Origin of the sequence: Mycobacterium sp. 3-98 (assembly GCF_035918355.1) — a bacterium.
GTDB lineage: Bacteria > Actinomycetota > Actinomycetes > Mycobacteriales > Mycobacteriaceae > Mycobacterium > Mycobacterium intracellulare.
Genome location: NZ_CP142360.1, coordinates 3,460,287 through 3,517,692, shown reverse-complemented (window position 1 = coordinate 3,517,692; position 57,406 = coordinate 3,460,287). Strand labels below are relative to the sequence as shown.

Annotated in this window: 51 protein-coding genes and 3 pseudogenes (1 of these 54 running past the window's edge); 39 read left to right on the top strand and 15 right to left on the bottom strand. The window is 68.4% G+C overall.

Features of this window, described 5'->3' with window-relative positions:
* From QGN30_RS16585 to QGN30_RS16575, 3 genes are all read left to right on the top strand, one after another.
* Nucleotides 1-538: the 3' portion of a hypothetical protein gene (locus QGN30_RS16585; protein ID WP_172417573.1), read on the top strand. 323 nt of this gene lie to the left of the window's left edge; 538 of the gene's 861 nt are visible here — the last part of the coding sequence; its start codon lies off the left edge, out of view; its stop codon occupies nt 536-538.
* Nucleotides 539-547: 9 nt separating this feature from the next.
* The gene (locus tag QGN30_RS16580; RefSeq protein ID WP_008256110.1) at nt 548-1,042 is read left to right on the top strand and encodes a polyadenylate-specific 3'-exoribonuclease AS; all 495 of its coding nucleotides are present in this window, start codon (nt 548-550) and stop codon (nt 1,040-1,042) included.
* A 74-nt stretch (nt 1,043-1,116) separates the two neighbouring features.
* On the top strand, nt 1,117-2,505 hold the full coding sequence (locus tag QGN30_RS16575) for a class II 3-deoxy-7-phosphoheptulonate synthase (RefSeq protein WP_008256111.1): 1,389 nt from the start codon (nt 1,117-1,119) through the stop codon (nt 2,503-2,505).
* Nucleotides 2,506-2,511: 6 nt separating this feature from the next.
* Here the strand turns inward: QGN30_RS16575 and QGN30_RS16570 are convergent, their stop codons facing one another.
* Nucleotides 2,512-3,801 carry a protein kinase domain-containing protein gene (locus QGN30_RS16570; RefSeq protein WP_008256112.1) on the bottom strand — a complete coding sequence of 430 codons (1,290 nt, stop codon included), beginning with the start codon at nt 3,799-3,801 and terminating at the stop codon, nt 2,512-2,514.
* Between the two features lie 80 nt (nt 3,802-3,881).
* Here QGN30_RS16570 and QGN30_RS16565 point away from each other — a divergent pair, with 80 nt between their 5' ends.
* Nucleotides 3,882-4,286, top strand: coding sequence for an Rv2175c family DNA-binding protein (locus QGN30_RS16565; protein ID WP_008256113.1), 405 nt, complete (start codon nt 3,882-3,884; stop codon nt 4,284-4,286).
* On the opposite strand, the gene QGN30_RS16560 is transcribed toward QGN30_RS16565, so the two are convergent.
* On the bottom strand, nt 4,280-5,827 hold the full coding sequence (locus tag QGN30_RS16560) for an alpha-(1->6)-mannopyranosyltransferase A (RefSeq protein WP_042792298.1): 1,548 nt from the start codon (nt 5,825-5,827) through the stop codon (nt 4,280-4,282). The genes QGN30_RS16565 and QGN30_RS16560 overlap by 7 nt on opposite strands.
* Nucleotides 5,828-5,831: 4 nt before the next feature.
* Nucleotides 5,832-6,881 (bottom strand): bifunctional (2E,6E)-farnesyl/geranyl diphosphate synthase, encoded by a 1,050-nt coding sequence (gene idsA2, locus QGN30_RS16555; protein WP_014382394.1) that lies wholly within the window; start codon nt 6,879-6,881, stop codon nt 5,832-5,834.
* A 261-nt stretch (nt 6,882-7,142) separates the two neighbouring features.
* On the opposite strand from idsA2, the gene QGN30_RS16550 reads away from it, so the two are divergent.
* Nucleotides 7,143-8,039 carry a mycobacterial-type methylenetetrahydrofolate reductase gene (locus QGN30_RS16550; RefSeq protein WP_008256116.1) on the top strand — a complete coding sequence of 299 codons (897 nt, stop codon included), beginning with the start codon at nt 7,143-7,145 and terminating at the stop codon, nt 8,037-8,039.
* Between the two features lie 10 nt (nt 8,040-8,049).
* Here QGN30_RS16550 and QGN30_RS16545 read toward each other — a convergent pair whose 3' ends face one another.
* Nucleotides 8,050-8,700 (bottom strand): LppM family (lipo)protein, encoded by a 651-nt coding sequence (locus tag QGN30_RS16545; RefSeq protein ID WP_009953480.1) that lies wholly within the window; start codon nt 8,698-8,700, stop codon nt 8,050-8,052.
* Nucleotides 8,701-8,866: 166 nt separating this feature from the next.
* On the bottom strand, nt 8,867-9,475 hold the full coding sequence (locus QGN30_RS16540) for a GNAT family N-acetyltransferase (RefSeq protein ID WP_020188884.1): 609 nt from the start codon (nt 9,473-9,475) through the stop codon (nt 8,867-8,869).
* Nucleotides 9,476-9,801: 326 nt separating this feature from the next.
* On the opposite strand from QGN30_RS16540, the gene QGN30_RS16535 reads away from it, so the two are divergent.
* From QGN30_RS16535 to QGN30_RS16515, 5 genes are all read left to right on the top strand, one after another.
* Nucleotides 9,802-10,206 carry a DUF3040 domain-containing protein gene (locus QGN30_RS16535; protein ID WP_008256119.1) on the top strand — a complete coding sequence of 135 codons (405 nt, stop codon included), beginning with the start codon at nt 9,802-9,804 and terminating at the stop codon, nt 10,204-10,206.
* A 438-nt stretch (nt 10,207-10,644) separates the two neighbouring features.
* Nucleotides 10,645-11,076: a division/cell wall cluster transcriptional repressor MraZ gene (gene mraZ / locus QGN30_RS16530; protein WP_014382396.1), complete on the top strand. Its 432-nt coding sequence runs from the start codon at nt 10,645-10,647 to the stop codon at nt 11,074-11,076.
* A complete protein-coding gene (gene rsmH / locus QGN30_RS16525; RefSeq protein WP_151226969.1) occupies nt 11,051-12,337 on the top strand; it encodes a 16S rRNA (cytosine(1402)-N(4))-methyltransferase RsmH in 1,287 nt (428 codons plus the stop codon). Before mraZ ends, rsmH begins: the two co-directional genes overlap by 26 nt.
* A complete protein-coding gene (locus tag QGN30_RS16520) occupies nt 12,337-13,587 on the top strand; it encodes a hypothetical protein (RefSeq protein WP_014941800.1) in 1,251 nt (416 codons plus the stop codon). The genes rsmH and QGN30_RS16520 overlap by 1 nt, the downstream gene beginning before the upstream one ends.
* 68 nt (nt 13,588-13,655) lie before the next feature.
* Complete coding sequence (locus QGN30_RS16515) at nt 13,656-15,659, top strand: peptidoglycan D,D-transpeptidase FtsI family protein (protein ID WP_008256131.1); 2,004 nt, start codon at nt 13,656-13,658, stop codon at nt 15,657-15,659.
* Here the strand turns inward: QGN30_RS16515 and QGN30_RS16510 are convergent.
* Nucleotides 15,656-16,786 (bottom strand): FAD-dependent monooxygenase, encoded by a 1,131-nt coding sequence (locus QGN30_RS16510; protein ID WP_095562667.1) that lies wholly within the window; start codon nt 16,784-16,786, stop codon nt 15,656-15,658. The genes QGN30_RS16515 and QGN30_RS16510 overlap by 4 nt on opposite strands.
* Before the next feature lie 63 nt (nt 16,787-16,849).
* Between QGN30_RS16510 and QGN30_RS16505 the strand changes: the two genes are divergently transcribed.
* The 16 genes from QGN30_RS16505 (at nt 16,850) to QGN30_RS16430 (ending at nt 34,198) form a co-directional block, all read left to right on the top strand.
* Nucleotides 16,850-17,455, top strand: coding sequence for a TetR/AcrR family transcriptional regulator (locus QGN30_RS16505; RefSeq protein WP_179960071.1), 606 nt, complete (start codon nt 16,850-16,852; stop codon nt 17,453-17,455).
* Between the two features lie 65 nt (nt 17,456-17,520).
* Nucleotides 17,521-19,089 carry a UDP-N-acetylmuramoyl-L-alanyl-D-glutamate--2,6-diaminopimelate ligase gene (locus tag QGN30_RS16500; RefSeq protein WP_038536045.1) on the top strand — a complete coding sequence of 523 codons (1,569 nt, stop codon included), beginning with the start codon at nt 17,521-17,523 and terminating at the stop codon, nt 19,087-19,089.
* Complete coding sequence (locus QGN30_RS16495; RefSeq protein ID WP_038536047.1) at nt 19,086-20,633, top strand: UDP-N-acetylmuramoyl-tripeptide--D-alanyl-D-alanine ligase; 1,548 nt, start codon at nt 19,086-19,088, stop codon at nt 20,631-20,633. Before QGN30_RS16500 ends, QGN30_RS16495 begins: the two co-directional genes overlap by 4 nt.
* Nucleotides 20,630-21,709 carry a phospho-N-acetylmuramoyl-pentapeptide-transferase gene (gene mraY, locus QGN30_RS16490; RefSeq protein WP_009956117.1) on the top strand — a complete coding sequence of 360 codons (1,080 nt, stop codon included), beginning with the start codon at nt 20,630-20,632 and terminating at the stop codon, nt 21,707-21,709. The genes QGN30_RS16495 and mraY overlap by 4 nt, the downstream gene beginning before the upstream one ends.
* A complete protein-coding gene (murD, locus tag QGN30_RS16485) occupies nt 21,709-23,166 on the top strand; it encodes a UDP-N-acetylmuramoyl-L-alanine--D-glutamate ligase (protein ID WP_038536049.1) in 1,458 nt (485 codons plus the stop codon). Before mraY ends, murD begins: the two co-directional genes overlap by 1 nt.
* A gap of 8 nt (nt 23,167-23,174) precedes the next feature.
* Nucleotides 23,175-24,872: a putative lipid II flippase FtsW gene (ftsW, locus tag QGN30_RS16480; RefSeq protein ID WP_008256142.1), complete on the top strand. Its 1,698-nt coding sequence runs from the start codon at nt 23,175-23,177 to the stop codon at nt 24,870-24,872.
* Nucleotides 24,869-26,086, top strand: a complete 1,218-nt coding sequence (gene murG / locus QGN30_RS16475; protein WP_008256143.1) for an undecaprenyldiphospho-muramoylpentapeptide beta-N-acetylglucosaminyltransferase — start codon at nt 24,869-24,871, stop codon at nt 26,084-26,086. Before ftsW ends, murG begins: the two co-directional genes overlap by 4 nt.
* Nucleotides 26,083-27,561: a UDP-N-acetylmuramate--L-alanine ligase gene (gene murC / locus QGN30_RS16470; RefSeq protein WP_008256144.1), complete on the top strand. Its 1,479-nt coding sequence runs from the start codon at nt 26,083-26,085 to the stop codon at nt 27,559-27,561. Before murG ends, murC begins: the two co-directional genes overlap by 4 nt.
* On the top strand, nt 27,561-28,523 hold the full coding sequence (locus QGN30_RS16465; protein ID WP_036458811.1) for a cell division protein FtsQ/DivIB: 963 nt from the start codon (nt 27,561-27,563) through the stop codon (nt 28,521-28,523). Before murC ends, QGN30_RS16465 begins: the two co-directional genes overlap by 1 nt.
* A gap of 268 nt (nt 28,524-28,791) precedes the next feature.
* Nucleotides 28,792-29,949, top strand: a complete 1,158-nt coding sequence (gene ftsZ / locus QGN30_RS16460) for a cell division protein FtsZ (protein ID WP_008256146.1) — start codon at nt 28,792-28,794, stop codon at nt 29,947-29,949.
* Between the two features lie 100 nt (nt 29,950-30,049).
* Nucleotides 30,050-30,757 carry a peptidoglycan editing factor PgeF gene (gene pgeF, locus QGN30_RS16455; protein WP_036458813.1) on the top strand — a complete coding sequence of 236 codons (708 nt, stop codon included), beginning with the start codon at nt 30,050-30,052 and terminating at the stop codon, nt 30,755-30,757.
* Between the two features lie 5 nt (nt 30,758-30,762).
* Entirely contained in the window at nt 30,763-31,539 is a 777-nt protein-coding gene (locus QGN30_RS16450; protein WP_036458904.1) for a YggS family pyridoxal phosphate-dependent enzyme, read from the top strand.
* Nucleotides 31,540-31,605: 66 nt separating this feature from the next.
* Nucleotides 31,606-32,250, top strand: a complete 645-nt coding sequence (locus QGN30_RS16445) for a cell division protein SepF (RefSeq protein ID WP_014384576.1) — start codon at nt 31,606-31,608, stop codon at nt 32,248-32,250.
* Nucleotides 32,251-32,415: 165 nt separating this feature from the next.
* Nucleotides 32,416-32,706 (top strand): YggT family protein, encoded by a 291-nt coding sequence (locus QGN30_RS16440; RefSeq protein WP_003878110.1) that lies wholly within the window; start codon nt 32,416-32,418, stop codon nt 32,704-32,706.
* A 263-nt stretch (nt 32,707-32,969) separates the two neighbouring features.
* The gene (gene wag31 / locus QGN30_RS16435) at nt 32,970-33,767 is read left to right on the top strand and encodes a DivIVA-like cell division protein Wag31 (protein WP_008256153.1); all 798 of its coding nucleotides are present in this window, start codon (nt 32,970-32,972) and stop codon (nt 33,765-33,767) included.
* A gap of 92 nt (nt 33,768-33,859) precedes the next feature.
* Nucleotides 33,860-34,198, top strand: coding sequence for a phage holin family protein (locus tag QGN30_RS16430; RefSeq protein WP_014379976.1), 339 nt, complete (start codon nt 33,860-33,862; stop codon nt 34,196-34,198).
* 3 nt (nt 34,199-34,201) lie between these two features.
* Here the strand turns inward: QGN30_RS16430 and QGN30_RS16425 are convergent.
* The 3 genes and pseudogenes from QGN30_RS16425 to QGN30_RS16415 all read right to left on the bottom strand — a co-directional run.
* Nucleotides 34,202-34,882, bottom strand: a pseudogene (locus QGN30_RS16425) (phosphoribosyltransferase); the annotation flags it as partial.
* A 405-nt stretch (nt 34,883-35,287) separates the two neighbouring features.
* Nucleotides 35,288-35,995, bottom strand: a complete 708-nt coding sequence (locus QGN30_RS16420) for a hypothetical protein (protein ID WP_019733675.1) — start codon at nt 35,993-35,995, stop codon at nt 35,288-35,290.
* Between the two features lie 40 nt (nt 35,996-36,035).
* The gene (locus QGN30_RS16415) at nt 36,036-37,094 is read right to left on the bottom strand and encodes a hypothetical protein (RefSeq protein ID WP_019733676.1); all 1,059 of its coding nucleotides are present in this window, start codon (nt 37,092-37,094) and stop codon (nt 36,036-36,038) included.
* Nucleotides 37,095-37,418: 324 nt separating this feature from the next.
* Here QGN30_RS16415 and QGN30_RS16410 point away from each other — a divergent pair, with 324 nt between their 5' ends.
* Nucleotides 37,419-37,682, top strand: coding sequence for an SMODS domain-containing nucleotidyltransferase (locus tag QGN30_RS16410; protein WP_019733677.1), 264 nt, complete (start codon nt 37,419-37,421; stop codon nt 37,680-37,682).
* 41 nt (nt 37,683-37,723) lie between these two features.
* On the opposite strand, the gene QGN30_RS16405 is transcribed toward QGN30_RS16410, so the two are convergent.
* Together QGN30_RS16405 and QGN30_RS16400 are read right to left on the bottom strand one after the other, a co-directional pair.
* Complete coding sequence (locus QGN30_RS16405) at nt 37,724-38,131, bottom strand: MerR family DNA-binding protein (protein WP_019733678.1); 408 nt, start codon at nt 38,129-38,131, stop codon at nt 37,724-37,726.
* A 271-nt stretch (nt 38,132-38,402) separates the two neighbouring features.
* On the bottom strand, nt 38,403-39,251 hold the full coding sequence (locus tag QGN30_RS16400; protein WP_075362388.1) for a DUF732 domain-containing protein: 849 nt from the start codon (nt 39,249-39,251) through the stop codon (nt 38,403-38,405).
* 685 nt (nt 39,252-39,936) lie between these two features.
* Here QGN30_RS16400 and QGN30_RS16395 point away from each other — a divergent pair.
* The 5 genes and pseudogenes from QGN30_RS16395 to QGN30_RS16375 form a co-directional block, all read left to right on the top strand.
* Nucleotides 39,937-40,262 (top strand): annotated as a pseudogene (locus QGN30_RS16395) (cadmium-transporting ATPase); the annotation flags it as partial.
* Nucleotides 40,263-40,670: 408 nt separating this feature from the next.
* Nucleotides 40,671-40,982: a DUF1490 family protein gene (locus tag QGN30_RS16390; protein ID WP_019734356.1), complete on the top strand. Its 312-nt coding sequence runs from the start codon at nt 40,671-40,673 to the stop codon at nt 40,980-40,982.
* 49 nt (nt 40,983-41,031) lie between these two features.
* Nucleotides 41,032-43,359, top strand: coding sequence for a copper-translocating P-type ATPase (locus tag QGN30_RS16385; protein WP_085989686.1), 2,328 nt, complete (start codon nt 41,032-41,034; stop codon nt 43,357-43,359).
* Between the two features lie 127 nt (nt 43,360-43,486).
* The gene (locus tag QGN30_RS16380; protein WP_019734354.1) at nt 43,487-44,125 is read left to right on the top strand and encodes a DUF5134 domain-containing protein; all 639 of its coding nucleotides are present in this window, start codon (nt 43,487-43,489) and stop codon (nt 44,123-44,125) included.
* Nucleotides 44,126-45,225: 1,100 nt separating this feature from the next.
* Nucleotides 45,226-45,624 (top strand): annotated as a pseudogene (locus tag QGN30_RS16375) (PRC-barrel domain-containing protein); the annotation flags it as partial.
* Nucleotides 45,625-45,834: 210 nt separating this feature from the next.
* Here the strand turns inward: QGN30_RS16375 and QGN30_RS16370 are convergent.
* The 4 genes from QGN30_RS16370 to QGN30_RS16355 all read right to left on the bottom strand — a co-directional run bounded on the left by QGN30_RS16370 (nt 45,835) and on the right by QGN30_RS16355 (nt 49,986).
* Nucleotides 45,835-46,557 carry a cation transporter gene (locus tag QGN30_RS16370; protein WP_196236150.1) on the bottom strand — a complete coding sequence of 241 codons (723 nt, stop codon included), beginning with the start codon at nt 46,555-46,557 and terminating at the stop codon, nt 45,835-45,837.
* A gap of 268 nt (nt 46,558-46,825) precedes the next feature.
* A complete protein-coding gene (gene ctpC, locus QGN30_RS16365; protein WP_033712784.1) occupies nt 46,826-49,081 on the bottom strand; it encodes a manganese-exporting P-type ATPase CtpC in 2,256 nt (751 codons plus the stop codon).
* Between the two features lie 9 nt (nt 49,082-49,090).
* Nucleotides 49,091-49,369, bottom strand: coding sequence for a DUF1490 family protein (locus tag QGN30_RS16360; RefSeq protein WP_014379988.1), 279 nt, complete (start codon nt 49,367-49,369; stop codon nt 49,091-49,093).
* Nucleotides 49,370-49,647: 278 nt separating this feature from the next.
* A complete protein-coding gene (locus QGN30_RS16355; RefSeq protein ID WP_014379989.1) occupies nt 49,648-49,986 on the bottom strand; it encodes a DUF732 domain-containing protein in 339 nt (112 codons plus the stop codon).
* A gap of 462 nt (nt 49,987-50,448) precedes the next feature.
* On the opposite strand from QGN30_RS16355, the gene QGN30_RS16350 reads away from it, so the two are divergent.
* The 7 genes from QGN30_RS16350 to QGN30_RS16315 all read left to right on the top strand — a co-directional run bounded on the left by QGN30_RS16350 (nt 50,449) and on the right by QGN30_RS16315 (nt 57,172).
* Nucleotides 50,449-51,171 carry a YoaK family protein gene (locus tag QGN30_RS16350; protein WP_033712808.1) on the top strand — a complete coding sequence of 241 codons (723 nt, stop codon included), beginning with the start codon at nt 50,449-50,451 and terminating at the stop codon, nt 51,169-51,171.
* Between the two features lie 186 nt (nt 51,172-51,357).
* Nucleotides 51,358-51,642 (top strand): TFIIB-type zinc ribbon-containing protein, encoded by a 285-nt coding sequence (locus QGN30_RS16345; RefSeq protein ID WP_014379992.1) that lies wholly within the window; start codon nt 51,358-51,360, stop codon nt 51,640-51,642.
* A 76-nt stretch (nt 51,643-51,718) separates the two neighbouring features.
* Nucleotides 51,719-52,624, top strand: coding sequence for a cation diffusion facilitator family transporter (locus QGN30_RS16340; protein ID WP_014379993.1), 906 nt, complete (start codon nt 51,719-51,721; stop codon nt 52,622-52,624).
* Between the two features lie 724 nt (nt 52,625-53,348).
* Entirely contained in the window at nt 53,349-53,822 is a 474-nt protein-coding gene (locus tag QGN30_RS16330; RefSeq protein ID WP_014379994.1) for an ArsR/SmtB family transcription factor, read from the top strand.
* A 171-nt stretch (nt 53,823-53,993) separates the two neighbouring features.
* Nucleotides 53,994-54,470, top strand: a complete 477-nt coding sequence (locus QGN30_RS25750) for a DUF1490 family protein (RefSeq protein ID WP_075362272.1) — start codon at nt 53,994-53,996, stop codon at nt 54,468-54,470.
* Between the two features lie 5 nt (nt 54,471-54,475).
* Entirely contained in the window at nt 54,476-56,842 is a 2,367-nt protein-coding gene (locus tag QGN30_RS16320; protein ID WP_224120009.1) for a heavy metal translocating P-type ATPase, read from the top strand.
* Between the two features lie 48 nt (nt 56,843-56,890).
* On the top strand, nt 56,891-57,172 hold the full coding sequence (locus QGN30_RS16315; RefSeq protein WP_369798138.1) for a DUF1490 family protein: 282 nt from the start codon (nt 56,891-56,893) through the stop codon (nt 57,170-57,172).
* Nucleotides 57,173-57,406: the final 234 nt, after the last annotated feature.

The window sequence follows — 57,406 nt, the reverse complement described above, 5'->3', positions numbered from 1 at the left end:
CGAGTACGCGTTGATCCTGCACCTGTCCGACGTCTACTGGTCCGAGGACGGCCGCACCTCGGTCGATGCGGTCTTTGCCGCGGTCGCGGTGGCCGGGCTGCTGATGATGGGCCTGCACCCGCTGATGTTCTTCCTGCCGATCTGGCACGACGCCAACTCGTGGGCGCTGCGCGCCGTGGTGGGGGGCGCCATGGCGTTGACGCTGCCGCTGGCCGTCGTGGTGGTGCTCAAGGGCAAGGTCTGGACCGGCCTGCTGGGCATGTTCCTGGTCATCTTGCTGGTGATCGGGGCGGTCCGGCTGTCGCGCCCGCACGCGCCCTGGGCCCGCTGGCGGTACGCCACGCAGCCGGACAAGATGCGCCGCGCGCTGCAGCGCGAACGGCGGCTGCGCCGCCCGGTGGTGCGGGCCAAGCTCTACCTGCAGTGCGCCATCGCGGGCACGCCGCGGTTTCCGGATCAACGTGCGGTGGACGCCAGGTTGGACGACGAGGTTCATCCCGCCCCGGCGCCCACCGGTCCGATCCTGATCAGCAGATAATCTCCCTTCGTGCGGTACTTCTACGACACCGAATTCATCGAGGACGGCCGCACCATCGAGCTCATCTCGATCGGGGTGGCCGCCGAGGACGGCCGCGAGTACTACGCGGTGTCCACGGAATTCGATCCCGAGCGCGCCGGCCCGTGGGTGCGCGCCAACGTGCTGCCCAAGCTGCCGCCCCCGGCGTCGCAGGTGTGGCGCTCACGCAGGCGGATCCGCGAGGACCTGGAGGAGTTCTTCGGCGTCAATTCCGGGCGGGCGGCCGCTGAGCCGATCGAACTGTGGGCGTGGGTGGCGGCCTACGACCACGTCGCCCTGTGCCAGTTGTGGGGCCCGATGCCGGACCTGCCGCGGGCCATCCCGCGTTTCACCCGCGAGCTGCGGCAACTCTGGGAAGACCGGGGCAGCCCCCGGATGCCCCCGCGGTCGCCCGATGCCCACGACGCGTTGGTCGACGCCCGCGATCAGCTCCGCCGCTTCCGGTTGATCACGGCGGGAGACTAAGACGGCCGCGCTCGACGGCGTTCACGCTGATCAACCCTGACCGGGGGCGTCCGCGACCCGGTTACGATGGACCGATGAACTGGACCGTCGACATCCCGATCGACCAGCTGCCGCCGCTGCCGCCGCTGCCGACCGATCTGCGGGCGCGATTGGACGCCGCGCTGGCCAAGCCGGCCGCCCAGCAACCCAGCTGGCCCGCCGATCAGGCGTCGGCGATGCGCACGGTCCTCGAGAGCGTGCCGCCGGTCACGGTGCCGATGGAGATCGTGCGGCTACAGGAGCAGCTCGCCCAGGTGGCCAGGGGTGAGGCGTTCCTGCTGCAGGGCGGTGACTGCGCGGAGACGTTCACCGAGAACACCGAACCCCACATCCGCGGCAACGTGCGCACCCTGCTGCAGATGGCGGTGGTGCTGACCTACGGCTCGAGCATGCCGGTGGTCAAGGTGGCCCGCATCGCGGGGCAGTACGCCAAACCGCGATCGGCCGACATCGACGCGCTGGGGTTGAAGTCCTACCGCGGCGACATGATCAACGGCTTCGCCCCGGACGCCGCGGTGCGCGAGCATGATCCGTCGCGATTGGTGCGCGCCTACGCCAATGCCAGCGCGGCGATGAATCTGGTTCGTGCGCTGACGTCGTCGGGGTTGGCGTCGCTGCATCTGGTCCACGACTGGAACCGCGAGTTCGTCCGGACCTCGCCGGCGGGCGCCCGCTACACGGCGCTGGCCACCGAGATCGATCGCGGCCTGCGCTTCATGAGCGCGTGCGGGGTGGCCGACCGCAACCTGCAGACCGCCGAAATCTACGCCAGCCACGAGGCTTTGGTGCTCGACTACGAGCGGTCGATGCTGCGGCTGTCCGAGAACGACAGCGGCGAGCCCCAGCTGTACGACCTGTCGGCGCACACCGTGTGGATCGGCGAGCGGACCCGCCAGCTCGACGGGGCGCACATCGCCTTCGCGGAGGTGATCGCCAACCCGATCGGCGTCAAGATCGGCCCGACGATCACCCCGGAGTTGGCCGTCGAATACGTCGAGCGGCTCGACCCGCACAACAAGCCCGGCCGGCTGACACTGGTGAGCAGGATGGGCAACAACAAGGTGCGCGATCTGCTGCCCCCGATCGTGGAGAAGGTCCAGGCCACCGGTCACCAGGTGATCTGGCAGTGCGACCCGATGCACGGCAACACCCACGAGTCGTCCAACGGGTACAAGACCCGCCACTTCGACCGCATCGTCGACGAGGTGCAGGGCTTCTTCGAGGTGCACCGCGCGCTGGGCACCCATCCCGGCGGCATCCACGTCGAGATCACCGGGGAGAACGTCACCGAGTGTCTTGGTGGGGCGCAAGACATTTCGGACACCGACCTGGTCGGCCGCTACGAGACCGCGTGCGACCCACGGCTGAACACCCAACAGTCGCTGGAGTTGGCCTTCCTGGTCGCCGAGATGCTGCGCGACTGAGCGCGCCTACAGCAGCCCGTTGAGGTTGCTTCCGACGGTCCACGCCGCGGTCGCCACCAGGCCGGTCAACGCCAGCACCAGCGCCACCCACACCAGCACCATGCGCCGATTGTGCTGGCGGGTCCACACGAATTCGCTGATCGGGATGCCCGCGAATTCGCCTGCGACAGGCTCATATTCGTAGTCATCGTCGTCCTCGTCGGGTTCGTCGACGGCCGCGGCCGGGCGCTGCGGGCGCGGCCAATCCTCGGGGCCCCGGGTCAGTTGGCGGGTGGGCTGGCGCACCGGGGCGGGCCCGGGCTGCTGCGCGGTGGCCGGGCGCTGGCCCATCCGGCTGTGCTGCAGCGCGGCCGAGCGGTGCTGAGCGGAGTTTCGTGGCGCCGGCACGGAGAAGTCCGGCAGCGCAAGCTCATCGGCGATCGCGTCGAGATCGGCACCCATCTCGGTCGCGTCGGCGTACCGGTCGGCCGGGTCGCGGGCCGTCGCCCGCTGCACGAACTGGTCGAACTGCACGGGCACACCGTCGATGGACGCGCTGGGCGCCGGCACGTCGGTGTCCAGCCGCCGGTAAGCGATCGACAGCGCCGAGTCGCCGGTGAAGGGGGTGTGCCCGGTCAACAGCTCGTAGGCGAGGATGCCCGCGGAGTACACGTCGCTGCGCGGGCTCGCGTCGCCGTCGCGCACCTGCTCGGGCGACAGATACGCCGCGGTGCCCAAAATCACACTGGTAGAGGTGATTCCGGCGGCGGCGACGGCGCGGACCAACCCGAAGTCGGCGATCTTCACCTCGCCGTCGTCGGAGATCAACACGTTCTCCGGCTTGACGTCGCGATGCACCAGACCGGCGCGGTGCGCGGCGGCCAACCCGCCGAGCACCGGACGAAGCACCGCCGCCACGGCGTAGGGCGGCATGGGTCCGCGCTCGCCCAGCAGCTCGCGCAGGGTGCCGCCCTCGATGAGCTCCATCACCAGAAACGGGTGCCGAGCGTCGGAGCCCTGGTCGTAGACCGCGACCAGCCCGGGATCCTTCAGGCGTGCGACGGTGCGGGCCTCGCGCTGGAAGCGGGTGAGGAACTGCTCGTCGCCCGCGTAGCGAGAATCCATCACCTTCACGGCGACGGGACGGTCGAGCCGGGTGTCGAGACCGCGGTACACCGTCGAGGTGCCGCCGCTGGCGATCTTCGCCTGGATCAGGTAGCGGCCGTCCAGCAACGCGTTGTCCAACGGGTCCGCCGTCCCGGCCTCCGCCGGCGGACGATGCGGACCGGCCCGGCCGGGCGGATGAGCTTGGGCCACGGGGCCATCGTAGGTGCGGCGCCATGATTGGGCGGAAGAACACGGGCTCACGGCGCGTATCAAGGCTTACACTTGCGCGGATGAGCAGTATTCCTGCCGGCGACGATGTGCTAGATCCCGACGAGCCGATCTACGACCTCCCGCGGGTCGCCGAATTGCTTAAAATCCCGGTAACCAAGGTCCACCAACAGCTCCGCGATGGCCATCTGGTCGCGGTCCGGCGCGGCGAGGGCGTGGTGGTGCCGCAGGTGTTCTTCACCCAGTCCGGTGAGGTGGTCAAGAGCCTGCCGGGATTGTTGACGATCCTGCACGACGGCGGCTACCACGACACCGAGATCGTGCGCTGGCTGTTCACCCCCGACCCGTCGCTGACGGTGACCCGCGACGGCACCAAGGACGCCATCAGCAATGCCCGCCCCGTCGACGCGCTGCATGCCCACCAGGCCCGCGAAGTCGTGCGCCGGGCGCAGGCGATGGCCTACTGAGCCGGTGCGGCGACCTCGGCCGGGCCGGTCCGAGGGCGGGGGGCCCGGTACAGGGTGTACCAGGCGATCAGCGCGACGGCGGTGGCCAGCGAGAAGTGCAGCCACGAGTACATCCCATGCGAGCCATCGGGTTTGAAGATCACCATCACCCAGGTCGACGCGCCGCCGATGATCGCCACCGCCCGTCGTGACTGGGCCAGGGGAGCCACGATCGCCAGCGGCCACGAGTAGTACCAGGGCAACGCGGCCGGGACGAACAGCACCACGATCAGCATCGAGTACGCCATGCCGGTGAGCGCGGCCCGGTCATCACGCCGGAACCGCCACCACAACAGCGGCAGCGAGACCGCGATGATCGCGATGCCGACCAGCCGGGTGACCCGCAGGAGCGGATAGAAGCTCACGGGAAACAGCCCGCTGCCGATCGCGTGGATCAGGTTGGCCGCCGCGGTCGGCACGGTCAGCCAGTTGATGATCTTCACCGAACCGGCCAGCGCGGTCAGCCATCCCAGCCCCACGCCGGCCACCGCGGACAGGATCGCGAACACCACCGCGAAGACCAGCAGCGACGCCGCCGCGGCCGCGAGAAGCGCTCGCGCGGAACGATATCCCCGCCGGTCGCGCAGATCCCGCGCCCACACCCACACCAGGAAGGGCAGCGCGATGCCGGCGGTGGCTTTGACCGCGATGGCGACCGTGATCAGCGCGGTGCCCGCGACGTGGCGACCGCCGAACGTCAGCGCGATGCCGGCGGCCATCAGGCCCACCATCAGCATCTCGTTGTGCACGCCGCCCATCAGGTGGATGAGCACCAGCGGGTTGAGCACGCAGATCCACAGCGCCGTCGAGGGGTCGGCGCCCAGGTGCCGCGCCACTCGCGGAGTGGCCCAGATCAACAGCGCCAAACCGGGCAGCATGCACAGCCGCAGCAACATGGTGCCCGCCACCACGTTGTTGCCGACGAGGACGGTGATCAGCTTCGCCACCAGGATGAACGCCGGACCGTAGGGGGCGGTCGTGATCGACCAGATGGGACTGACGTTGTCCAACAAGATGTTTGGATTGGCGACCGGGCCGACGGCGTAGGGGTCCAGGCCGTCGCGCAGCAGTGCGCCCTGCGCCAGATACGAATAGGTGTCCCGGCTGAAGACGGGCACCGACACCAGCAGCGGCGCCAGCCAGAATCCGGTGGTGGTCTTCATGACGAACTCGGTCGCGTCGCCGGCCAGCACGCGGCGGCCCAGGCCCAGCCAGGCGATCAGCATGAGGCCGACGCCGGTCCACAGCACGATCGACGACAGCACCAGGCCGTGGCCAAAACGCAGCCAGGACATGTGAATCGACTCGAGCAGCGGGTCGTGCTGGCGGGTGCTGCCCGCGCCCAGCCCGCCCAGGGTGATCAGCACCGACCCCAGCAGGCCCAGTTTGGCCGGCCGCGATTCGTCGGCCGCCACGAACGCCCTCAGCTGGGAAAACCGTTCGCCGCGAGGGGGTTTGGCTGCCGGCGCGTCGTCGGCCGGGGTGTCGGTCGGAGTCGTCATCGGTTCAGGCGGACCGGTTCGTGGCGATCTTGGCCAATTCGGACAGCCCGGCTTTGGCCGCGGTGTTGATGGGGGCGGCGGCCAGCGTCGCCAGCGCCCGCTGGGTCAGCGTGGCGATGCGTTGTTCGGCCGCGGCCAGGGCACCCACCGACTCGATGACCTCACGCAGCCGATCCACTTGCGCGTCGGTCAGCTGGGCGCCGATCGAGGTCCGTAATAGGTTGGCCGCCACCGGGTCTGACGTCTCCGCCAACTCCACCGCCTCGGCCAGCAGCACGGTGCGCTTGCCGGATCGCAGGTCGTCCCCGGACGGCTTGCCGGTCACCGCGGGGTCACCGAAGACGCCCAGGACGTCGTCGCGCAGCTGGAACGCCACCCCGAGGTCCGTGCCGAACTGGCTGAAGATGTCGTGGACGTCGGGTCGGTCGGCGGCGGCGGCCACGCCGAGCTGCAGCGGGCGCGACACGGTGTAGCAGGCGGTTTTGAAGGTGTCGACGTTCATCGCCGACGCGATCGAGGCGGCGGCGCTGGCTTCGGCGACGATGTCGAGGTACTGCCCGCCGAGCACCTCGGTGCGGATGTTGGCCCACACCCGGCGGATGCGGCGCTGGGCCTGCGGCGTCAGGTCGATACCGAAGACGATGTCGTCGGCCCAGGCCAGGGCGAGGTCACCGAGCAGGATGGCGGCCGACGCGCCGAACCGCTCGGGCGAGCCCTGCCAGCCCCGGTCGCGATGCAGGGTCGCGAACTGGACGTGGGTGGTCGGCCGTCCCCGCCGGGTGGAGGAGTCGTCGATCACGTCGTCGTGCACCAGCGCGCAGGCGTGCAGCAGCTCGAGCGCGGAAAACAGCAGCAGCACTTGCTCGTCGGGTTCGTCGGTGGCCACGGCGCGCCACCCCCAGTAGGCGAACGCGGGGCGTAGCCGCTTCCCGCCGCCCAGCACGAAATCTTCGAGCGCGGCGATCAGGCCGTTGTAGTCGTCGCCGATGTAGGCGGTCTCGGCGCGCCGCTCGTCCAGATACCGCCGCAACTGTTCGGTGATGGCGCCGGTCAACTCGACGGTTGCCGCCGCTGCTGTGGCTTTGACGCTCAGCGCGGCGCCCCTTTCTGCTCGGCTGGCTGGGTGTTCCAGGCCCGACCAGTGTATTCGTCGCGCGGCGCGGGGTGGGTCCCGCGTGAGGTCGCCGGGCGCACCCAGTTGCTTCGACTGCCTCACTAACCCGCCCCTATGCTTGCGGGTGCGCTGGGGCTCGCGCGGATGCTGCGCGGCCAAGAGACGCCCCGGGCCCATAGTCGTCGGACGGAGAGAAGCCGCGTGACCCTCAACACCATTGCGCTCGAACTGGTGCCACCAAACGCCGACGAAGGTCGGGAGCGGGCACTCGAAGAGGCGCACAAAGTGGTGCGGCATTCGGCCGAGGCCGGTTTGGACGGCCGGATCCGGCACGTGATGATCCCCGGGATCATCGCCGAGGACGACGACCGTCCCATTCAGATGAAGCCCAAGCTGGATGTGCTCGACTTCTGGTCGGTGGTCAAGCCGGAACTGACCGGGATCAGGGGCTTGTGCACGCAGGTCACCGCGTTCATGGACGAGCCGTCGCTGCGGGGCCGGCTGACCGAGTTGTCCTCGGCCGGAATGGAAGGCGTCGTGTTCGTCGGCGTGCCGCGCACCATGAACGACGGCGAGGGCTCCGGCGTCGCCCCGACCGACGCCCTGTCGATCTATCGCGAGCTGGTGACCAACCGCGGGGTGATCCTGATCCCCACCCGCGACGGCGAACAGGGCCGGTTCAACTTCAAGTGCGACCAGGGCGCCACCTACGGGATGACCCAGTTGCTGTATTCCGACGCGATCGTGGGGTTCCTGAGCGAGTTCGCCAGGCAAACCGATCACCGGCCCGAGATCCTGCTGTCCTTCGGTTTCGTGCCGAAGATGGAAAGCCGCGTCGGACTGATCAACTGGCTCATCCAGGACCCGGGCAACGCCGCGGTCGCCGCCGAGCAGGAGTTCGTCCGCAAGCTCGCCGAATGCGAGCCCCCGCAGAAGCGTCAGCTGATGGTCGACCTCTACAAGCGCGTCATCGACGGGGTGGCCGACCTCGGTTTCCCGCTGAGCATCCATCTCGAGGCGACCTATGGGATCTCCGGTCCCGCGTTCCAGACCTTCGCGGAGATGCTCGCGTACTGGTCACCCACCCAGCAGGGTTAGCGCGGCGAGGCTAGGTGGGCGGCGGCTGGTCGCGCGGCGCGGTGAGCCGCGGTGAGCGGTCCCGGCCGACCCACGCCAGCAGCCCCACCACGCCGGCGGCCGCGAAGGACGCGATGCCCAGCCACACCACGGCGCCGGTGAAGGAACGGGTGTTGGGGTCGGTGTAGCGGGCCTGGGCGGTCATGGTGCTCACCACGCCCGGCTTGAGCTTCCAGGACACCACGTCGGGCTCGACCCGGTCGCCGTTGGTGGAGGTGACCACCCCCGGAAAGGCGACCGTCAGCTCGACGTCCGCCTCCGAATCGGTCAGCGACGTCAGATCCGCGCGGCCCTCCAGGATCACCAGGTTGCCGTTGCGGCGCAGCGACAGGTTGACGCCGGAGGCGTCGGAGTTCATGTTGGCCAGCTGCGGCAGCTCGGCGAACGTCAGATCGGAGAACACCGCCTGGGAGCCGACGTAGCCGTCGCTGTCGTAGTTCGACACCGCCACCTTCTGGCTGAACGGCAGGTTGTTGCTGTCGAGCTGGGGGCCGGTGTCCTTGGGGGTCTTGGGTTTCGCGGCGGCGACGATCTCCCCGGAGACCAGGTCGTCGGGGGAGACGGTGAGCGAGGCCCGGACCCGCAGGCATCCGGTGGCCAGCGGCACCAGCAGCAGCAACATCGCGATGGCCAGCAGACGGCGCCGTCGGGCCCGGGGGGCTTTCACGCCGCGGCCGCGGGCTGGGGGAGAGCTGGCGCGCACCAGGTCATCGTGCCAGATCCGATGTGCCACTTGAACAAGGCCACTCCGGAGCGCGGGCGTCCGATGCGCGCCCGGTTCCGCGGTGTCACAGCGGTAGTTCGCGGCCCAGGATCGCAAACGCCCGCGGGTCGCCGGCGAAGTGGTAGCGGCGGATGACGTCGGTGAAGCCCAGCCGGCGGTACAACCGCCAGGCGCGGTTGGGCTCGCCGTTGGTTTCCGGTGTCGACAGCAGCACGTTCTTTTCCGCGCGCCCGGCGAGCAGCCGCCGAGCCAGCGCCTCGCCGAGGCCGCGGCCCTGGGCGCGGGGATGAATGTGCAGCTCGGTCAACTCGAAATAGCTGTTCATCAGCCGGGCGATCTCGTGCGTCGGCGAGCCGCCGCGCTGCATGCCCAGCACCACCTGCTGCTGCCACCATTGGCCGGGCGCCCCGGGATAGCCGTAGGCCACGCCGAGCAGCGGGGCGCTGGTCAGATCCTCCGCCGAGGGCATCGGCGCGCCCTCGTCATCGGGCCCGTCGGCTTCGACGACCCCGGCGCCTTGCCAGCCGCGGCGGCGGATGTGCTCGAGCCACATCGCGGCGCGCTGTTGCTCGGTGCCGCGCGGGTAGCGCATCGCATCGACGTACACCGTCAGGGCGTCGGTGAGGCGACGCTCCATATCGTGGGGGAGCAGATCGATGAGGAATATCCCCAACTCGCGGTGCCCTCCTCATCCGGTGATCGGTCTCGTTCGATGCTGCGGCGTTCTGACCCGGCTGCTAAGAATCATTATCGGACCCCCACGGGCCGGCGCGACGAGCGGTCGTGGCACCGAACCCACGGACGCCCCCGGGTCGGGAAGCCGGTTGTAGCGCACGGGCGTTCCGGTCTGGCGGATTGCCGCGATCCGGCCGGGATAGAATCGGCGCGGAACCAGTGGTATGGGGCAGATTGACCTCGTATCATTCAATTAGTTGCCCGCGCAACGGGCATCGCGTGCTATCGATAGTCACGTGCCAAACTGTCGGCAAGGAGGGACGAATGCCACTCTCCGATCATGAGCAGCGAATGCTCGATCAGATCGAGAGCGCTCTCTACGCCGAAGACCCCAAATTCGCGTCAAGCGTCCGCGGCGGGGGCTTTCGCGCGCCCACGGCCCGCCGGCGCCTGCAGGGAGTGGCGCTGTTCGTCGTCGGCCTGGCGATGCTGGTGTCGGGGGTGGCGTTCAAGGCCACCTGGATCGGCGGCAGCGTCCCCATTCTCAGCATTTTCGGGTTCATCGTCATGTTCGGCGGCGTGGTGTTCGGCATCACCGGTCCCCGATTGTCAGGCAGGCCAGACCATTCCGGCTCCGCGCCCACCTCGCTGCGCCAGCGCCGCAACAAGGGCGGGGGCTCCTTCACCAGTCGCATGGAGGATCGGTTCCGCCGCCGCTTCGACGACTGAGCGCCGACCCACCCGCACGGGGTAGCTGCTGGCTGCCCCGTTTTGCATTTCTCCCGCGTCGTCCGCGCCTCGCGCCGCCCCGGCCGTCATCGTCGCAGCTTCCGGCCGGCTGACTGACGCCGCGCAACCGTCGATACCGTTTTGCGCCCCAACCGAGCCCTAGCCGACGCGCGGGCCGTCGGTTAATCCCCACCGGGCCCCACTAGAGTTCCCCACTACGCCCCACCGGCGACATTTTCCCTGCTAGCTGCGCTGCCGGCGCCACCCTGAATCCCGGTGCGAGGGCCGCCCGACACGCCTCTCGTAGCGCGTCGAGGGCCCCGTGACGACGGAGAACCCGGAAAACGCCACGGCGACATGCCATGAATGGGGCGAAGTGGGGGATTGTGGGGTATGGTGGCTGCAGTGTTTGGGTGACCTCGAACGGGAGGTGAGCTGGTGTTTCTTGGCACCTACACGCCCAAACTCGACGACAAGGGGCGGCTGACGTTGCCCGCCAAGTTCCGTGACGCGCTGGCAGGGGGGTTGATGGTCACCAAGAGCCAGGACCACAGCCTCGCCGTCTACCCGCGGGCGGAATTCGAGCAACTGGCCCGCCGGGCGAGCAAGGCGTCGCGAAGCAACCCTGACGCCAGGGCCTTCCTGCGTAACCTCGCCGCCGGCACCGACGAGCAGCACCCCGACGCCCAGGGCCGCATCACGTTGTCGGCCGACCACCGTCGTTACGCCGGCCTGTCCAAGGAGTGCGTGGTGATCGGCGCGGTCGACTACCTCGAAATCTGGGATGCGCAGGCCTGGCAGGACTACCAGCAGACCCACGAAGAGAACTTCTCCGCGGCCAGCGATGAAGCACTCGGCGACATCATCTGAGGCGCATGCCCGTGCAACGTGGCCTCTGCCCGAACCGACCCTGGCGTACTTCCCCAACGCCAGGTTCGTGCCTTCGGACAGGGACCTCGATGCAAGGGCGCCACACCTTTTCCGGCACGCTCGGGCCATACCGGGGCGTGCGGCCCACGGGTGGCGGCAGAACCGGGGAGGCGTTGCGGTGGCTGACAATTCAGGGCGCGGTGATCGCAAGCGCGGCCGTGGTGACCGCAAGCGCGGCGCAGCCGGGCGCAGCGCGTCGCCGCCATCGGGATCAGGCGGGCACGTGCCCGTCCTGCTGGAGCGTTGCGTCACGCTGCTCACGCCCGCATTGACCCGCCACCACCCGGACGGGACGGGGGCGACCCTCGTCGACGCGACCGTCGGCGCGGGAGGGCACGCCGAGCGGTTCCTCACCGAACTGCCGGGCCTGCGGCTGATCGGACTCGACCGCGACCCCACCGCCCTGGACATCACCCGAACGCGGTTGGCGCGATTCTCCGACCGGGTCACGCTGGTGCGCACCCGCTACGACGGCGTCGCCACGGCGCTGGCCGAATCCGGCTATGCCGCAACCGAATCGGTCGACGGGATGCTGTTCGACCTCGGCGTGTCGTCCATGCAGCTCGACCGCGCCGAACGCGGTTTCGCCTACGCCCAGGACGCGCCGCTGGACATGCGGATGGACCCCGACGCGCCGCTGACCGCGGCCGACATCCTCAACACCTACGACGAGGCCGAGCTGGCGAACATCCTGCACCGCTACGGCGAGGAGCGCTTCGCGCGGCGCATCGCCGCGCACATCGTGCGCCGGCGGGCCCGCCAGCCGTTCGCGTCGACCGCGGACCTGGTGGCCCTGCTCTACGAAGCGATTCCGGCCGCGGCACGCCGCACCGGCGGCCACCCGGCCAAGCGCACCTTCCAGGCGCTGCGGGTCGCGGTCAACGACGAATTGGATTCGCTGCGTGCCGCGCTCCCGGCCGCCCTGGACGCGCTTGCCGTCGGCGGGCGCATCGTGGTGATGGCGTACCAATCGCTGGAAGACCGGATCGTCAAGCGGTTGTTCGCCGAGGCGGTCGCGTCCCGCACCCCGGTGGACCTGCCGGTCGAACTCCCCGGTCACCAGCCGCGATTCCGGGCCCTGACGCAGGGTGCCGGACGGGCCGACGCCACCGAGATCGAACGCAACCCGCGTAGCGCCGCGGTGCGGCTGCGGGCCCTGCAGCGCATGGAATCACAGCAGGCAACCGGGAAAGGCGATTGATGAAAGCGGACCGCGAGACGTCGAAACGACGCGGCGGCAGCGACCGCCGGGGCGCCCGCGACGGTGCTGCCCGACGGGGCAGGCGCCCGGCGCCCGAACCCGGCGCGGCGCGGCGCGCCCGCGGCGCCAGGACCACGGCGCCCGCCCGCGAATCCCGCGCGCCCAAGGCCGGTCCGCAGAGCAGCCCCGTCGCCCGGCCGGTCGAGCGGTCGGCGCGGCCGAAGAACGCCAGCCAGGCCAAGGCGCGCGCCAAGGCCCGCAAAGCCAAGGCGCCCAAGGTCGTTCGGCCCAAGCTCACCGAGCGTCTGGCCGCCCGGCTGGCGTCGATCGACCTGCGGCCGCGGACACTTGCGAGCAAGGTTCCGTTCGTCGTGTTGGTCATCGGAGCGCTGGGCGTCGGGCTCGGGCTCACGCTGTGGTTGTCCACCGACTCCGCCGAACGCTCCTACAAGTTGAGCCACGCCCGCGAGCGGACCCGGTTGCTGCAGCAACAGAAGGAGGCCCTGGAGCGCGACGTGCGTGAGGCCGAAGCCGCGCCCGCGCTGGCGGAGGCGGCCCGCAAGCAGGGCATGATCCCCACCCGGGACACCGCGCACCTGGTCCAGGACCCGTCCGGGAACTGGGTGGTGGTGGGCACCCCCAAACCCGCCGACGGTGTTCCGCCGCCGCCGCTGAACACCAAGCTCCCCGACGAAGCGCCGCAGCCCCCGAAACCCGCGGCGCCCGCCGCGGAGGTCCCGATGCGGCTCGAGCCGGTCCCCGGCGCCCCCGCCCCGGCCAGGTCGGGGCCCGAAGCGCTGCTGCGCGCACCCGACGGCGCGTCGACGGTGGGCGGTCAACACTTCCCGCCGGCAGTTCCGCCGGTGCCCGGCGCGCCTGGCGTCGCCGGTGCGCCCCCTGCCGGTACGCTGCCCGGCATGCCAGGCGGCCCCGTGACCGGTGCGCTCCCCGGCATGCCCGGTGGGCCGGTGACCGGCGCGCTGCCGACGCCGGGGCTGCCGATGCCGGCCAGACCCGCGGCCCCCCCGGTGCCCGCCGAGGTCCCGATCCCGTTGGGCGGCCTGCCCATTCCGGCCCCGGGCCAGCTACCCGCGCCCCTGCCACCCGAGGTTTCCGTCCCGGTGCCGCTGGGCCGCGCGGCCGGCCCCCAGCCGATCGCCCCCGCCGCTCCGGCGCCCGCCCCGATGCCGCAACCGGGTACCGGCTCCCTGCCCGGGCCCCCCGGCGCGGTGCCAGGTGCTCCCAGGTGAGCCGCGGCGACACCCCACGGGCACGCCGGTCGCAGGCCGCACGCCCGACACGCGGTCCCCGTAAGGACATGGCGGACAACGCCGCCCGGCAGCCCAAGCGCCGCGCGAAACCGCAGCAGGCGGACCAGGGCCGTGACGTTCGCGAACCGAAACGACTCCGGAAAGCCAAGCAGCCCAAGGCCAGCCGGGGTGCGCAGCGCCCCGAGCCGGTGGGGGCCGGGCATTCGGCGCGGGAGCGGCGCACCCGTCAGATCGTGCAAATGGCCGGCCGCGGTGGGTCGTTCGTCTTCCGCCATCGCGCCGGCAACGTGGTCATCCTGGTGCTGATGCTGGTGGCCGCCGCCCAGCTGTTCGTCCTGCAGGTGACCAAGGCCCCGACGCTGCGCGCCCAGGCCGCCGGGCAGCTCAAGGTCACCGATGTGGAAAAGGCGGTGCGGGGCAGCATCATCGACCGCCGCAAGGATCAACTGGCGTTCACCATCGAATCTCGTGCGCTGACGTTTCAGCCGAAACGCATTCACAAGCAGCTGGAGGAGGCCAAGGCCAAGAATTCGGCCGCCCCCGACCCGCAGCAGCGCTTGCGCGACATCGCCAAGGACGTCTCGGGTCGCCTCGGCAACAAACCCGACTCGGCGACCCTGCTGAAGAAGCTGCAAAGCGACGAGAACTTCGTCTATCTCGCGCGTGCCGTCGACCCCGCCGTCGCCAGCGCGATCTCGGACAAATTTCCCGAGGTCGGTTCCGAACGCCAGGATCTGCGCCAGTATCCGGGCGGATCGCTGGCCGCCAACATCGTGGGCGGCATCGACTGGGACGGCCACGGGCTGCTGGGCTTGGAAGAGGCCATGGACTCCGTGCTGTCCGGGACCGACGGTTCGGTCACCTATGACCGCGGATCCGACGGCGTGGTCATCCCCGGCAGTTACCGCAACCGGCATCGGGCGGTCAACGGCTCGATGGTGCAGCTGACCCTCGACGACGACATCCAGTTCTATGTGCAGCAGCAGGTTCAGCAGGCCAAGAATGTCTCTGGCGCGCACAATGTTTCGGCCGTCGTGCTCGACGCGAAGACCGGTGAAGTGCTGGCCATGGCCAACGACAACACGTTCGACCCCTCCCAGGACATCGGGCGTCAGGGCGACAAACAGCTGGGCAACCTGGCGGTGTCCTCGCCGTTCGAGCCCGGCTCGGTGAACAAGGTGATCACCGCGTCGTCGGTCATCGAGTACGGCCTGTCCAATCCCGATGAGGTGCTGCAGGTTCCCGGCACGATCCAGATGGGCGGGGTCTCCATCCACGACGCGTGGGACCACGGCGTGATGCCCTACACGACCACCGGCGTGTTCGGAAAGTCTTCCAACGTCGGCACTTTGATGCTCGCACAGCGGGTGGGGCCGGAGCGCTTCTACGACATGGTCCGCAAGTTCGGGCTCGGGCAGCGCACCAATGTGGGCCTGCCCGGGGAGAGCGCCGGGCTGGTGCCACCCATCGACCAATGGTCGGGCAGCACCTTCTCCAACCTGCCCATCGGGCAGGGCCTTTCGATGACGCTGCTGCAGATGACGGGCATGTACCAGACGATCGCCAACGACGGGGTGCGGATCCCGCCGCGGATCATCAAGGCCACCATCGCGCCCGACGGCACCCGCACCGAAGAACCGCGCCCGGACGGCGTGCGGGTGGTGTCGGCGCAGACGGCTCAGACCGTGCGCAACATGCTGCGCGCCGTCGTGCAACACGACCCGATGGGCTATCAGCAGGGCACCGGCCCCGCCGCCGCGGTGACGGGCTACCAAATGGCCGGCAAGACCGGCACCGCCCAGCAGATCAACCCGGCCTGCGGCTGCTACTTCGACAACGTCTACTGGATCACGTTCGCCGGCATGGCCACCGTCGACAACCCCCGGTATGTCATCGGCATCATGATGGACAACCCGGAGCGCAACGCCGACGGCACCCCGGGCCACTCGGCGGCCCCGCTGTTCCACAACATCGCCGGCTGGCTCATGCAGCGCGAGAACGTGCCGCTGTCGCCGGACCCGGGCCCGCCGCTGACGCTGCAGGCCACCTAGACTTCCCGGCCGCGGCCGGTTGCGACGGTGAAATCGTTGTTGCGCGCGTCGATTTGAGCCTGAGTGGCCGGAATCAGGAGGTCGCCGCCGGGTGCCGCCGTGGCCTGGCAGCGCAGGGCGTGGGGTCGCTGGTCGCGTTCGTACTGCTCGCACGCGTGGCCGAGATCGCCGGGATGGTCGCGCAGCGCTCGCGCGAGAAACCAGGCCCCGGTCAGGGCCAGGGAGGTGCCGCGGCCCGACAGGCTCGAGGCACAATGCGCCGCGTCCCCGACGAGGACGACGCGACCGCGATGCCAGCCGGGCATGTGAATCTGGCTGACGGAATCGAAGTACAGTTCCGGGTCGGCGATCGCGGCGTCGAGCAGTTCGGGTACCCGCCACTCGCCGTGGCCGGCGAACGCGTCGACGAGTAATCGTTTCTGGGCCGCGAGGTCGTGGTAGTCGTAGTCGATCCAGGGCGATCGAAACATGAAGACCGCCAAGGCTTTGTCGTTGTAGGCGGCGATGCCGGCAAGGTGCCCGGGGAAGTTGTACATCGGGTTGTCGCGCCCGGACGGCGTATAGCCGGGCAAGTCGGCCAGCGCGACATAGAAGCCGAGTTGGCGCAGAAACCGTTGCTCGGGACCGAACGTCAGGCGTCGCACGGCCGAGTGCATCCCGTCGGCACCGACAACCAGGTCATAGCGCTCGCGGTCGCCGGAATTGAACCGCACATCGACGCGACGGTCATCGTCGTCGAGTTCGCCGATGGATTCGTTGAACCGCAGTTCTACCGTCGGCCCCAGGCGGTCGCGCAGGATGGTTGTGAGGTCTTCCCGCGGGATTTCGATGTCGCCGGCGGAGTCGTTGATCTCGTCGAGCGGCGGTTCGGCCACCACGGTGCCGTTTTCGTCGACGAACTGGACGCGTTCGGTCATATCGACCCGGTGCGCGCGGATCGGTGCGAGCACGCCCATCTTGTCGGCGACACCGATGGAGTCCCCGCGAATGTCGATCGGGGAGCCGTTCACCCGCAGGTGGTTGGCGCGTTCGACCAAGGTGACGTCGTGGCCGTCGGCGCCGAGGTTTATCGCCGCGCTCAGGCCGCCGATTCCGGCACCGGAGACGAGAATGCGCATCGATTCCACTCCTGTTCGCTATAAGATACGTTCTGTATCCAAAGAACGTAGACCCGACCGTTAGGAAACGCAATGTCTCTTAACTCGACCGGCGTGGCCCGGCGGCGCCGGGGTCCCGCGTTGGAGGAGGCGTTGCTGGATGCGGCGTGGACGGAGCTGACCGAACGCGGGTACGACGAGCTCACGATCGACGGCGTCGCCGTGCGGGCGGGCACCAGCCGTGCGGTGCTCTACCGGCGCTGGCCGAACAAGCAGGAACTCGTGCTCGCCGCGGTGGCACATGAGGTCGCCAAGGACGTCGTGGTCGCCCCTGACACCGGCAGCCTGCGCGGTGACGCGATCGCATTGCTGCGGCAAGCGAACAAGGTCAGGGTGGGGTTGGTGGTCCCGTTGCTGACCCGGCTGGGCGGCTTCTACCAGCAGACCGGCAGCAGCCTGGCCGATCTCGAAACGCTGGTGCGAGGGCGGCGCGATGCCGCGTTGGATCAGGTGATCCAGCGCGCCATCGATCGCGGTGAAATCGAGCCCGACCAGTTGACCGAGCGCATTGCGCGCCTGCCCGTGGACCTGTTTCGCTACGAGGTCCTGATGACGCTGCGGCCCCTGCCCGACGAAGCCATCGAAGAGATCGTCGACACCGTCTGGCTCCCCCTGCTCGAGCGGCGCAGCGGGTCGTGACACCGGCGCCCGGGCGCGGGAACATCCGTCGGCCGGTGCTCCTAGGTAGGGTGTCATGGCCGATCATGGCTGACGGAGGTGGTGACGGGGTGTCGGTGCCCAGTGCGCTGCGGCCCAGCGCCGCAGCGGGCGTGCGCTTGCCGGCGTTGGCGGCTGACATCGGAGCCGCGCCGGCCGGCGATCGGGCCGTCCCGAACCTGCCGGTCACCGGGGTCACGCTGCGCGCCCAGGAGGTGCGGCCCGGCGATCTGTTCGCCGCGCTGCCCGGTTCCACCACCCACGGCGCGCGTTACGCCGGCGACGCGATCGAACGCGGCGCGGTCGCCGTGCTCACCGACGCCGGCGGGGTCGCCGAGATGGGCGCCCTAGGGCAATCCGTGCCGGTCCTCGTTCACCCGGACCCCCGCGGTGTGCTCGGCGGGCTGGCCGCCACGGTGTACGGGAACCCGTCCGAGCGGGTGACGGTCGTCGGCGTCACCGGCACGTCCGGCAAGACCACCACGACGTATCTCATCGAGTCCGCACTGCGCGCCGCCGGCCACACCGCCGGGCTGATCGGCACCATCGGGATCCGCATCGACGGCGCCGACATTCCCAGCGCGCTGACCACCCCGGAGGCCCCCGCCCTGCAGGCAATGCTGGCGGCGATGGCCGAACAGGGGGTGGACACCGTCGTCATGGAGGTCTCCAGTCACGCCCTGACGCTGGGCCGCGTGGACGGAACCCGGTTCGCGGTGGGCGGTTTCACCAACCTGTCCCGCGACCACCTCGACTTCCACCCGACGATGGCCGACTACTTCGAGGCCAAGGCGATGCTCTTCGACCCGGGCTCCCCGCTGCGGGCCCGGCGCGTCGTGGTCTGCGTCGACGACGACGCCGGGCGCGCCATGGCCGCCCGCGCCGGCGACGTGATCACCGTCAGCGCCGAGGGCCGGCCCGCCCACTGGCGCGCCACCGACGTGGCCCCGATGGGCGCCGCGGGACAACGGTTCACCGCCATCGATCCCGCCGGGGCGCGCCATCAGCTGGGTGTTCGGCTGCCCGGCCACTACAACGTCGCCAATTGCCTTGTCGCACTGGCTATTCTGGATGCGGTCGGGGTGTCCCCGGAGCAGGCGTCGACGGGCCTGCTACAGGCCCGCGTGCCGGGACGCATGGAGGAGATCGACGCCGGCCAGGACTTCCTGGCGCTGGTCGACTACGCCCACAAACCGGGCGCGTTGCGCGCGGTGCTGACCACGCTGGCGCGTCCGGATCGCCGGCTGGCCGTGGTGTTCGGCGCCGGCGGCGAACGCGACCCGGGCAAACGGGCGCCGATGGGCGCGACGGCGGCCGAACTGGCCGATCTGGTCGTCGTCACCGACGACAACCCGCGCGGTGAGGACCCGGCGTCGATTCGTCGCGAAATCCTCGCCGGGGCGACCGAAAGCGGTTGTGCGGCAGACATTGTCGAGATCGCCGACCGCCGCGACGCGATCAGGCACGCCGTCGCCTGGGCGGGCCCGGGCGACGTCGTGTTGATCGCCGGCAAGGGCCACGAAACCGGCCAGAGCGCCGGCGGGCACACCCGCCCCTTCGACGACCGGGTCGAGCTGGCGCAGGCGCTGCGGGACCTGGACGGGGCACCGCGATGATCGAGTTGACCGTCGCCGAGATCGCCGACATCGTCGGCGGCACCCTGGCCGACATCTCGCCGCAGGACGCCGCGCGACGCCGCGTCACCGGGACGGTGGAATTCGACTCGCGCGCCGTCGGACCCGGGGGACTGTTCCTGGCGCTGCCGGGCGCGCGCTCGGACGGCCACGACCACGCGGGCGCGGCGATCGCCGCCGGTGCGGTGGCGGTGCTGGCCGCCCGGCCGGTCGGCGTTCCCGCCGTGGTCGTCGCCCCCGCGGGCGCGTCGGGATCTCGGGCCGGGGTGCTCGAGCACGACCCGGACGGCTCGGGCGCGGCGGTGCTCGCGGCGCTGGCCAAGTTGGCCCAGGTGGTGGCCGCCGAACTGGTCGCCGGCGGGCTCAGGATCGTCGGGATCACCGGATCGTCGGGGAAGACGTCGACCAAGGACCTGGTGGCCGCCGTGCTGAAACCGCTCGGCGAGGTGGTCGCCCCGCCCGGGTCGTTCAACAACGAGCTGGGGCATCCGTGGACCGTGTTGCGCGCGACGCCCGAGACCGACTTCCTGGTCCTCGAGATGTCGGCGCGCCACCCGGGCAACATCGCCGCGCTGGCCGAGGTCGCCCCGCCGGCGATCGGCGTCGTCCTCAACGTCGGCACCGCGCACCTGGGCGAGTTCGGCTCGCGCGAGGCCATCGCTCAGACGAAATCCGAACTGCCCCAATCTGTTCCGGCATCCGGGGTGGTGATCCTCAATGCCGACGACCCGGCGGTGGCTGCCATGGCGGGCGTGACCGCGGCCCGGGTGGTGCGGGTCAGCCGCGCCGAGAACACCAGCGCGGGCCCCAGCCAGGTGTGGGCCGGGCCCGTCTCGCTCGACGAGGTGGCCAGGCCATGCTTCACGCTGCACCACCGCGACGGCTCCGGGACCACGCAGGCGCAGGTCCGGCTCGGCGTCTACGGCGACCACCAGGTCACCAACGCGCTGTGCGCCGCCGCGGTCGCGCTGGAATGCGGCGCCGACGTCGACCAGGTGGCGGCCGCACTCGCCGGCGCCGGCCCCGTCTCACGGCACCGGATGCACGTCACCACGCGCGCCGACGGCGTCACGGTGATCGACGACGCCTACAACGCCAACCCCGATTCGATGCGCGCCGGGCTGCAGGCGTTGGCCTGGATCGCCCACGGCGGGGGGGACCGGCCGGCCGAAAAGCGCAGGAGTTGGGCGGTGCTCGGTGAGATGGCCGAGCTCGGCGAGGACGCGATCGCCGAGCATGATCGCATCGGCCGGCTGGCCGTGCGCTTAGATGTGTCTCGACTCGTTGTCGTGGGAAGTGGGAGGTCGATGAGCGCCATGCACCACGGAGCGGTCATGGAGGGTTCGTGGGGCTCGGCCGATAAGGGGGCCGTCAACGTGGCCGACGGCGAGGCCGCCCTGGCGTTGCTGCGGGCCGAGCTGCAACCCGGCGACGTCGTGCTGGTCAAGGCCTCCAACGCGGCCGGGCTGGGGGCGCTGGCCGACGCCCTGGTATCACAAGGCTCGCAGGGCGGTGCCCGCCCGTGAGACAGATCCTCATCGCCGTCGCCGTCGCGCTGACCGTGTCGATCCTGTTGACCCCGGCGCTGATCCGGCTGTTCACCCGGCAGGGATTCGGCCACCACACCCGCGACGACGGCCCGCCGACCCACCACGCCAAACGCGGCACGCCGTCGATGGGCGGCGTGGCGATCCTGGCCGGCATCTGGGCCGGTTACCTGGGGACCCACCTGGCCGGGTTGGCGTTCGACGGCGAGGGCGTCTCCGCGTCGGGTCTGCTGGTGCTGGGCCTGGCCACGGTGCTCGGCGGCGTCGGCTTTCTCGACGACCTGATCAAGATCCGCCGGTCGCGCAATCTCGGGCTGAACAAGACGGCCAAAACCGTCGGGCAGGTCGCCGCCGCGGTGCTGTTCGGCGTGCTGGTGCTGGAATTCCGCAACGCCAACGGCCTGACCCCGGCCAGCGCGGACCTGTCCTACGTGCGCGAGATCGCCACCGTCGCCCTGGCCCCGGCGCTGTTCGTGTTGTTCTGCGTGGTCGTCGTCAGCGCCTGGTCCAACGCCGTCAACTTCACCGACGGCCTGGACGGACTCGCCGCCGGCAGCATGGCGATGGTCACCGCGGCCTACGTGCTGATCACGTTCTGGCAGTACCGCAACGCGTGCGTCACCGCGCCCGGGCTGGGTTGCTACAACGTGCGCGATCCGCTCGACCTGGCGATCGTCGCGGCCGCCACCGCGGGCGCCTGCATCGGCTTTCTGTGGTGGAACGCCGCGCCCGCCAAGATCTTCATGGGCGACACCGGATCGCTGGCGCTGGGCGGCATTATCGCCGGCATCTCGGTCACCAGCCGCACCGAGATCCTCGCCGTCGTGCTGGGTTCGCTGTTCGTCGCCGAGGTCAGCTCGGTGGTGTTGCAGATCCTGACTTTCCGCACCACCGGGCGTCGGGTGTTCCGGATGGCGCCGTTCCACCACCACTTCGAGTTGGCCGGCTGGGCCGAGACCACGGTCATCATCCGGTTCTGGTTGCTCACCGCGATCGCCTGCGGGCTGGGCGTGGCCCTTTTCTACGGTGAGTGGCTGGCCGCGATCGGTGCCTGATGAGTGGGCTTGACCCCGTGGCGCCGGGCGCCCCGGTGCTGGTGGCCGGCGGCGGGGTGACGGGCAGGGCGGTGCTGGCGGCCCTGAGCCGCTTCGGCGCGGTGCCCACCCTGTGCGACGACGACCCGGCCACCCTGCGCGGGTACGCCGATGCGGGGGTGGCGACCGCGCCGACATCGGTGGCCGCCGAGCAGGTCTCCCGCTACGCCCTGGTGGTGACCAGCCCCGGCTTCTCGCCGACCACGCCGCTGCTGGTCGCCGCCGCGGCGGCGGGCGTGCCCGTCTGGGGCGATGTGGAGCTGGCCTGGCGGCTGGACGCGGCCGGCCACTACGGCCCGCCGCGGCGCTGGCTGGTGGTGACCGGGACCAACGGCAAGACCACGACGACATCGATGCTGCACGCCATGCTCACCGCGGCCGGGCTTCCAAACCTGTTGTGCGGCAACATCGGCAGCCCGGTGCTCGACGTGCTGGACCAACCCGCCGAGCTGCTGGCCGTCGAGTTGTCCAGCTTCCAGCTGCACTGGGCGCCGTCGCTGCGGCCCGAGGGCGGCGCGGTGCTCAACATCGCCGAAGACCACCTGGACTGGCACGGCACCCTGGCCGACTACGCCGCGGCCAAGGCCCGGGTGCTCGACGGCCGGGTGGCCGTCGTCGGGCTGGACGACGCCCGGGCCGCGGCACTGCTGAGCACGGCGCGGGCGCCGGTGCGGGCCGGCTTTCGGCTGGGCGAACCGGGCCCGGGGGAGCTCGGCGTGCGCGACGGACACCTGATCGACCGCGCGTTCGCCGACGACCTGACGCTGGCGCCCGTCGACTCGATACCGGTGCCGGGCCCCGTCGGCGTGCTCGACGCGCTCGCCGCCGCCGCGCTGGCCCGCAGCGTCGGGGTGCCGGCCGAGGCGATCGCGTCGGCGCTCGCGGCCTTCCGGGTCGGGCGGCACCGGGCCGAGGTGGTGGCCGTCGCCGAGGGCGTCACCTACGTCGACGACTCCAAGGCCACCAATCCCCACGCCGCCGAGGCGTCCGTGCTCGCCTACCCCCGGGTCGTCTGGATCGCCGGCGGCCTGCTGAAGGGCGCCTCGGTCGAGGCCGAGGTCGCTAGGATCGCGTCGCGGCTGGTCGGGGCGGTGCTCATCGGCCGAGATCGGCAAGAGGTTGCAGAGGCGTTATCGCGACACGCGCCGGATGTCCCCGTCCTCCAGGTTGTGACAGGCGAGGATGCTGGTATGGATGCGACTGCAGTGGTTCTTGGTGCAGATGTGACAGAAGTGAAATATTCGGGTGGAGATCTCGGCGCCGCCGTCATGACCGCGGCGGTCGCCGCGGCTCGTGGCCTGGCCGCACCCGGTGACACTGTCCTGCTGGCACCGGCGGGCGCATCGTTCGACCAGTTCGCCGGGTACGCCGACCGGGGCGACGCGTTCGCGGCCGCCGTGCGCGCGGCGATCCGGTAGGGCGGGGCGTGGGTAACGCACTGACCCGGCTGCTGGGCCGGGGCAAAGCGACCGGCGGAACCGCGACCGAGCCGGGGCCGGCGGAGGACGCGGACGCGACGGCCGAGGTCACCGACGCGGCCGCGGACGACGGCGACAAGGCCGACGAGCCCGCCAAGCCCGCGAAGGCGCCCAAGGCGAAAAAGGACAAGGCCGCCGGTGGCGATGGCGGTTCGCCCACCCGGTTCGGTGCCTGGCTCGGCCGCCCCATGACCTCGTTTCACCTGATCATCGCCATCGCCGGCTTGCTGACGACGCTCGGCCTGATCATGGTGCTCTCGGCATCGGGGGTGCGGTCCTACGACGCCGACGGGTCGGCCTGGATCATCTTCGGCAAGCAGGTCCTGTGGACGGTGATCGGCCTCATCGCCTGCTACACCTCGCTGCGGATGTCGGTGCGGTTCATCCGCCGCGTCGCCTTCACCGGCTACGTCGTCACCGTGATCCTGCTGGTCCTGGTCCTCGTTCCCGGCATCGGCAACCTGGCCAACGGCTCCCGCAAGTGGTTCGTGGTCGCCGGCTTCTCCATGCAGCCCTCCGAGCTGGCCAAGATCGCCTTCGCCATCTGGGGCGCGCACATGCTGGCGGCCCGCCGACTCGAGCGCGCCAGCCTGCGCGAACTGCTCATCCCGCTGGTGCCTGCGGCGGTGATCGCGCTGGCGCTGATCGTCGCGCAGCCCGACCTCGGGCAGACCGTGTCGCTGGGCATCATCCTGCTCGCCCTGCTCTGGTACGCCGGCCTGCCGCTGCGCGTCTTCGCCACCTCGCTGCTCGCGGTCTTCATGGCCGGGGCGATCCTGGCGATGTCGGCCGGCTACCGGTCCGACCGGGTGCGGTCCTGGATCAATCCCGAGAACGACCCGCAGGACACCGGCTACCAGGCCCGGCAGGCGAAATTCGCGCTGGCCCACGGCGGCATTTTCGGCGACGGCCTGGGCCAGGGCACCGCCAAGTGGAACTACCTGCCCAACGCCCACAACGACTTCATCTTCGCGATCATTGGCGAGGAGCTCGGTTTCATCGGCGCCTTCGGGTTGCTGGTCCTGTTCGGGCTGTTCGCCTACACCGGGATGCGGATCGCCCGCCGGTCGGCCGACCCGTTCCTGCGGCTGCTGACCGCCACCACGACGATGTGGGTCCTGGGTCAGGCGTTCATCAACATCGGCTACGTGATCGGGATCCTCCCGGTGACGGGCATCCAGCTGCCGCTCATCTCCGCCGGTGGAACCTCCACGGCGGCAACGCTTTTCATGATCGGGATCATGGCCAACGCGGCCCGTCACGAACCCGAGGCGGTGGCCGCGCTGCGGGCCGGCCGCGACGACAAGGTGAACCGGCTGCTGCGGCTGCCGCTGCCCGAGCCCTATTCGCCCACGCGCCTGGAGGCGTTCCGCGACCGCAAGCGGTCGCGCCCGCAATCGGGCGCCGCGCCGCGCAAGGGCGCCGGGTCGCCCGGGCGCAAGGCGCCCCGCAACGGCGAGGCGCCGCTGCGCGGGGCGCCCCCGCGGGCGGCCGGCCGCCCGGTCCGCCGGTCTGCGGGTAACCCCCGCTCACGGGCGGGGCATCATGGATCTGGCCAGCGCTATGCGACCCTGGGAGCCAATCAGGCCGCCGGCCGGCGCCAGCAACGGCGCACACGCGCATTGGAAGGTCAGCGTTACGGGTGAACGACACGGTCAACGAGCCGACCGGCGGGCGGGGGGCAGACCCTCTGCCCGCCGGTGCCGCGTTGTCGGCTTTTAGGCCCTTGTCGGTCGTGCTGGCCGGCGGGGGAACGGCCGGGCACGTCGAACCGGCGATGGCCGTCGCCGACGCGCTGCGCGCGCTGGATCCCAAGGTCCGGATCACCGCGCTGGGCACGGCGCGGGGGCTGGAGACCAGGCTGGTGCCCGCGCGCGGCTACGACCTCGAGCTGATCACGCCGGTGCCGCTGCCCCGCAAGCCCAGCGGTGACCTGGCCCGGCTGCCTTCGCGGGTGTGGCGGGCCGTCCGGGAAACCCGCGCCGTGCTGCGGTCGGTCGACGCCGACGTCGTGATCGGCTTCGGCGGATACGTGGCGCTGCCGGCCTATCTCGCAGCGCGTGGTGTCTCGCCGCGCAGATCCCGGGTTCCGGTGGTGATCCACGAGGCCAACGCCAGCGCCGGGCTGGCCAACCGGGTCGGCGCCCGCAGCGCCGAGCGGGTGCTCTCCGCGGTGCCCGACTGCGGCCTGCCGGGCGCCGAGGTCGTCGGGGTGCCGGTGCGCGAAGCCATCACCTCGCTGGACCGCGCGGCGCTGCGCGCCGAAGCGCGCCGACACTTCGGCTTCGCCGACGACGCCCGGGTGCTGCTGGTGTTCGGCGGCTCGCAGGGGGCGGCCTCGCTGAACCGCGCCGTCGCCGGGGCGGCCGCCGGGCTGGCCGCCGCGGGCGTGGCGGTGCTGCACGCGCACGGCCCCAAGAACACGCTCGACCTGCGCGAACCACTGCCGGGCGACCCGCCGTACGTGGCGGTGCCCTACCTCGACCGGATGGACCTGGCCTACGCCGCCGCCGACCTGGTGATCTGCCGGTCCGGGGCGATGACGGTCGCCGAGGTCTCGGCGGTGGGCCTGCCGGCGATCTACGTGCCCCTGCCGATCGGCAACGGCGAGCAGCGGCTCAACGCACTACCGGTGGTCAACGCCGGCGGCGGCATGGTGGTCGCCGACGCCGACCTGACCCCCGGGCTGGTCGCCCGGGAGGTGGCCGCCCTGGTGGGCGACCCGCCGCGGCTGGCGGCGATGACGACGGCCGCCGCGCGCGTGGGACACCCCGACGCGGCCCGCCAGGTGGCCCAGGCGGCGCTGGACATCGCCAGGAAGGCGCAGCTCGGCCGCTTGTCGGCCGGAGGGCAGCCATGACCACCGAGCAGCTGCCGCCGGAGCTGCAGCGGGTGCACATGGTCGGCATCGGGGGAGCCGGCATGTCGGGCATCGCCCGCATCCTGCTCGACCGCGGCGGGCTGGTCTCCGGCTCCGACGCCAAGGAGTCGCGCGGCATCCATGCCCTGCGGGCCCGCGGCGCGCAGATCAACATCGGGCACGACGCGTCGTCGCTGGACCTGTTGCCCGGCGGCGCCACCGCCGTCATCACCACCCACGCAGCCATCCCGAAAACCAACCCCGAGCTAGTCGAGGCCCGGCGGCGCGGCATCCCGGTGATCCTGCGGCCCGCCGTGTTGGCCAAGCTGATGGACGGGCGCACCACGCTGATGGTCACCGGCACGCACGGCAAGACGACGACGACGTCGATGCTGATCGTGGCGCTGCAACACTGCGGGCGCGACCCGTCGTTCGCGGTCGGCGGCGAGATGGGGGAGGCCGGGACCAACGCGCACCACGGCAGCGGCGACTGCTTCGTCGCCGAGGCCGACGAAAGCGACGGGTCGCTACTCGAGTACACGCCCAACGTCGCCGTCGTCACCAACATCGAGACCGACCACCTGGACTTCTACGGCAGCGCCGGCGCCTACGTCGACGTGTTCGACGCGTTCGTGGACCGGCTGGCCCCCGGCGGGGCGCTGGTGGTCTGCGTCGATGACCCCGGGGCCGCGGCGCTGGCCCGACGTACGGCCGAACTGGGAATCCGGGTGCTGCGCTACGGATCCGGGACCTCGTTACCCGGTGAACCCCTGGCCACCACCCTGTTGTCGTGGCAGCAGCAGGGCACCGAGGCGGTCGCCCAGATCCAGCTGGCGCCCGACCTGGACCCCGAGCAACGCCCGCGGGTGATGCGGCTGTCGGTGCCCGGACGCCACATGGCGCTCAACGCGATGGGCGCGCTGCTGGCGGCCCTCGAGATCGGCGCCCCCGTCGACGCGGTGCTGGACGGGTTGGCGGGCTTCGAGGGGGTGCGGCGCCGATTCGAACTGGTCGGCACCGCGGGCAACGGGCAGCCGGTGCGCGTGTTCGACGACTACGCCCATCACCCCACCGAGATCGTCGCCACGCTGGCGGCGGTCCGAACCCTGCTCGAGCAGAGCGGCGACGGCCGCAGCATCGCGGTGTTCCAGCCCCATTTGTATTCGCGGACAAAGGCTTTCGCCGAGGAGTTCGGTCACGCGCTGGACGCCGCCGACGAGGTCTTCGTCCTCGACGTCTACGGCGCGCGCGAACAACCGCTGGCCGGCGTCAGTGGTGCCAGCGTCGCCGAGCACGTCAGCGTCCCGGTGCGCTACCTGCCGAACTTCTCCGCCGCCGCCGAGCAGGTGGCCGCGGTCGCCGGGCCCGGCGACGTCATCGTCACCATGGGGGCCGGCGACGTGACCCTGCTGGGACCCGAGATCGTCACGGCGCTGCGGGCGCGGGCCAACCGCGGCGCGCCGGGAGCCCTGTGATGACCCAGCCGCTCGACCCGGGCACGCCGGGCGGCGGGGCCGGCCAGGCCGACGACCCGGTCCCGGACGACGCCGCCACCGAACCGCTGGTCACCGGCACGGGCACCGAGCCGACGGCAACCGATCAACAGCCCGATCCGGCCGAGGTCGAGGGGCCGCGCCGGCGCGCCCGCCGGGAGCGCGCCGAACGACGCGCCGCCCAGGCCCGCGCCATGGCCATCGAAGAGGCGCGCCGGGAGGCCAAGCGCAGGGCCACCGGGCGGCCGGTCCACGAGCCCAAACCCGTTGCGCGCGGCGTTGTTCGAGGGCTCAAGATGCTGTTGGTCACCATCCTGCTGGTGATCGTCGGCATCGGCCTGGCATTGGTCCTCTATTTCACGCCGGCGATGTCGGCCCGCAACATCGTCGTCGTCGGGACCGGGGTGGTGACCCGCGAAGAGGTCCTGGATGCGGCTCAGGTGCGGCTCGGAACGCCGCTGCTGCAGATCAACACCAGCCAGGTCGCCGACCGGGTGGCGGCGATCCGCCGAGTGGCCAGCGCGCGCGTGCAGCGCCAGTACCCGTCCGCGCTGCGGATCACCATCGTCGAGCGAGTCCCGGTGGCGGTCAAGGATTTTCCCGACGGGCCACACCTGTTCGACCGGGACGGCGTGGACTTTGCGACCGGACCGCCGCCACCGGCGCTGCCCTACCTCGATGTCGCCGACCCCGGGCCCAACGACCCGGCCACCAAGGCCGCCCTGCAGGTGCTCACCGCGCTGCGTCCCGAGGTCGCCGACCAGGTCGGCCGGGTCGCGGCGCCCTCGGTGGCCTCGATCACGCTCACACTCGGCGACGGCCGGGTGGTGATCTGGGGGACCACCGACCGCACGGACGAGAAGGCCGAGAAGCTGTCCGCGCTGTTGACCCAGCCCGGCAAGACCTACGACGTGTCCAGCCCGGACCTGCCGACGGTCAAGTAGCGATCTTCGTCACGTCGCGCGCGCCGCGGCGCCGCCGAACAGCGCTCACGCCCGCTCAGCCGCGGAAAAATGCGCAAAATTTGCGGGACGCGCGTCGGCGCGCCTGCGGGGTTCGCGCGCGCCATGCCCATACCGTTCTGGTTGCGCGGAACTACTTGACATAACTCTAACTCTATGGTTGAGGTTGAGGGTTTGCCAGGGAGGACCGCCACCGTCCGGAGGAGCCCACCACCGGGAGAGCCGAGCCCATCAGGGAGGAAGACGAATGATGACCCCCCCGCACAACTACCTGGCCGTGATCAAGGTCGTGGGTATCGGTGGCGGCGGCGTCAACGCCGTCAACCGAATGATCGAACAGGGCCTCAAAGGCGTCGAGTTCATCGCGATCAACACCGACGCGCAGGCGCTGTTGATGAGCGACGCCGACGTCAAACTCGACGTCGGGCGCGACTCCACCCGTGGCCTGGGCGCCGGCGCCGACCCGGAGGTCGGGCGCAGGGCCGCCGAGGACGCCAAGGACGAGATCGAGGAGCTGCTGCGCGGGGCGGACATGGTGTTCGTCACCGCCGGCGAGGGCGGCGGGACCGGCACCGGCGGGGCTCCCGTCGTCGCCAGCATCGCCCGCAAGTTGGGCGCGCTCACCGTGGGTGTGGTCACCCGCCCGTTCTCGTTCGAGGGCAAGCGGCGCGGCAACCAGGCCGAAAGCGGCATCGCGGCGCTGCGCGAGAGCTGCGACACCCTGATCGTGATCCCCAACGACCGGCTGCTGCAGATGGGCGACGCCGCGGTGTCACTCATGGACGCCTTCCGCAGCGCCGACGAGGTGCTGCTCAACGGTGTCCAGGGCATCACCGACCTGATCACCACCCCGGGTCTGATCAACGTCGACTTCGCCGACGTCAAGGGCATCATGTCCGGCGCCGGCACCGCACTGATGGGCATCGGCTCGGCGCGCGGCGAGGGCCGCTCGCTCAAGGCCGCCGAGATCGCCATCAACTCGCCGCTGCTGGAGGCGTCGATGGAGGGTGCGCAGGGCGTGCTGATGTCGATCGCCGGTGGCAGCGACCTCGGGCTCTTCGAGATCAACGAGGCGGCCTCGCTGGTGCAGGACGCCGCGCACCAGGACGCCAACATCATCTTCGGTACCGTCATCGACGACTCGCTGGGCGACGAGGTGCGCGTCACCGTCATCGCGGCGGGCTTCGATGCCACCGGCCCCGGCCGCAAACCCGTCATCGGCGGCAATGCCGACAAGGAAGAGAAAGTCGGCGCGCACCGCATCGAGTCGGCAAAGGCCGGCAAGCTCACCTCGACGTTGTTCGAACCGGTCGACGCGGTCAGCGTGCCGGTGCACACGAACGGTTCGACCTTGAATATCGGTGGCGATGACGACGACGTCGACGTGCCGCCGTTCATGCGCCGCTGAGGTCTCGATTTGCTTGCCACTGCGCGACAAACCGGCCTCGAAAGATAGTGGCCCTACGTCGATGCAGCCTGGCAGGCAACAACTTCCGGATACTGATCACGTGAGCGTTCGCGTCCGACGGGTGACCACCACCCGCGCCGGTGGTGTCTCGAAGCCGCCCTTCGACACCTTCAATCTGGGCGACCACGTCGGCGATGACCCGGCCGCGGTCGCCGAGAACCGGGCCCGGTTGGCCGCCGCCGTCGGTCTGCGCCCCGGCCGCGTGGTGTGGATGAACCAGGTCCACGGCGATCGGGTCGAGGTGGTGGACGGGCCACGCGAGGCCGCCGTGGAGGACACCGACGCGCTGGTGACCCGCACGGCGCGACTGGCGCTGGCGGTGGTGACCGCCGACTGCGTTCCGGTGTTGATGGCCGATGCGCGCGCGGGGGTGGCCGCGGCGGTGCACGCCGGCCGGGTCGGTGCCCAGCGCGGCGTGGTGGCGCGCACGGTGGAGGCGATGCTCGAGCTGGGGGCGCAGCCCGACGACATCTCGGCCCTGCTGGGTCCGGCGGTCAGCGGCCACAACTACGAGGTGCCGGAGGCGATGGCCGACGAGGTCGAAGCTGCGCTGCCGGGCAGTCGCACCATCACCGGTGCCGGAACCCCCGGGCTTGACCTGCGGGCCGGAATCGCTTGCCAGCTCAAGGGTTTGGGCGTCACCGCGATCGATATCGATCCGCGGTGCACGGTCGCCGACCCGACGTTGTTCAGTCATCGCCGGGAGGCGCCCACCGGCCGGCTGGCCTCGCTGGTCTGGATGGAGTGACCGCGATGGCGGTGGACGTGTCCAATGGGGGAGACCGCGAATCGGAATTGACCCACGCATTGGCGGCGGTGCGCTCCCGCCTTGCCGCGGCAGCACAAGCCGCGGGCCGCAATGCCGCGGAAATCGAGGTTTTGCCGATTACCAAATATTTTCCAGCAATCGACGTCGTGACTTTGTCCCGATTGGGGTGCCGGGCCGTCGGCGAATCGCGGGACCAGGAAGCGACCGCAAAAGTGGCCGAAGTCACTCGGCTCCTGGCGGCTCCCGAACGGGCGAACGTGGGAAATCCGCGCTGGCACATGGTGGGTCATATCCAACGGAACAAGGCTCGGTCGGTGGCCGGTTGGGCCCACACCGCGCACTCGGTCGACAGCGCCCAGCTGGTGACCGCCCTCGACCGGGGGGTGGCGGCGGCGCTGGCCGAAGGGCGCCGCACCGACCCGATGCGGATCTACGTCCAGGTCAGCCTCGACGGCGACGAGTCCCGCGGCGGTGTGGACATTTCCCGGCCGGGGGCCGTCGACCAGATGTGCGCCCAGGTCGAGGAGGCGTCCAATCTCGACCTGGCCGGGTTGATGGCCATCCCGCCGCTGGACTCCGATCCCGACGAGGCCTTTGACCGGCTGCAATCGGAACATCGGCGGGTCCTGGAGTCGCACCGGAACGCGGTCGGGCTCTCCGCCGGCATGTCCAACGACTTCGAAATCGCGGTCAAACACGGATCGACATGTGTGCGTGTCGGTACCGCCCTATTGGGCCGTCGGAGGTTACCGTCACCGTAAGTAGTCACTGCAGTAACAGCTTTATCACTAACACCAGGAATCCCAGGGGCTAGAAGGGTCAACGCAATGAGCACACTGCACAAAGTCAAGGCCTATTTCGGTATGGCCCCAATGGACGACTACGAGGACGAGTATTACGATGACCGCGCGCCGTCCCGCGGTTTCCCGCGCCCCCGATTTGATGACGGCTACGGCCGCTACGACGGCGACGACTACGAGGACCCGCGTCGCGAGACCGCCGACTACCCGCCGCCCGCCGGCTACCGCGGCGGCTACGCCGACGAACCCCGCTACGGCTCCGTGCACCCCCGCGAATTCGACCGGGCCGAGCGGGGCGGGCCACGCTTCGGCTCGTGGTTGCGCAACTCCACCCGCGGCGCGCTGGCGATGGACCCCCGCCGGATGGCGATGATGTTCGAAGAGGGCCACCCGCTGTCGAAGATCACCACGCTGCGGCCCAAGGACTACAGCGAGGCCCGCACCATCGGCGAGCGCTTCCGCGACGGCACCCCGGTCATCATGGACCTGGTGTCGATGGACAACGCCGACGCCAAGCGGCTCGTCGACTTCGCGGCCGGCCTGGCCTTCGCGCTGCGCGGATCCTTCGACAAGGTGGCGACCAAGGTGTTCCTGCTGTCGCCCGCCGACGTCGACGTGTCCCCGGAGGAGCGTCGCCGGATCGCCGAAACCGGTTTCTACGCTTACCAATAGGCGCACCCGCCGCGCTCGGCAGCGAGAGCTGACCGCACCCTCGAACGGTTGAACGAGTCCCGAGACCACGTGAGGTGGGGCCGCTGACCCGGAGTCGGTAGGCTGGCAGGCGCCGCGCACGTCCGCGGCGCTTGGCATCTCATCGATAAGGTCGGGGCACTTCAGTTGGTGTTGTTCTTTCAGATCCTTGGGTTTGCGCTGTTCATCTTCTGGCTGCTGCTCATCGCTCGGGTCGTCGTTGAGTTCATCCGCTCGTTCAGCCGGGACTGGCATCCCACCGGGATCACCGTGGTGGTGCTGGAGATCATCATGTCGATCACCGATCCGCCGGTGAAACTGCTGCGCCGGCTGATCCCCCAACTCACCATCGGAGCGGTCCGCTTCGACCTGTCGATCATGGTGCTGTTACTGGTCGCGTTCATCGGGATGCAGCTGGCGTTCGGCGCCGCGGCGTGACCCCGTTCCGGCCCGCCGCCTGAGGCCCCGCGCCGCCCCCGGAGACGGTTCGGACACGTTTTAGCGTCGGTTTGGTTCCCGCGATTTAAAATTTCTAAGGTTTCGGATTTTATTGGCCTCAATGTTTGAAATTGGCTCTTATTTATTGGGCTAATCAGCAACCGTCGCGCCTGGTGTGACAGGATGGACGGCAGTTGCACCACGGCTACCACTGCGTTCTACACTTTCCAGAACGTTCGACAGGAACTTGAGGGGACGAAACAATGCCGCTTACACCAGCCGACGTCCACAATGTGGCGTTCAGTAAGCCACCGATCGGCAAGCGGGGCTACAACGAAGACGAGGTGGATGCCTTCCTCGATCTGGTGGAAGCCGAGCTGACGCGACTCATCGAAGAGAACAGCGATCTGCGCCAACGGATCGAAGAGCTCGACCAGGAGCTGGCCTCCGGCGGCGGGGCCGCCGCCCCGGCCGCGGCCGCCGCGCCCACGCAGGCCATTCCGGTCCGCGAGCCCGAGCCCGAGCCCGTCAAGGCCGCGGCCGCGCCGGCCGCCGCGGTCAACAACGAGGAACAGGCCATGAAGGCCGCTCGGGTGCTGAGCCTGGCCCAGGACACCGCGGACCGGCTCACCAGCACCGCGCAGGCCGAGTCGGAGAAGATGCTGTCCGACGCCCGCGCCAACGCCGACCAGATCCTCAGCGAGGCCCGCAGCACCGCCGAGACCACGGTCGCCGAGGCCCGGCAGCGCGCCGACGCGATGTTGGCGGACGCGCAGACCCGCTCGGAGACCCAGTTGCGCCAGGCCCAGGAGAAGGCCGACGCCCTGCAGGCCGACGCCGAACGCAAGCATTCCGAGATCATGGGCACCATCAACCAGCAGCGCACGGTCCTGGAGGGTCGCCTCGAACAGCTCCGCACCTTCGAGCGCGAATACCGGACCCGGCTCAAGACCTACCTGGAGTCTCAGCTCGAGGAACTCGGCCAGCGCGGGTCGGCGGCCCCCGTGGACTCCAGCGCCGATGCCGGCGGGTTCGACCAATTCAACCGGGGCAACAACTAGCGTTTTCAGCTGTGCCGGACGCTCGCCGAGCTCGGGGTTGGCACACTAGGTCCTGAACACCGCAGTCCCGCTCGTCGCCTGGAGGATGCCCGATGCTCGTCATTGCGCTGGTATTGGCCCTGATCGGGCTCGTCGCGTTGGTGTTCGCCGTCGTCACGAGCAACGAGCTGGTCGCCTGGCTGTGCATCGCCGCCAGCGTGGTGGGTGTGGTCCTGTTGATCCTCGACGCCTTGCGCGAGCGCCAGCACCGCGAGCCCGGTGGTGCCGAAGACCAGGATGCGGGTGAGGCCCGTCCCGACGAGGACGACTACGTGGACTATCCCGAGGAGGCTTCCGCCGAGGGCGAAGCGGAGGCGGTCACCGACGGGCCCGAGCCGACGGGGGAATCCAGCGTCGCGGCCGAGGGCCGCGGCGACGAGTCCGCCAAGTAACGCTCAGGCCGTCGGCGTGGCGAGCAGTTCGCGCACCTCGTCGTCGCTGACCTGATGAAAATCGTCGTAGACCTGCCCGACGGCTTCGAATCCGGGCGGCATCGTCGCGCACACCACGTCATCGGCCTCCCGCGCCAGGTCGCGGCAGGCGGACTCCGGCCCCACCGGGACCGCGACGGTGATTGATTCCGGCCCCGCGGCGCGCACCGCTCGCACGGCGGCCAACATGCTGGCGCCGGTGGCGATCCCGTCGTCGGCCAGGATCACGACCCGGTCGCGCGGGTCGGCGATCGGCCGGCCGCCCCGGTAGGCGTGCTCGCGCCGGAGCAGTTCGGTGGTCTCGCTGTCGATCACCTCGCGCACCTGCTCATCGGTGACGCGCAAGCTGGCCACGACGTCGTCGTTCATCACCAGGCCGCCACCGCTGGCCAAGGCGCCCATCGCCAGCTCCGACCAGTTCGGCACCCCGAGCTTGCGCACCAGGAACACGTCCAAGGGGGCGCCCAGGGCCGCGGCGATCTCCCAGGCCACCGGCACGCCGCCGCGCGCCAGCCCGAACACCAGCACGTCGCGCCCACGGTAGGACGTCAGTTCCTCGGCCAGCGCGCGACCGGCCTCGCGGCGGTCACGGAAGTTGCGCGTCGCCGTTCGCCGGAGAAAGCCGTTCGGTCGATTCATGGGTCGCCTACCAGCCTACGTGTGAATGCCCAGGCGCGAAGTGTGTGCTCGGTTGGATTGCCGGCGCAGGCCCAATACGGTTGCGCGGGAAGGTGATTGGGTGTGTGCGACCGTAGCAGCGTAGGTGTGTTCGCGGCTTCGCCGCTCAACACGCTCAGGTGGGCCGCAGCGTAGGTGTGTTCGCGGCTTCGCCGCTCAACACACTCCATCGGCTCGGAAATGAATGCGAGCATTCATTTCGCTCGCCTCAGTCGTGTGTCCGAGGGGGGACTTGGCCACGTGCGACACGAGTTGAGGTCTTCCAGCTGAGCCGTTGATCCTGACGAGTCATTATTCTGCCGACGCCGCGCTGGCAACTACTGACGAACGAATCAGTGCAAGCTTGTGCTGCTCCAAAGTGAGGTTCAGCGGTCAGTGGCCTAGCGCTCCGCTGAGTAGCTCGGCGGCGAGGTGGATGTCATCGAGACGTAAATCGGCGCCTTCGGGGATTGCGTTGATCAGTGATAGCGATCGGTCGGCACGCGCGTCGAGGCAGAACTCCACGTGTTGTGCGATGTCCCGCGCGAGCTGGGACTCAGCCAGTGAAAGCTGCTCTCGCACTGTGGGTCCCGATTGTTGATCCAAAGTGAGTCGGACGATGTCAAGCAAGTCCGTGCCTTCCTTGGCTTTGCCGCGATCGAAGGTCGCTTGAAGTTTCATGGCGATCAGCGGGCCGGGCTCGGCAACTGCAACCGCGATATCAGGCTGTCCGTGCACACCCATGATGACCGGAGTCGCGGTGGCAGCAGCCCAGGCGTGCGACAGCACGAAGAGCCGGCCGGTGGGATCGTCGGGCAGCGGGTGCAAATCGGCGTCGGCCACTTCCAAGACGTCAACGATCACTTTTCCGGCCGCAGTCGTGACCAGCGCCGCGTTGCGTCCTTCGACCGGCTCGCTCTTCGCTATCAGCAGTTCGAGCTGAGGGGCTTGATGGTCGTTGCGGCGGTTGACGATGTCGAGGTCGCTGGTGGCACGATGCGGGGTGCTGAGACGGCATATCACAGCCAGACCTCCGATCACCGTCACAGGCTGGCCAGTCAGGGTCTGGGTAGTGCGGATTGCGTCCGCCAGTGCCGACATTTGGGCGCCCAGCAGCTCTACCCGAGGGGTCTGAAGCTGTTTACCAGACACGAGACCACGGCTCTGGGGGAGTCCAGCTATCCAGTATCTCGCGCCCTCGACCTGGGTCCTGGGCCAGGTCGAGAGCCACGAATAGGGGGCGGGTCATGGGCCAGTACTCACTGTTCCCGTTGCCGGGAAAATCCACTGGATCTTGCCGGTATATGCAAACCAGGGGCGTGGGTGCAACACGCACGACGGCTGTGGGCGTGATGTGCTCGCGCGCGGGTGCGAGCAGTTTGGCTGCGCGGCGCATCACCTGCTGGTCGGGAACGTAGAGCACCGGTGGATGGTTTGATCTGATCGCGATCGGCGCGCCGTATACGGCGGCCGCGCGCGAATCGCTGAGCGCCCATCCCGGCTTGTCGAAGTCGTCGAGATTCACCCGCAGTGCATTAAGCAGGCCACCCTCTCGCGGCTCATTTGCGACGGCGAAGTCGGTGGGCTTCCACCGTGACGCTAACTCCCAGAAGAGCTCTGGTGTTCTAGGGTGCCCGGCCGGAGTGATCAGGTTGGCGTCGCGGAACGCGGCAATCGTGTCGGATACCGAGCTGGGGGCGCGGTCGATCTGCGTGGCGAGGGGACGAATGGAGACCACGCGGTCGGGTGTGAGCAGCATGGCTGACGCTAATTCGATGCCAACTTGACCGGCGAACGGTTCGCGCCGGCGTGGCGCGCGCATGGCAGCCGGCACGTTCGCGTCTACCAGCAGTCCATTGGCGGCGAGCCGTAGGTGGCCGCGAGTGTCCAACCAGCTCCAGCCGGCAGCGCGGAGCTCTTCGCGCGCATCGGCCGTAATGCGGTTGGCTACGACCACGCCGACGGTGTTCGCGCGCAGTTGGTGACTCCACAGTTGCAGCTGGTCCCGCAGGCCCTTTGTGGTCATTAGTGACGAGGTTTTGACCTCGACGAGCAGCTGGCGGTTGTCGGGCAAGACGAGGACCCCGTCCGCGTGCAGATCGTTCGCTTCGTTCGCGCGCACGAACTTGAGCCCCACCGCGGCCACGGCGTCGGCGAGTTCGTCGACAGCGTTCATCTCGGTGCGGAGCGATCCTGTCATGGGTAGATCCTCGCATGCTTTCGGTGTTCGGTCTATACCGAACACCGAACGGCGTCTTCAGTGGATGCTTGTCGGTCACGTGTCTCGCGGAATGCCGGTTCGCTCAGTTGACGCCGGCGTGCTGTACGTAGGAGCGGCACGCTGCGGGTCTTCGCACTTCGGGTCGATGTGCGCCGATCAATGCTTGCCGCAGCGCTTTCGCGTCATAGATGGGCGATCTCAGTTGGCGTGGCGACGCCATACTCGCCGCCTGGATGCCGGAAAGAGTCCTCGGCACGCGACTGCTCGGCGACAGCACGAAACGACTCGTCATCCCTGCTTAGGATGTGCAACTCGCTGATTACCGGCAAGAGGCCGCAAGGTTCGTGGGCGCATCGCACCATCATCGACCCCGCCGTCGGCGACAACGAGTTTGACGCCGACTTCATGCTCGATATGAGCGAGAACCCGGACTGGGCCGACAACCCCAAGGCCTGCATCGGTGAGGTCCACGCCGCCCTTCACCGGCACAGCACCTACGGCACCATGCCGCACTCACGGAAGTGCCGCTGCGTGCGGCTCGTCTACGCCAACTCCATGCACACCTGACGACCAATTTCTGATCGACCCCGGCCTCGTAGGTGGTCTCCTTATGCCGTTGGGGATTCAATGATGCGGCAGACGGTGGCAGCGCGTCCGCGGCGTTGATCGCTGCGGGCGGTTTGTAGCGCGGTGGTCAGGGTGGTGCGTAGGGCGCGTAGGTCGGCGATGGCGCGGTCGATGTCGCGAATGTGCTTGTCGAGCAGGGCGGTGACCTGCTCACAGGGCGCCGTGCCGTGGCGATGCAGGTCGAGGATGTCTTTGATCTCCGACAACGTCAGGCCGAGGGTCCGGGCCCGAAGAATGAACCGCAGGATCGCGATGTCGTGGTCGCTGAACAGCCGGTAGCCGGCTTGGGTGCGCTCAGCAGGCGGCAGCAGGCCCTTGGCTTCCCAGATCCGGATGGCCTTGGCGGACACGCCAATGGCTTTGGCGGCGTCACCGATGGTGTGCGTCACTAGGGTCCGTTCACGGACGGCGGCCGCTATCGATGACCCTTCCCAGCTGCGAGGTTCAAGCGTAGCCGTGCGAGTCCCGGATGCAGCTGCCTCACTCATTGGTCGTTAGGGGCGCGGTGCCGACGAGTCCGTTTCCCCTTCCTCCTATTCCAGCTGAATTGCAAGAGTGGTCCGGCGACGCCGCGCTCCGTCGCGAACGGCAACGTCGACGGTGACTCCAACGGTAGGGGTTGCCCCAGGGGCAAGGTCAAGGGTACGCCGCGGCAGCCTCTCACGGTGCGAGCCTGACAAAGCCCGGAGGCATGGGTCGCGCCGGCGACGGCTCCACCGGACCGCCACCGGCGTTGCCACCACTGCCTCCGCCGCCGATGCCGCCACCGCCGTTGCCACCGCCGCCGGCAGGGCCCCCCGGAGGAGCATCGGCAGGGGGCTCCACCTCTTGCGGTTGCGGCGGCGATTGTTTTGGTGGCGGCGGTGCGGCTATCGGCGGGGGCGGTGCCAGGATATGCGCCGTCGGGGGCGGTGGCGCCGGAATCTGCGGCGGGTTCGGTAGGAGGGGATCCCCCGCGGGAACCGCTCCGATCAGTGAGGCGAGCATTGTGCGGCCCGCCGCCGGCATATTGGTCATGTCCAACCCCGGCGGCGTGTCCCGCAGATCGCTTCCTGAGGTGACTGTGTCATGCGCGTACGCGGCGAGCCGGTGCGTCGGTTGCCTCGATCCCGGCGCGCGATTAGCCATGATGGAAGCTATCTTGCCCCGGTGGTACGGGCAGTAGATCTCCACTGCCGCGGTAATGAATCGGGCCTCGGTGCGCGCGAGGCGGCCGGGAGCGTATAGGCGCTCGGGCGGGTCGATGCGATACGCGTTGTTCACCATCTCGTCGACTAAGGCATCCACCGGCATGCCGCCATCGAGTTTGCGACAGACTTTATGGGCTGTGGCGATGAGGCTCGGAACGTTCTTGAGGGCGGGGATTTCTGCTTTATCGAGCAGTGCCAGAAACTGGTCGTCCTGGTTTGGGTCGGCCGCTGCTGCGCCGCCGCTCAGAATTGCGGCGCCGGTTAGCACCACGATGGCGGTGACCAGGGCACCGGCGTGGCTAGTGGTGCCGGTGAACATGGTAGGGGTTTCCATTCTGCTAGGGTTCCCACGGCGTCGCGGGCGGGCGATGCCGTGGTCGGTCTTGTGACGTGAGCCGTTGCGTCGCAGAATGTTTCGCTACGGCGCTGGTGCTCGAAGGATCGGTGTGAAGTGATGGACTATGTAGCGAATCGATGAATCTGCTTACGGCGTTGGTGGGTGCGCCGCATCAGTGGCCTACGGGGACCACGAGGCCTAATTACGTTGTCGCTCAGCTCATGTTCGCCTCCTTCGCGTGACTACGGTGGAGGCATCACCGCCGGTGACTCCAACGGTAGGGATTGCCTCAAGGGCAAGGTCAAGGCGCAGTGCCGTAATTCTTTGCCGCCCGCCCGCCCGCCCGCCCGCGTCGCGGGCCGTCGGCTTTCGTTCAACCGCACTGAAATTGCGTAAGAAAGTGCGTTTCAACGTCTTTCGTTACGGCGCACGTACGAACGATGGGGTCCAGTTAGGACCCGCGTGAGCTCGATGAATCCAGCCTCGGCGCCGGTGTGGCCTAACCCTTGACCTTGCCCCGGGGGCAACCCATACCTTGGGGTTGCTCGTCGGCTAACGCGAAGCGACGGGAGAGCGTGCGAGATGAAGGCGGCGCCCCACCTGGTGAGTTTTGCGGCGTACGAAGTTGCGCCCCCGCCGCGGCGGACTGACAAGGCCAGGATCACTGATGCTGACCGTTGATCCTGACCGGGATGTTGGGTTGACCGTTGTATCCGCCGCTGCGGGGCGGATGCATGTGTCCGCCAACGGGTTTCGTATCTACACGGTCCCGGCCGTCGCGATCGAGGATGCGGTCGGCAGCTGAGCGGTGTGCGTGCCGTGCGTGTCTATCCGCGAACGGCATCCGTTGTGATCCGGTATTCGCCCGCTGCCTGCGACACCGCTGCCGTCTTGTCGGCGATCACCGATGCACAGCACACCCCCGCCGCGTCGGTGCCCGCGCATGCCCCCCGCTCGGCTGATTTCGGCAACGGCGGCATAGTGGACAAAGTCACCGGCGGGATAGGGCGAACGCAATTACGCCTGCGCCATGGAGTGCCAGACCATCCGCCGGAGATCGAGCGGCGGCTGGAAGCTTCGAAGAAGATCGATACGGTCGTGTTTGACAAGACCGGCACCCGCACCCGCGCCCAGATACAGCTCGCCGATGAAACGCCATAGCATTAAATCCACGGGGTGGCCCTAGCACGGGCGCTGATTCACCTATGCATCAGAGGTCGAATAATCCAGTGCAGTTGAACCGTCGGACTCGATGAATCCGACCTCGGCGCTGGTGCGACCTAACCCTTGACCTTGCCCTTGGGGCAACCCTTACCTTGGGGGTGGCCCGTCAGCTGACGCGACCCGCGCCGCCGAGGCGTGAGCCATGCCGGGGCAACGATTGCGAAGGGAGCGTGCGAGATGGCATTGCATGGGTTTTTGGTGAAGGCGGCGCCCCACGTGTTGACCTTCGCCGCGTATGAGGCGCTACACCGAGTGGTGGCGAAGGCTCCGTGGCGGGAGGCAACGGTTTCCGCAATGGCCTGTGGTGTTCGCGGCGTGCGCACGGCTGAGGAGAAGGCCGAGCGGGCTCGATTGACGGCCGCCGACATGTTCGCCGAGGCGATAGAGCGCAGCGGGGAGAAAGCTCCGCTGTCAGCGGTGGCGGACGAGGAAGTTGCGCCCCAGCCGCGGCGGACTCGGAAGACTAGGACCACTGATGCTGACAATTGATGCTCAGCGAGATGTGGGCCCGACCGTTGCGTCCGACGCGGCAGGACGGATGCGTATACACACCAACGGCTTTCGTATGGACGAAGGCCGGGCCGTCGCAATCGAGGAGACGGTCGGCAACCTATCTGGTGTACGCACCGTGCGTGTGTATCCGCGCACGGCATCCGTTGTGATCCGATATTGGCCCGAGCGATGCGACACCGGCGCCGTCTTGTCGGCGATCACCGAGGTGGAGCGCAGCCCTGCCGCTTCGGAGCCGGCGCCTGTTTCGCGGTCGGCTGATATCGGCAATGGCGGCATCGTGGGGAAGGTCGTCGGCGGGATCGGGCGGATGCTGCTGGGCCTGCACAGTGACGAGTCAGAAGCTCCGCCGGAGATCGAGAGGCTACGAGAGGCGCTGAAAGGTATCGGCTATCACCTCGCGCCGGTTACCGAGGGTCAGCCCTCGCCGCGCGAGGAGGCCCAGCGTGGGATTCGGGCCTGGTTGCGGCGGGTCTGGTTGGCCTGGCCGCTGGGGCTGCTGGCGTCTGGCTTGACGATGTTCTTCGCCGCGTCCCCGTGGGCGGGGTGGTTGGCCTTCGCCGCGACGCTGCCCGTCCAATTCATAGCCGGGTGGCCGTTCCTGTTGGGGGCGGCCCAACGGGCGCGGGAGAAAACCGCGAACATGGACACGCTGATCACACTCGGCACGTTGACCGCGTTCATCTACTCCACCTATCAGCTCCTCGTTGGCGGGCCGCTGTTCTTCGACACCTCGGCGCTGATCATCGCGTTCGTGGTGCTGGGCCGCTATTTCGAAGCCAAAGCCCACGGCAAGACGCTCGAGGCCATCAGCAAGCTGTTGGAAATGGGCGCCAAAGAAGCCCGGCTGCTGGTCGACGGCCAGGAGCTCCTTGTGCCAATCGATCAGGTGCAAGTAGGAGACCTGCTGCGGGTGCGGCCGGGGGAGAAGATCCCGGTCGACGGCGAGGTCGTCGACGGGCGTGCCGGCGTTGATGAGTCGATGCTGACCGGCGAGTCCGTCCCGGTCGAAAAAACGGTGGGCGACCATGTTGCCGGGGCCACCGTCAACACCGACGGGCTGCTGACCATCCGCGCTACCGCCGTAGGGACCGACACCGCGCTGGCGCAGATCGTGCGACTGGTCGAACAGGCCCAGGGCGGCAAGGCCCCGGTGCAGCGCTTGGCCGATCGGGTCTCGGCGGTGTTCGTGCCAGCTGTCCTCGGCGTGGCCGTGGCGACGTTTGCGGGCTGGACGCTGTTCGCCGCCAACCCGGTCGCCGGCATGACGGCGGCGGTCGCGGTGCTGATCATCGCGTGCCCGTGTGCGCTGGGCCTGGCCACCCCCACCGCGATCATGGTCGGCACTGGCCGCGGCGCCGACATGGGGATCCTGGTCAAGGGCGGTGAGGTGCTGGAAGCCTCGAAGAAGATCGACACCGTGGTGTTCGACAAGACCGGCACCCTCACCCAAGCCCAGATGCGACTCACCGACGTGATTGCCGACAAGCGCCGTCAGCCCAATCTGGTGCTGCGAATTGCCGCCGCGGTCGAATCGGGCTCCGAACACCCCATCGGCGCGGCGATCGTCGCCGGGGCACACGAACGGGGGGTGGAGATCCCGGCCGCTACGGCGTTCACCAACCTCGCGGGGCACGGAGTGCGCGCCGAGGTAGAGGGCCGACCCGTGGTGGTCGGGCGGCGCAAGCTCCTCGATGTGCACGACGTGAAGTTGCCTGAACACCTTGCCGCAGCGGCGACGGAGTTCGAAGAACAAGGCCGCACCGCGGTTTTCGTCGGCCGCGACGGCGAAGTTGTGGGTGTGCTCGCCGTGGCCGACACCGTCAAAGACGACGCCGCCGACGTGGTCCATCAACTGCGCGCCATGGGGCTGCATGTCGCATTGATCACCGGCGACAACACCCGCACGGCGGCCGCGATCGCCAAGCAGGTCGGCATCGAGCAGGTGCTGGCTGAGGTGTTGCCGCACGACAAGGTTACCGAGGTGCGCCGACTCCAAGACGAGGGCCGCGTGGTCGCGATGGTCGGCGACGGCGTCAACGACGCGCCCGCCCTGGTGCAGGCCGATCTGGGCATTGCGATCGGCACCGGCACCGACGTGGCCATCGAGGCATCCGATATCACGCTGATGTCCGGCCGGCTCGACGGCGTCGTCCATTCGATCGAGCTCTCGAGGCTGACGCTGCGCACTATTTATCAAAACCTCGGCTGGGCGTTCGGCTACAACACCGCCGCAATTCCCCTCGCCGCGCTCGGCGTGCTAAACCCGATCGTCGCAGGCGCGGCGATGGGATTTTCCTCGGTCAGCGTGGTGACCAACTCGCTGCGACTTCGCCGCTTTGGCCGCGACGCTTGACATGTGGTCTGCAGTCTGCGAGTAGCTCAGCGGCCATGACACCCCTTAATCGTGAATCCAGCCAAAGGAGACGACCAACGGTGCCGGCGCAGCGCAGAGGAGTCCCGAGCATGCGGTGTAGCGGAACTTGATTGGCGACCTCGCGCTGCGGTGGACGGTTAGCGTCCTCTTCGGCGCCAGCTTCGCGGGACACCTGTACGGCCTTGTCGCGCAACGTGAACGATGGATATGCACAGTCGAACGCCTGCTGCACATAGTGATGTGCGCGGGAATGGTTGCGATGGCCTGGCCGGTCGGAATGGAACTCCCCACACTCGGGCCGATGGCCTTCTTCCTCGCGGCGGCCGTCTGGTTCGTGCTGGTGGCTGCCCACGTGTTCTCCGGCGACGATGGCCGACTGACCAACGGCTACCACGCCAACATGATGGCGGCGGTAGCTTGGCTGTACGCGGTAATGCGCGGCGGCCCGCTGGGCCGGCGCGATCACCCACCCGACCACACAATGCCCAGCTCGCCCGGAATGAAGATGCCGGGTATGGACATATCGGTACCCCACACAGCCGAACCCTGGTGGATCACTACCCTCAACTGGATCGCGGCGGTCGGATTCGCAAGTGCCGCAGTGTATTGGCTGTATCACTATTTCGCCCAGCGGAAAGCGAACCCTGCGCAGCACACCACGCTCCTCGGGGACTGGGGAACGCTATGCCAGGCATTCATGGCCTCCGGCATGGCCATCATGTTCGGCGTGATGCTGGAGGTATGACCCGCCGCAGCTCGGCGCACCAACGATGCTGCAGGCCCCTGCGTGGTGTGTTGCAGGCGTTGGGCGCCGGTTTTGGCCCTACGTGCTGCCGTGGCGTTCACCTCGTCACAGTCAGTCGCTGGTAGTTAACCCATTCCTGCGATGGCCCGGGATCCGTGTAGCCGTGGTCGTTGACTCGCCGACCCCGAAGCGCTCTGGCGCAAAGACCACTCGTAAGCCGCTGCCGGACGAAGATCACCAAACAACCAGATTCGTTCCGTTACTACGGCGACGCCGACAACCTCAACAGCACGATCAAGCAGGTGCTGTTCGGGCGCTCTGCTGGTGGAGTGCAGGTCTTCCAAACGTGCGCTATTCGTGTGAAACCGCTGGGGAAGCAGGCACCGATGCACGGCGGAGCATCGGTTCTGCGAAGCACAGCCTGGGTGCGACGCGTGGTGCCGACGATCCTTCCGCACCAGATCACTGAGTTTCCTCCAGTCCTTGGCCTCAGCCTCGGGGTGTTTTGCGTGAACCTTGGCCGCGATCGGGGCTAAGGAGGCAGCGCGGTGTCATCTGTAGCGCGCTGCCGGGGTGTATACGATTGTGCCCCATGGTTACTGCCGCAGGTGCGTGGGCTCGGGGACCTCAGCAAGCAGTACCACGCTCGGCCAACGAACTCGGCAATCACACAGTTGATTGCAATCGGCCTACCGATGACCGTCGTGCATTTCTCAGCAGACAGTAACCGGGTGGCACGCGCTATCGCCGGCGAACCCGGTTCGATCGTTCTCGGCCCCGTCGACGTTGGATGATGCGGATGATGATGATGTCACCACCGTGATCGCGGCGATCGTGGCGAGGATTGTTGTGCCGATGATTTGCTGGGCGTGGTTGTAATGGGGTAGGTAACCAGGTTCTGCGGCCGACCATAGACGCAGTGGTGTGCTCATGGCGGTGGCCGTCGACGCAGGTGTGGGCGCATGCTTATCGGCCCGTACAGCCGTAGCTTGATACGTCTGCGAACCTGGCCCTGGATTGGACACCACGGGTCGCCAGTATGGGGCCCTGAGCCCTGAGTGCAGACCGCTGGCGGCTCTATCGCGTTTGAGGAGAATGTAATGAATGCATCACAGGCTGCGGTCGAGCACGACGCGGCGCGGCCGGTGATCCACTTGTCGGAGTTGCTGCGTTCGCCGGTTTTGGCTCGCTCCGGCGAGGCTGTAGGCCGCGTGGAGGACGTGATCGTGCGACTGCGGGGCGCCGACGATCATCCGCGGGTGACTGGGATCGTGGCCGGGGTAGGTCGGCGGCGGGTGTTTATCGGCAGCCCTTCCATCAACGAGTACGCCGCGCAGCGAGTTGTGTTGGCCAAGAACACAATCGACCTCCGCAGCTTCGAGCGCCGCGACGGTGAGGTGTTGTTGCGCGCCGATGTGCTCGGGCACCGGTTGATCGATGTGGCGGCTGTGGAATTGGTACGCGCCTACGACGCGGAGCTCGAAGATACTGGCGGTGGGCGCGGCCGCTAGATCGTACGACCCTAATGCCGTCGATAGCCACCACCAACGGGTAAACATCGGTGACGGCTATTTGCTCGGGCTCGCCGAAACCGCCCGAGCCGCAGGAGAAAGGGAGGTCGGCATCGGCGGGCTTGCGCAATGCACGTGCATCGATTCAGCTTGCGGTCTCACCCGCGACGGCCGTGGTTGCTGGCGTTGCATCGATGGTTAGCAGCCGCAGTCCTCACCTCGCCAGGATCGAAAGCCTTGCCAGACCGCGACGACGGCAACGCCCAGCCCGATCACCGGATCGAGCCACCAACCGCCGGACCAGTTTGCGGTCGTCGCCAGGCCAATGAGCACCGCGGCAGCCTGAACAGCGCACAAATAATTCTGGGTGCCTTCGGCCACGGTGGCCGCCGAGTCCAATCGCGCACCGAGAATTCGTTGGGCGCGGCCCAGGAGCGGCATTTGCAGCACCGCGAAGGCGGTCAGCACGATGCCGATCACGCTGGTGTCGGGATGGCGCTCACCGAACAGATGGTGCACCGATTCGGCGGCGATGTAGGGGGCTGTCATCCAAAACGACACCGCCACACCGCGTTGGGCGCTGCGCTCAGCCGTCGCCGACAGCATCCGCGATCCGGTGAACCGCCAGATCACCACCACGCCGGCCAGACCCTCGGCCACACTACCCAGCGCCCAGCCGGTCAGGGCGACTGACCCAGCAGCCAAGCCTTGCCACAGCCCCACGGCGGCCTCAATGGCCAGAAAGACCAGGCTCACCCACGCCAGAGCGCGGGCCGCGCCGGCCGCACGCAGCCACCCCGCATCTGCGGCCAACACTGCCGGCGCATTCTGCGCGGACGCTGCGCAGCACGCATCGTCAAGCAACTCGCCCGGACCATTGGCCGGACCGGAATTTGTCACAAAGTACCTCACTGGCTGCATTTGGCCATTTTACGGGCGCGGGCGAAAGGCATCCACGACCGCCACACTCGCTGATCCAACCAAGTATGCCGGTGCAGGATTTCAACTTTCAGCGCCTGGATCCATCTTGGACGCGGCTGGACGCTTGGTGCTACCGCGGGGCCGGGTAGCAGACCGTCATGAACTGGCGGTCGCAGCTCGTTCCTCGACGAGCATTGCTTGCGAACTCACGACCTTGGGCTCGCAGGACGAGGGGCGAGCCCAAGGGTGTGAATCCGAAGTGACGCCGTCAACGGGATGATTCTTGGGCCACCAGCGGACGCACCGAGCCGCCTGGCAACTGCAGACTACCCTGGGTAGTAGTGCCGCGGTCCCCGGCATTACCCAAGGCGGTATCGCTGAGGCGGTAGCGGATCAGCCGGGAGCTGTTGGTGGCGACTGCGACTGAGGACGCGTTGTGCAGAATCGCGGCGAGCACCGGCGATAGTGCGCCGCCGGCGCCGATCAGCAGGCCAGCGGCGTTCACGGCGATCGACATGCCGTAGTTCTGCCGGATGACTTCGACCGCACGCGCACCCAGGTCCGGGACGTCGAGCAGACGTTGCAGATTGTCGTTGGCCAGAGCGACGTCGGCGGTCTCGACGGCCACATCGGTGCCAGCCAATCCCATGGCGATCCCGATGTCGGCGGTCGCCAACGCTGGGGCGTCGTTGACACCGTCGCCCACCATCCCCACGACGTAACCCTCGTCCTGCAAGGCTTTCACCACTGCGAGCTTGTCGTCGGGCAGCACCTCGGCGCGCCACTCCTCAATACCGAGTTCGTTGGCGACCGCTGCAGCGGTCTCGGGATGATCGCCAGTGAGCATGACAATCCGGCGTATCCCGGTGGCCCGCAATCTCTTCAGCACCTCGGCCGCCTCGGGGCGGACCTCGTCACGCAGACTGATCAACCCGACCAGCTTGCCGTCCACCGCGAGCAACAGCGGGGTTTCGGCCTGGCGGCGCAGCGTGTCGACCCACTCCGTAGCTTTCTTGGAGATGCGGACACGTTCATCACGCAGCAGTGACGGGCTGCCCAGCAACAGGATCCTACCGTCGGCCCAGGTGCGCATGCCCAGTCCCACCAGCACCTCGCATTCCTCATGTGGGGGAATGGTGATGCGGCGTTCCTCGGTCGAGCGGATTACCGCTTCGGCCAGCGGATGACGCGAGTGGATCTCGGAGCTGGCCGCATAGGCCAAGACCTGTTCTGGTTCCCAATCCTTGTGCAACGCAATGATATTCGTGACCACTGGGCGCCCAACGGTGAGCGTGCCGGTCTTGTCGAACACCATCGCGTCCACCCGGCCGGCCCGCTCCAAATGGGAGCCGCCCTTGATCAGGATGCCGCGGCGGGCGCCGTTGCCGATTGCGGCGCTGATCGCTGTCGGCGTGGACAATCCCACCGCGCACGGGCAGGCGATCAACAGCATGGTCATCGCGCGCCGCACATCCCCGGTCAGCACTAAGGTGAGCGCAGACAGGATGAACGAGGCGGGAACGAAACGACGGGAGAAGTTTTCGCCGACAGTCTGAATCGGTGCCCGATCGAGTTGCGCCTCTTCGACGCGGGTGATGATGCGTCCGATCACGGTTTGACTGCCCACCGCACTGGCGCGCACCACCAACCGTCCACGCACCACCACCGAACCGGCGTGCACCGGCGATCCCGCGGTGATACTGACCGGCAGGTTTTCCCCGGTGATCGCGGACTGGTCGACAATCGCCTCCCCGTCGATCACCTCACCGTCGACCGGGATGGCCACGTGATCGTGCACTACCACTTGATCGCCGATCTCCACGGTGTCGATCGAGACTTGAACCTCGCTGCCGTCATTCAGGCGAATCCAGGCGGTGTCGGCGGTGCCGCGCAGCAGCTCGGAGATGGCCCGCCGAGTCCGCCGCACGGTCAGATCCTGCAGATACTCACCAATGTTGAGCAGCCACAACACGGTAAGCGCCACCACGTTCTCGCGTAGCACCAAGCTGGCCACGGTGGCCGCAGCGACCAACGCGTCGGTGCCCGCGCGGCCTGACCGCAGCGAACGCAAGGCGCCGCGCAGGAACGGATACCCGGTGAAGATGGTCACGCCGGTTGCCACCAGCTGACCGGTCGGACTCAGCAGCGGTGGCCGTTTGAACCCGTAGCGGCGCACGCCCAGTAGGGCCAGCGCCGCCCCCCCGATCACCATGCGCAGCACCTCGGTGTTACGCACATCGGCTGATCGGGGTGAGCGCGCCGGAATCAGATTTTCGGCGATATGGGCGGCCTCCGCGATTGCCCGCTGCACTGCGGAACGGTCGCAACGTCTCGGCGAATACCACACCACCACCGAACCAGTGTGCGGATAGGCGTGCACCGCCCGCACGCCGTGTTGCCGTCCTACTGACTCTTCCACCGCCACAGCGCGACGCGAATTCGCCTGCACCCATGGGACCACCACCCGCATCCGCCCACCGGCATCCGACACGACCGGCAACACGGTGTCATCGACAACGGTCATATCGAGCGATCAGTGGTCGTGGTCGTGGACGTCGGCAGCGGCGGGAGGCGGCACCTCTTCGCCAATGCGCTCACGGGCCTCGGCGACCACGTCCGACACCTTCAGGCGCGCCGACTCCGCCGCGACCTCAGCGCGCCGTGTCCCGCGCAAACCCAGCTCCGTCGTTGCGACCGCAGCTCGGCGGAACGGCGCCTTACCCACCGCCTTTTTCACCACTTCGTAGGCGCTCACGCCGACCAAGCCGGTAAACACCGCCGCGCCCGCCTTACCCAATAACCCGTGCAGCATTACTCTTCGTTCCTTCCTTCCCGGGTCTGCCCCTGATGGGCAGACGTTCACCGCGTCACCAACCGACGTTAACATAGACGCATTGCAATATCGACATACATTGCCGGTGAAGTCTTCGCCTCAGAGATCCGGGCGGTCAGATCGGATGAATAGCCCACATCGCGGATCAGACCGCGCACCCGGACGCCGGCCCCAACAGCGCGAGTTGTGGCACAGACAGTGGCCGGCGCACCGGACGCAATGGGCCGCGCCTAACCTAATTTCACGCGGGCATCGGGCTAGAACGCCGAACCGTCGAGCTCGCTCTTATGTTGCGGGCAGTAGGACGTTACCGAGGCGCCGATGAAGTACCCGGCTTCATGTGCCGACAGATTCGTGTCCTTCACCAGCGACAGATCCACGAAGATAGGCGTTTGGCCTTTGTCCAGTCCCGCGCACACGGCGTGTCCCATTGCGATCGAGGTGTTGGCGTCGGTCACGACGACCGCGTGTCTTTCAAGCGTCGCGAGGAACGCGTCATCTGTTTGATCCGCCCATGCTGGCGGCGCGCAGAGCAGCCCGGCGGCCGACAACACAACAGCAGTGATCATCGACCGCTTCGCCGAGAACGGGTTCATTCCGGTCCTCGCGTCCCGCCAGTGGCGAACGTGTGCCTGCGCATTACAGGTCACCCCGGTGGTGGTTGCTCATTGATCGGCCGACAAGGTTGAGGATTTCCTGCCGCCGGATCGCGGTCAACTGCGACACCGACGGGCCTTGCAGCCCAATGCGAACAACCAGCAGCTCGTCAATCCCCTCGGGATTTTCGCATCGCGACGTCAGCGGTGCCATCCCAGCCCGGGCACCGCTAACACGACAACGAGCAGACCGCGAAGAGGACCGGTTGAACCCCATAGCAACATATAGTAATTTGCGCATGCAAGAGCGCCAACCACACGAGCCGCTGGGTCAGCGCATGGGCCGCATTCAGGGAGCACCGTCGCTCGCTTCGGCGAGGATTTTCGTTTGGCGGCTATGGTGGTGTCGCTGCTGAGGCGCTCGCGTTAGCGTCGCGCCGATCACTGGAGATGAAAGAGACGATGCCGCAAAAGCTCACGTCTAAAGACTGGCCGACTCGGTTACTCGTTCTCGGCTACGGAGGGCTGTTGGCCGCAGTCGCCGGGTTCGTCAATTCGGTGGCGTTGCTGGTATTGGCGTTCCCAGTGGGCAACCTGACCGCCTTGACCACCAAGTTGGGCATGGATTCAGCCAATCCGCTGCTGTATGAGAGCTGCATGATCGTGCTCATCGTGTTCGGGTTCCTGTGTGGCGCCGCGGGCGCCGGCGCTATGTTGGGTGGCACGCGGACCAACACCGGCCCGCGCCACGCTGCAGTCCTGGTCGGCGAAGCCGCGCTGCTGCTCGCGGCGACCGCCGGGGGACTTGCGGGAATCAAGGTGTTGCTGGCCGCCGCCGCGTGTGGGCTGCAAAACGGCATGACGTCGAATTTTCGCGGGATGACGATCCGTACCACGCATTTCACCGGCACCATGACCGACCTCGGCTTCATGCTGGGCCGCAGCCGTCGTCACGGGCTCGACACGTGGAAGGCCACGGTTCTGGTCACCACGGTGGTGTTGTTCCTTGGCGGCGGCGCCGCCGGGGCGGTGATCGGCGGCCGAATCGGCGACCACGCCCTGATATTGCCGGCGACCGCCTGCCTCACGGTGGCGGCTGCCAGTCTGCTGCATGCCCGTCGACGTGACAGTGTGGCGGCTCGCGCGATATTCACGCCCGAGCCCGCGCCCGCATCCTCCCACTGACCGGCGTCAGCCAGGTCAGCCCAGGACGACCTTACGCGCGACTTTCATTCATACATGCGAATGATTCTATTATTTGTTAGCCTGTGGACGTTGCTGCGATCAGCACCGGGAGGTCAAGTGAACGATGAGCGCGGATCAGCCGAGACCAGGGAGTCGCCCCTGCAGTGTCCGCGGTGTGTATCGCAGATGTTGCCGGTGCAGCGGTTCGGGGTGACGATCGATCAATGCACCGGCTGCGGGGGCATATTCCTGGACCGCGGCGAGCTTGAGCAGCTCGCCGAGGCCGAAGCCAAATTCTATTCCGCCCAGCAGCAACCCCAATCCCCTCCGAGCCCCTATCCGCCGCAGCAGCAGTACCCGGCGCAGCCGGTGTATGTCGAGGGCGCCCGCCCGAGAGGCTTTCTAGGCGGGTTGTTCGGCGAGGGTTATTACGGTGGCCGCCACGGAGGTTATCGCGGTGGACACCACTGATCCCAGGTGCCAAGCGCCCCGCCCCCCGGTGGAGCGGGCCAACGCACACGGCCAAGCTCACGACCACGGCCATGGGGTGTCCGCGGACGCGGACCGCAAATGGCTAGCAACCGCGCTCGGTTTGATCGTCGCTTTCATGGGCGTCGAGGTGGTTATCGGCGTTGTAGCGAACTCGCTGGCGTTGATCTCCGACGCCGGCCACATGCTTACCGACGCGGCGTCAATCATGTTGGCGCTGATCGCGATCCGGCTGGCTGACCGTCCGGCGCGGGGCCGCTACACCTACGGTTTCAAGCGGGTGGAGATCCTGTCGGCACAGGCCAACGGGATCACACTGCTGTTGCTGACGGCGTGGTTCCTCTATGAGGGGGTGCGTCGGCTTATCGCCCCGCCAGAAGTTGCGGGCCCGCTGGTGCTGTTCACCGCGCTGGCCGGGATCGTGGTGAACATTGGCGCTACCTGGTCGATCAGCCGCGCGAACCGCACCAGTTTGAACGTAGAAGGCGCTTTTCAGCACATCCTCAACGACCTATACGCGTTCATCGGCACCGCGGTTGCCGGTCTGGTGGTGTGGGTGACTGGCTTTGCCCGCGCCGATGCCATTGCCGCCTTGCTTGTGGCTGCATTGATGGCGCGCGCCGGCTGGGGGCTGCTCCGCGAATCTGGCAGGATCTTTTTAGAGGCCGCCCCAGCGAACCTGGATCCGGCCGAGATCGGCGCCAGGGTCGTCGCAGTACCGCAGGTGATCGAAGTGCACGACCTGCACGTCTGGCAGATCACGTCAGGCCAACCTTCACTCTCAGCGCACGTACTCGTCGCTGACGACGCCGACTCCCGCATGGTTCGCTCCCACATCGAAACGGTGCTGCACGACGAGTTCGGTCTCGAGCACACCACCTTGCAAGTCGACCACACTGTCGCCGATGGCGACAACGGCGGCGAGCACTGCGCCGGACCACACGGGCCAGTGCACCGCCCGTGATCCGAGAACGAGGCAGGAGCTATGCGCATCAACGGAGCGAATCGGATGCCCAGCCCGGACCAGGGCCGGGGAAGTTCCTCCTCAGAACGACGAACGCCACAGCGAAGTGCTTCAGGCTCTTCATGGCTCTCCTCGCTTGTGCCGGTATCGCGTTGAGCGTGGCGGCCCGAGCCACCGCCGATCCCAGTCCCTTTGGCAGCCTCTCTTGCTCCTGCGATCACCCGGTGTCAGGACCACACCGTCCCCCTGCTCAGCAAATAATGCAGGGCATCCGGGACGGCGTGCCCAACCTGCATCAACACAGCACCAAACCGAGCGAGTGAGCGAGTTGACGGGCGTCGCCTTGGTGGTGATGCCGCTCGTGGGTCGGGCGAACCACATACTGGCGGCGGGCTGGGCTCGGCGGCCGCCGCGGCTCTGGTCGGTCTGGCGATCATCGCCAGCTGGTCCGGCGGTTGGTGGTTCGACCCCGCGATCGGGCTGGCGGTCGCCGCCGTCGCGATTGGCAGGGCATCCGCTCCTGACGCGGCAAGGATTGCTCCTGCTGAAGGGACGCGAGGGCCGCACGCGATTCGCCGACTCTGTCAGCGGTTGTGCAAGTGTGAATCGGTCGGTCATCGTGGCCAGTTCGGTGTTGTGATCGCGTCACGTCAAAGCCGCCACCATGTGCGACGGTTGACACCGAAGGCTTGTAATCAATTAGCTGGGCCGCTATCATCGGGTTATGTCGATGAAAAGTCTCGATGCTGTCCCGCCCGCCGCGTCACCGCGTAAGGATTTGGCGGACGCGGTCGCGTTGTTTCATGGCCTGTCGGATCGGACCCGGCTAGCGATCGTCCGCCACCTCGCCCATGGGGAAGCGCGGGTGGTCGACCTCACCCGCATGCTGGGGTTGCCGCAATCGACGGTGTCTTCACACCTGGCGTGCCTGCGTGACTGTGGACTTATCGTCGGCCGACCCGAGGGGCGGCAGGTGTTTTACGCGCTGGCCGTGCCCGAACTGCTGGACTTATTCGCCGCCGCGGAAGCCGTCTTGGCGGTGACAGGCAACGCGGTGGCACTGTGCCCCACCTACGGCACCAAGGCCAACGCCCGCCCTGACGGAGCTGGAACGGGGGTCTCGTTGGACGAGCCGATTGAGGTGGGCATCGCCACGCCGACCGATGACGGGCCTGTGACGGCTGGGAGCAGGGCATGACGAACACGACATTTGTCGGTAGCAGTCATTCGTTCAGGCACGTGCGGCAGGTGATTGAGGCGTGATGCCAGCCACCGAGAGTTGGCCGGGGTCAGAAGTAGAAGGTGGCGGCGGGGGCTGTGACTGCCCGCAGCGCTGTGATGGCGCAACGTTTGGAAGGGAGCGGTCGGGATGGTGAAGCACGGACTTTCGGCGAAGGCGGCACCCACGGCGGGTTTTGTGGGGGCTGCGGCGTTTGAGGCCGTAGGCAGGGCATGGGCGAAGGTTCCCTGGCGGGAGGCGACGGTTTCCGCTAGCGCCTGTGGTTTGCGCGTTGCCCGTGAGGCCCAGAAAAGCGTCAAGCGGGCTCGACTCGCGGTCGTCGACGTGGTCGCCGAGGCGCGAGAGCGCGTCGGTGAGGAAGTCGAGGAGGAAGTTGCACCGCCGGCGGTGGCTGAACCTGCGCCCCGCAAGCGTCCCGGCAAAGCGGCCAAGCGGCCACCGCAGGCGGCGGCGGAACTTGAGCCTCGCAAGCGTCCCGGCAAAGCGGGCAAGCGGCCACCGCAGGCGGCGGCGGAACTTGAGCCTCGCAAGCGTCCCGGCAAAGCGGGCAAGCGGCCACCGCAGGCGGCGGCAAAATCCGGCGACGACCACCACCACGGAGGCTGATGATGCTGACCACTGACGTTCGCCCTGATGCCGGCGCCAAGCTGACCGTCGTATCCGACGCGGCGGGCCGGATGCGGGTGCATACCAGTGGGTTTCGGTTCGACGCAGTGCGGGCCGCCGCGATCGAGGACACGGTCGGCAAGGTGACCGGTGTGCGGGCCGTATATGCCTATCCGCGAACGGCATCGGTGGTGATCTGGTATTCGCCGGGGCGCTGCGACAGTGCTGCCGTGCTGTCGGCGATCGCCGATGCCCAGCACATCCCCGCGGCGTCGGTGCCCGCGTATGCCCCGCACTCGGCTGACATCCGCGGTGTAGTGCACAGCGTCATCGACTGGACCGCGCGAACGCTATCGGGCCGTCCGGCGGCTGTCGTCGCCGGGCAGCGACCGCGGGTGGTGAGCGATGCCTGCGGCTGCGACCACGATGACATTGAGTGCGAGCCGGAACGGCTCTGGCAAGTCTCCAAGTTGCGACGAGCCGCGCTGTCCGGGGTGCTGCTGGGCGCCTCGGTGGTTACCGCATGGGTCACCCCAGTTGGGCCGATCGCGCTGGGACTGAAGGTCTTCGCGTTGGCGGTGGGGGCCTCGACGTTTGTGCCCTCCAGTCTGCGACGACTGACCGAGGGCCGTATAGGCGTGGGCACCTTGATGACCATCGCCGCGGCGGGCGCTGTCGCACTGGGTCAGGTCGGCGAGGCCGCCATGTTGGCGTTTTTGTTCTCGATCAGCGAGGGCTTGGAGGAATACGCGGTGGCGCGCACCCGCCGTGGCCTGCGTGCCCTGCTGTCGCTGGTGCCGGATCAGGCCACCGTATTGCGCGAGGGCATCGAAACCGTGGTCGCCGCCGCCGACCTGCGTGTCGGTGATCAGATGATCGTCAAACCGGGGGAACGCCTGGCTACCGACGGCATCATTCGTGCCGGGCGCACAACCCTGGACGTCTCAGCGATCACTGGCGAATCGGTGCCGGTCGAGGCCGGACCCGGTGACGACGTGTTCGCCGCCTCGATCAACGGCTCGGGAGTGCTGCAGGTGCAGGTCACCGCGACCGCAGAGGACAACTCGCTGGCGCGCATCGTGCACATCGTGGAAGCCGAACAGGCCCGCAAAGGCGCCAGCCAGCGGCTGGCCGATCGCATCGCGCGACCGCTGGTGCCCGGCATCATGATCGCCGGGGCGTTGATCGCCGCGACGGGCATTGTCGTCGGTAGCCCGTTGATCTGGGTCGAACGTGCTCTGGTGGTGTTGGTCGCGGCTTCCCCGTGTGCGCTGGCCATCGCCGTGCCGGTATCTGTGGTGGCCGCCATTGGCGCCGCCTCCAAACTCGGCGTGCTGATCAAGGGCGGCGCCGCGCTGGAAGCGCTGGGCACCATCGGCGGGATCGCCCTGGACAAAACTGGAACGTTGACGGCCAACCGGCCTGCTGTCATCGACATCGCCACCACCAACGGCGCCACTCGCGAGGAGGTGCTGGCGGTGGCCGCCGCGTTGGAGGCCCGCAGTGAGCACCCCCTGGCCGCGGCCGTCCTCGCCGCCGCCCCAGCCCCGACGGCCGCCGGCGACGTGCAAGCCGTCCCGGGGGCCGGGCTGACCGGCCAACTCGACGGGCATGCTGTGCGGCTGGGGCGCCCGGGCTGGCTCGAGCCCGCCGACCTCGCCGATGATGTGGCGCGCATGCAACAAGCCGGGGCCACAGTGGTCCTCGTCGAACGCGACACGCTGCTGCTCGGGGCCATCGCCGTGCGTGACGAACTACGCCCCGAAGCCGGCGAGGTCATCGCCGCCCTACGCGCCGCCCGCTACGAGGTGGCGATGCTCACCGGCGACAACCACGCCACCGCTGCCGCTCTGGCGGCCCAAGCCGGAATCAAACATGTGCATGCCGAACTGCGCCCTGAGGACAAGGCGCAACAGGTCAGACAGCTGCGTGCCCGGCGACCGATCGCGATGGTCGGCGACGGCGTCAACGACGCTCCGGCCCTGGCCGCCGCGGATGTGGGAATTGCGATGGGGGCGATGGGAACCGACGTCGCCATCGAAACCGCCGATGTCGCGTTGATGGGCCAAGACCTGCGCCACCTGCCCCAAGCGCTGCAGCACGCGCGCCGCTCGCGGCGGATCATGCGGCAAAACGTCGGACTGTCGCTGGGAATCATCACCGTGCTGATGCCGCTGGCGTTGTTCGGGTTCCTCGGCCTGACCGCGGTGGTGCTGGTGCACGAGCTCACCGAGGTCATCGTCGTCGTCAACGGTGTGCGCGCCGGACGCACCAAACCACTTACAGCTCAGGGCAAGACACCCGAGAGTATTACGACTCACGGTGAGACGAGGATCGTCGCGACAGGTCGGTCGGCGCGGCAACCGACATAGTCTTCGCAGGATAGCGTGAACGGGTGCCAACCAGCAGAAAAAATGGCGGTGGAGATCCAGGAGTCCTTCGGGAAGTCGGGCACGATGGTACTCGCCGGGGTTGTCGGGGTGGGCGCCTACGAGCTGCTATGCAAGGTGGTGGGCAAGGCGCCGATTCATCAAGCCCGTGTGGCGGCGACGGAGTTGGGTCTGCGCGGGACTCGGCAGGCCGAAAGGGCTGCCGAGTCGGCCCGGCTCAAGCTCGCCGACGTGATGGCCGAGGCGCGTGAACGCATCGGTAAGGAGGCGCCGGCGCCTGCGGTCACCGGTGTCGACGAGCATGAACACTGATCCCCCGCCATGACTGTGGCGGCTGTGAGCAACGCTGCCCTGGAATCTGTTTCGGATACCTCGATATCAGTAGAGAAAGTTCTCACACCGTAGGTCGGAGGCGGTGTATGAGCGTTTGCGCGCCTGCTGCCACGGCAGCTCGGCGCGGCGAGGAGCGAGGACAGGTCTGGGTTGTCGTGAGACCCGGGGTGCTGAGGCCTTTGAGGTGTGGGCGCTGACTGGTCGTAGACAGCT

What these genes read in the sequence shown, in the direction of transcription:
- QGN30_RS16520 (WP_014941800.1), top strand. Translation starts at nt 12,337, where the DNA reads ATGAAAGCGGACCGCGAGACGTCGAAACGACGCGGCGGCAGCGACCGC.
- QGN30_RS16505 (WP_179960071.1), top strand. Translation starts at nt 16,850, where the DNA reads ATGTCTCTTAACTCGACCGGCGTGGCCCGGCGGCGCCGGGGTCCCGCG.
- ctpC (WP_033712784.1), bottom strand. Translation starts at nt 49,081, where the DNA reads ATGACCGTTGTCGATGACACCGTGTTGCCGGTCGTGTCGGATGCCGGT.
- QGN30_RS16445 (WP_014384576.1), top strand. Translation starts at nt 31,606, where the DNA reads ATGAGCACACTGCACAAAGTCAAGGCCTATTTCGGTATGGCCCCAATG.
- QGN30_RS16575 (WP_008256111.1), top strand. Translation starts at nt 1,117, where the DNA reads ATGAACTGGACCGTCGACATCCCGATCGACCAGCTGCCGCCGCTGCCG.
- ftsZ (WP_008256146.1), top strand. Translation starts at nt 28,792, where the DNA reads ATGACCCCCCCGCACAACTACCTGGCCGTGATCAAGGTCGTGGGTATC.
- QGN30_RS16515 (WP_008256131.1), top strand. Translation starts at nt 13,656, where the DNA reads ATGGCGGACAACGCCGCCCGGCAGCCCAAGCGCCGCGCGAAACCGCAG.
- QGN30_RS16385 (WP_085989686.1), top strand. Translation starts at nt 41,032, where the DNA reads ATGCGTATACACACCAACGGCTTTCGTATGGACGAAGGCCGGGCCGTC.
- QGN30_RS16545 (WP_009953480.1), bottom strand. Translation starts at nt 8,700, where the DNA reads ATGTTGCTGCTGCTGGTGCCGCTGGCCACCGGATGCCTGCGGGTCCGG.
- QGN30_RS16415 (WP_019733676.1), bottom strand. Translation starts at nt 37,094, where the DNA reads ATGACAGGATCGCTCCGCACCGAGATGAACGCTGTCGACGAACTCGCC.
- QGN30_RS16330 (WP_014379994.1), top strand. Translation starts at nt 53,349, where the DNA reads ATGTCGATGAAAAGTCTCGATGCTGTCCCGCCCGCCGCGTCACCGCGT.
- QGN30_RS16345 (WP_014379992.1), top strand. Translation starts at nt 51,358, where the DNA reads ATGTTGCCGGTGCAGCGGTTCGGGGTGACGATCGATCAATGCACCGGC.
- murC (WP_008256144.1), top strand. Translation starts at nt 26,083, where the DNA reads ATGACCACCGAGCAGCTGCCGCCGGAGCTGCAGCGGGTGCACATGGTC.
- QGN30_RS16410 (WP_019733677.1), top strand. Translation starts at nt 37,419, where the DNA reads ATGTGCAACTCGCTGATTACCGGCAAGAGGCCGCAAGGTTCGTGGGCG.
- QGN30_RS16420 (WP_019733675.1), bottom strand. Translation starts at nt 35,995, where the DNA reads ATGTCGGCACTGGCGGACGCAATCCGCACTACCCAGACCCTGACTGGC.
- QGN30_RS16430 (WP_014379976.1), top strand. Translation starts at nt 33,860, where the DNA reads ATGCTCGTCATTGCGCTGGTATTGGCCCTGATCGGGCTCGTCGCGTTG.
- QGN30_RS16355 (WP_014379989.1), bottom strand. Translation starts at nt 49,986, where the DNA reads ATGAACCCGTTCTCGGCGAAGCGGTCGATGATCACTGCTGTTGTGTTG.
- QGN30_RS16500 (WP_038536045.1), top strand. Translation starts at nt 17,521, where the DNA reads ATGGCTGACGGAGGTGGTGACGGGGTGTCGGTGCCCAGTGCGCTGCGG.
- QGN30_RS16535 (WP_008256119.1), top strand. Translation starts at nt 9,802, where the DNA reads ATGCCACTCTCCGATCATGAGCAGCGAATGCTCGATCAGATCGAGAGC.
- QGN30_RS25750 (WP_075362272.1), top strand. Translation starts at nt 53,994, where the DNA reads ATGGTGAAGCACGGACTTTCGGCGAAGGCGGCACCCACGGCGGGTTTT.
- QGN30_RS16350 (WP_033712808.1), top strand. Translation starts at nt 50,449, where the DNA reads ATGCCGCAAAAGCTCACGTCTAAAGACTGGCCGACTCGGTTACTCGTT.
- wag31 (WP_008256153.1), top strand. Translation starts at nt 32,970, where the DNA reads ATGCCGCTTACACCAGCCGACGTCCACAATGTGGCGTTCAGTAAGCCA.
- QGN30_RS16495 (WP_038536047.1), top strand. Translation starts at nt 19,086, where the DNA reads ATGATCGAGTTGACCGTCGCCGAGATCGCCGACATCGTCGGCGGCACC.
- rsmH (WP_151226969.1), top strand. Translation starts at nt 11,051, where the DNA reads ATGAAGCACTCGGCGACATCATCTGAGGCGCATGCCCGTGCAACGTGG.
- murD (WP_038536049.1), top strand. Translation starts at nt 21,709, where the DNA reads ATGAGTGGGCTTGACCCCGTGGCGCCGGGCGCCCCGGTGCTGGTGGCC.
- QGN30_RS16390 (WP_019734356.1), top strand. Translation starts at nt 40,671, where the DNA reads ATGGCATTGCATGGGTTTTTGGTGAAGGCGGCGCCCCACGTGTTGACC.
- QGN30_RS16565 (WP_008256113.1), top strand. Translation starts at nt 3,882, where the DNA reads ATGAGCAGTATTCCTGCCGGCGACGATGTGCTAGATCCCGACGAGCCG.
- QGN30_RS16560 (WP_042792298.1), bottom strand. Translation starts at nt 5,827, where the DNA reads ATGACGACTCCGACCGACACCCCGGCCGACGACGCGCCGGCAGCCAAA.
- QGN30_RS16360 (WP_014379988.1), bottom strand. Translation starts at nt 49,369, where the DNA reads ATGCTGCACGGGTTATTGGGTAAGGCGGGCGCGGCGGTGTTTACCGGC.
- QGN30_RS16465 (WP_036458811.1), top strand. Translation starts at nt 27,561, where the DNA reads ATGACCCAGCCGCTCGACCCGGGCACGCCGGGCGGCGGGGCCGGCCAG.
- QGN30_RS16450 (WP_036458904.1), top strand. Translation starts at nt 30,763, where the DNA reads ATGGCGGTGGACGTGTCCAATGGGGGAGACCGCGAATCGGAATTGACC.
- QGN30_RS16370 (WP_196236150.1), bottom strand. Translation starts at nt 46,557, where the DNA reads ATGCAGCCAGTGAGGTACTTTGTGACAAATTCCGGTCCGGCCAATGGT.
- QGN30_RS16400 (WP_075362388.1), bottom strand. Translation starts at nt 39,251, where the DNA reads ATGTTCACCGGCACCACTAGCCACGCCGGTGCCCTGGTCACCGCCATC.